This window comes from Rhodoferax sp. ZS1R25, assembly GCF_056521335.1.
On record NZ_JBWMAZ010000002.1, the window covers coordinates 1,355,912 to 1,412,286 of the forward strand.

Annotated in this window: 56 protein-coding genes, 1 tRNA gene and 1 riboswitch (2 of these 58 running past the window's edge); of the genes, 31 read left to right on the forward strand and 26 right to left on the reverse strand. The window is 63.7% G+C overall.

What is annotated here, in order from left to right; genetic code table 11:
- The 6 genes in view from AC097R_RS17190 to AC097R_RS17215 are tightly spaced (at most 29 nt apart) and all read left to right on the forward strand, a layout consistent with a single transcriptional unit that may run on beyond the window.
- A protein-coding gene (locus AC097R_RS17190) for a TRAP transporter large permease (protein ID WP_479599408.1) crosses the window boundary here: on the forward strand, positions 1-1,080 show its 3' portion. Its footprint begins 213 nt before the window's first position; the window shows 1,080 of its 1,293 coding nt (coding positions 214-1,293); the start codon falls outside the window, past its left edge; the stop codon is at positions 1,078-1,080.
- A 10-nt stretch (positions 1,081-1,090) separates the two neighbouring features.
- Positions 1,091-2,062: a Bug family tripartite tricarboxylate transporter substrate binding protein gene (locus AC097R_RS17195; RefSeq protein WP_479599409.1), complete on the forward strand. Its 972-nt coding sequence runs from the start codon at positions 1,091-1,093 to the stop codon at positions 2,060-2,062.
- Between the two features lie 29 nt (positions 2,063-2,091).
- Positions 2,092-3,636: a galactarate dehydratase gene (gene garD / locus AC097R_RS17200; RefSeq protein ID WP_479599410.1), complete on the forward strand. Its 1,545-nt coding sequence runs from the start codon at positions 2,092-2,094 to the stop codon at positions 3,634-3,636.
- A 27-nt stretch (positions 3,637-3,663) separates the two neighbouring features.
- Positions 3,664-4,446 (forward strand): 2-dehydro-3-deoxyglucarate aldolase, encoded by a 783-nt coding sequence (garL, locus tag AC097R_RS17205; RefSeq protein ID WP_479599411.1) that lies wholly within the window; start codon positions 3,664-3,666, stop codon positions 4,444-4,446.
- A 19-nt stretch (positions 4,447-4,465) separates the two neighbouring features.
- Complete coding sequence (locus AC097R_RS17210) at positions 4,466-5,353, forward strand: 2-hydroxy-3-oxopropionate reductase (RefSeq protein WP_479599412.1); 888 nt, start codon at positions 4,466-4,468, stop codon at positions 5,351-5,353.
- Positions 5,354-5,375: 22 nt separating this feature from the next.
- Complete coding sequence (locus AC097R_RS17215) at positions 5,376-6,002, forward strand: LysE family translocator (RefSeq protein ID WP_479599413.1); 627 nt, start codon at positions 5,376-5,378, stop codon at positions 6,000-6,002.
- A gap of 8 nt (positions 6,003-6,010) precedes the next feature.
- Here AC097R_RS17215 and AC097R_RS17220 read toward each other — a convergent pair whose 3' ends face one another.
- Together AC097R_RS17220 and xdhC are read right to left on the reverse strand one after the other, a co-directional pair.
- Complete coding sequence (locus AC097R_RS17220) at positions 6,011-7,243, reverse strand: urate hydroxylase PuuD (protein ID WP_479599414.1); 1,233 nt, start codon at positions 7,241-7,243, stop codon at positions 6,011-6,013.
- Positions 7,244-7,255: 12 nt separating this feature from the next.
- Positions 7,256-8,065: a xanthine dehydrogenase accessory protein XdhC gene (gene xdhC / locus AC097R_RS17225; protein WP_479599415.1), complete on the reverse strand. Its 810-nt coding sequence runs from the start codon at positions 8,063-8,065 to the stop codon at positions 7,256-7,258.
- Positions 8,066-8,154: 89 nt separating this feature from the next.
- Here xdhC and AC097R_RS17230 point away from each other — a divergent pair, with 89 nt between their 5' ends.
- On the forward strand, positions 8,155-8,697 hold the full coding sequence (locus tag AC097R_RS17230; protein ID WP_479599416.1) for a hypothetical protein: 543 nt from the start codon (positions 8,155-8,157) through the stop codon (positions 8,695-8,697).
- A 7-nt stretch (positions 8,698-8,704) separates the two neighbouring features.
- On the opposite strand, the gene uraH is transcribed toward AC097R_RS17230, so the two are convergent.
- Positions 8,705-9,070, reverse strand: coding sequence for a hydroxyisourate hydrolase (uraH, locus tag AC097R_RS17235; protein WP_479599417.1), 366 nt, complete (start codon positions 9,068-9,070; stop codon positions 8,705-8,707).
- 67 nt (positions 9,071-9,137) lie between these two features.
- Here uraH and AC097R_RS17240 point away from each other — a divergent pair, with 67 nt between their 5' ends.
- The 9 genes from AC097R_RS17240 (at position 9,138) to AC097R_RS17280 (ending at position 19,020) form a co-directional block, all read left to right on the forward strand.
- A complete protein-coding gene (locus AC097R_RS17240) occupies positions 9,138-9,779 on the forward strand; it encodes a GntR family transcriptional regulator (protein WP_479599418.1) in 642 nt (213 codons plus the stop codon).
- Positions 9,776-10,714: an allantoinase PuuE gene (gene puuE / locus AC097R_RS17245; RefSeq protein WP_479599419.1), complete on the forward strand. Its 939-nt coding sequence runs from the start codon at positions 9,776-9,778 to the stop codon at positions 10,712-10,714. Before AC097R_RS17240 ends, puuE begins: the two co-directional genes overlap by 4 nt.
- A 5-nt stretch (positions 10,715-10,719) precedes the next feature.
- Entirely contained in the window at positions 10,720-12,531 is a 1,812-nt protein-coding gene (gene uraD, locus AC097R_RS17250) for a 2-oxo-4-hydroxy-4-carboxy-5-ureidoimidazoline decarboxylase (protein ID WP_479599420.1), read from the forward strand.
- Between the two features lie 13 nt (positions 12,532-12,544).
- A complete protein-coding gene (locus AC097R_RS17255; protein ID WP_479599421.1) occupies positions 12,545-13,774 on the forward strand; it encodes a M20 family metallopeptidase in 1,230 nt (409 codons plus the stop codon).
- A 74-nt stretch (positions 13,775-13,848) separates the two neighbouring features.
- Entirely contained in the window at positions 13,849-14,877 is a 1,029-nt protein-coding gene (locus AC097R_RS17260; RefSeq protein ID WP_479599422.1) for an ABC transporter substrate-binding protein, read from the forward strand.
- 4 nt (positions 14,878-14,881) lie between these two features.
- Complete coding sequence (locus AC097R_RS17265; protein ID WP_479599423.1) at positions 14,882-15,709, forward strand: ABC transporter ATP-binding protein; 828 nt, start codon at positions 14,882-14,884, stop codon at positions 15,707-15,709.
- Positions 15,710-15,718: 9 nt separating this feature from the next.
- Entirely contained in the window at positions 15,719-16,486 is a 768-nt protein-coding gene (locus tag AC097R_RS17270) for an ABC transporter permease (RefSeq protein ID WP_479599424.1), read from the forward strand.
- Positions 16,486-17,316, forward strand: a complete 831-nt coding sequence (locus AC097R_RS17275) for an urease accessory protein UreD (protein ID WP_479599425.1) — start codon at positions 16,486-16,488, stop codon at positions 17,314-17,316. Before AC097R_RS17270 ends, AC097R_RS17275 begins: the two co-directional genes overlap by 1 nt.
- Positions 17,317-17,355: 39 nt before the next feature.
- Entirely contained in the window at positions 17,356-19,020 is a 1,665-nt protein-coding gene (locus AC097R_RS17280) for a tetratricopeptide repeat protein (RefSeq protein ID WP_479599426.1), read from the forward strand.
- Here the strand turns inward: AC097R_RS17280 and urtE are convergent.
- The 6 genes from urtE to AC097R_RS17310 form a co-directional block, all read right to left on the reverse strand.
- Complete coding sequence (urtE, locus tag AC097R_RS17285) at positions 19,017-19,709, reverse strand: urea ABC transporter ATP-binding subunit UrtE (protein WP_479599427.1); 693 nt, start codon at positions 19,707-19,709, stop codon at positions 19,017-19,019. The genes AC097R_RS17280 and urtE overlap by 4 nt on opposite strands.
- A 2-nt stretch (positions 19,710-19,711) precedes the next feature.
- The gene (gene urtD, locus AC097R_RS17290; RefSeq protein WP_479599428.1) at positions 19,712-20,593 is read right to left on the reverse strand and encodes an urea ABC transporter ATP-binding protein UrtD; all 882 of its coding nucleotides are present in this window, start codon (positions 20,591-20,593) and stop codon (positions 19,712-19,714) included.
- Complete coding sequence (urtC, locus tag AC097R_RS17295) at positions 20,590-21,708, reverse strand: urea ABC transporter permease subunit UrtC (protein WP_479599429.1); 1,119 nt, start codon at positions 21,706-21,708, stop codon at positions 20,590-20,592. The genes urtD and urtC overlap by 4 nt, the downstream gene beginning before the upstream one ends.
- Positions 21,705-23,285: an urea ABC transporter permease subunit UrtB gene (gene urtB / locus AC097R_RS17300; RefSeq protein ID WP_479599430.1), complete on the reverse strand. Its 1,581-nt coding sequence runs from the start codon at positions 23,283-23,285 to the stop codon at positions 21,705-21,707. The genes urtC and urtB overlap by 4 nt, the downstream gene beginning before the upstream one ends.
- A 96-nt stretch (positions 23,286-23,381) precedes the next feature.
- A complete protein-coding gene (urtA, locus tag AC097R_RS17305; RefSeq protein WP_479599431.1) occupies positions 23,382-24,656 on the reverse strand; it encodes an urea ABC transporter substrate-binding protein in 1,275 nt (424 codons plus the stop codon).
- A 182-nt stretch (positions 24,657-24,838) separates the two neighbouring features.
- Positions 24,839-25,312, reverse strand: coding sequence for a hypothetical protein (locus AC097R_RS17310; protein WP_479599432.1), 474 nt, complete (start codon positions 25,310-25,312; stop codon positions 24,839-24,841).
- Between the two features lie 133 nt (positions 25,313-25,445).
- On the opposite strand from AC097R_RS17310, the gene AC097R_RS17315 reads away from it, so the two are divergent.
- From AC097R_RS17315 to AC097R_RS17325, 3 genes are all read left to right on the forward strand, one after another.
- Positions 25,446-26,318, forward strand: a complete 873-nt coding sequence (locus AC097R_RS17315) for a DUF6502 family protein (protein WP_479599433.1) — start codon at positions 25,446-25,448, stop codon at positions 26,316-26,318.
- Positions 26,315-27,520 carry a DUF5666 domain-containing protein gene (locus AC097R_RS17320; protein ID WP_479599434.1) on the forward strand — a complete coding sequence of 402 codons (1,206 nt, stop codon included), beginning with the start codon at positions 26,315-26,317 and terminating at the stop codon, positions 27,518-27,520. The genes AC097R_RS17315 and AC097R_RS17320 overlap by 4 nt, the downstream gene beginning before the upstream one ends.
- Before the next feature lie 190 nt (positions 27,521-27,710).
- On the forward strand, positions 27,711-28,019 hold the full coding sequence (locus AC097R_RS17325; protein WP_479599435.1) for a hypothetical protein: 309 nt from the start codon (positions 27,711-27,713) through the stop codon (positions 28,017-28,019).
- 7 nt (positions 28,020-28,026) lie between these two features.
- Here AC097R_RS17325 and AC097R_RS17330 read toward each other — a convergent pair whose 3' ends face one another.
- Positions 28,027-28,935, reverse strand: coding sequence for a LysR family transcriptional regulator (locus AC097R_RS17330; protein WP_479599436.1), 909 nt, complete (start codon positions 28,933-28,935; stop codon positions 28,027-28,029).
- Between the two features lie 101 nt (positions 28,936-29,036).
- Between AC097R_RS17330 and AC097R_RS17335 the strand changes: the two genes are divergently transcribed.
- Complete coding sequence (locus AC097R_RS17335) at positions 29,037-29,810, forward strand: SDR family NAD(P)-dependent oxidoreductase (RefSeq protein ID WP_479599437.1); 774 nt, start codon at positions 29,037-29,039, stop codon at positions 29,808-29,810.
- Between the two features lie 19 nt (positions 29,811-29,829).
- Here the strand turns inward: AC097R_RS17335 and atzF are convergent, their stop codons facing one another.
- The 7 genes from atzF to AC097R_RS17370 all read right to left on the reverse strand — a co-directional run bounded on the left by atzF (position 29,830) and on the right by AC097R_RS17370 (position 39,398).
- Positions 29,830-31,629 carry an allophanate hydrolase gene (gene atzF / locus AC097R_RS17340; RefSeq protein ID WP_479599438.1) on the reverse strand — a complete coding sequence of 600 codons (1,800 nt, stop codon included), beginning with the start codon at positions 31,627-31,629 and terminating at the stop codon, positions 29,830-29,832.
- Positions 31,626-35,237: an urea carboxylase gene (uca, locus tag AC097R_RS17345; RefSeq protein WP_479599439.1), complete on the reverse strand. Its 3,612-nt coding sequence runs from the start codon at positions 35,235-35,237 to the stop codon at positions 31,626-31,628. Before uca ends, atzF begins: the two co-directional genes overlap by 4 nt.
- A gap of 135 nt (positions 35,238-35,372) precedes the next feature.
- Positions 35,373-36,026 carry an urea amidolyase associated protein UAAP2 gene (locus tag AC097R_RS17350; RefSeq protein ID WP_479599440.1) on the reverse strand — a complete coding sequence of 218 codons (654 nt, stop codon included), beginning with the start codon at positions 36,024-36,026 and terminating at the stop codon, positions 35,373-35,375.
- Positions 36,023-36,766, reverse strand: a complete 744-nt coding sequence (locus AC097R_RS17355) for an urea amidolyase associated protein UAAP1 (protein ID WP_479599441.1) — start codon at positions 36,764-36,766, stop codon at positions 36,023-36,025. Before AC097R_RS17355 ends, AC097R_RS17350 begins: the two co-directional genes overlap by 4 nt.
- Positions 36,763-37,593 carry an ABC transporter ATP-binding protein gene (locus AC097R_RS17360; RefSeq protein WP_479599442.1) on the reverse strand — a complete coding sequence of 277 codons (831 nt, stop codon included), beginning with the start codon at positions 37,591-37,593 and terminating at the stop codon, positions 36,763-36,765. The genes AC097R_RS17355 and AC097R_RS17360 overlap by 4 nt, the downstream gene beginning before the upstream one ends.
- Positions 37,594-37,599: 6 nt before the next feature.
- On the reverse strand, positions 37,600-38,379 hold the full coding sequence (locus AC097R_RS17365) for an ABC transporter permease (RefSeq protein ID WP_479599443.1): 780 nt from the start codon (positions 38,377-38,379) through the stop codon (positions 37,600-37,602).
- Positions 38,380-38,390: 11 nt separating this feature from the next.
- Positions 38,391-39,398, reverse strand: a complete 1,008-nt coding sequence (locus tag AC097R_RS17370) for an ABC transporter substrate-binding protein (RefSeq protein ID WP_479599444.1) — start codon at positions 39,396-39,398, stop codon at positions 38,391-38,393.
- A 55-nt stretch (positions 39,399-39,453) separates the two neighbouring features.
- Positions 39,454-39,575, reverse strand: a riboswitch (guanidine-I (ykkC/yxkD leader).
- A 244-nt stretch (positions 39,576-39,819) separates the two neighbouring features.
- Between AC097R_RS17370 and AC097R_RS17375 the strand changes: the two genes are divergently transcribed.
- Positions 39,820-40,104, forward strand: a complete 285-nt coding sequence (locus AC097R_RS17375; RefSeq protein ID WP_479599445.1) for a hypothetical protein — start codon at positions 39,820-39,822, stop codon at positions 40,102-40,104.
- A gap of 3 nt (positions 40,105-40,107) precedes the next feature.
- On the opposite strand, the gene AC097R_RS17380 is transcribed toward AC097R_RS17375, so the two are convergent.
- The 9 genes from AC097R_RS17380 to AC097R_RS17420 form a co-directional block, all read right to left on the reverse strand.
- Positions 40,108-40,911, reverse strand: coding sequence for a DODA-type extradiol aromatic ring-opening family dioxygenase (locus tag AC097R_RS17380; RefSeq protein WP_479599446.1), 804 nt, complete (start codon positions 40,909-40,911; stop codon positions 40,108-40,110).
- Between the two features lie 19 nt (positions 40,912-40,930).
- The gene (locus tag AC097R_RS17385) at positions 40,931-41,587 is read right to left on the reverse strand and encodes an ABC transporter ATP-binding protein (protein WP_479599447.1); all 657 of its coding nucleotides are present in this window, start codon (positions 41,585-41,587) and stop codon (positions 40,931-40,933) included.
- A gap of 143 nt (positions 41,588-41,730) precedes the next feature.
- The gene (locus tag AC097R_RS17390) at positions 41,731-42,303 is read right to left on the reverse strand and encodes a YceI family protein (protein WP_479599448.1); all 573 of its coding nucleotides are present in this window, start codon (positions 42,301-42,303) and stop codon (positions 41,731-41,733) included.
- A 46-nt stretch (positions 42,304-42,349) separates the two neighbouring features.
- Positions 42,350-42,922 carry a YceI family protein gene (locus tag AC097R_RS17395; RefSeq protein ID WP_479599449.1) on the reverse strand — a complete coding sequence of 191 codons (573 nt, stop codon included), beginning with the start codon at positions 42,920-42,922 and terminating at the stop codon, positions 42,350-42,352.
- Between the two features lie 33 nt (positions 42,923-42,955).
- Positions 42,956-43,534 (reverse strand): cytochrome b, encoded by a 579-nt coding sequence (locus tag AC097R_RS17400; protein WP_479599450.1) that lies wholly within the window; start codon positions 43,532-43,534, stop codon positions 42,956-42,958.
- Positions 43,535-43,656: 122 nt separating this feature from the next.
- Positions 43,657-43,929 carry a VF530 family protein gene (locus tag AC097R_RS17405; RefSeq protein WP_479599451.1) on the reverse strand — a complete coding sequence of 91 codons (273 nt, stop codon included), beginning with the start codon at positions 43,927-43,929 and terminating at the stop codon, positions 43,657-43,659.
- A gap of 29 nt (positions 43,930-43,958) precedes the next feature.
- Complete coding sequence (locus tag AC097R_RS17410; RefSeq protein WP_479599452.1) at positions 43,959-44,801, reverse strand: substrate-binding periplasmic protein; 843 nt, start codon at positions 44,799-44,801, stop codon at positions 43,959-43,961.
- A 94-nt stretch (positions 44,802-44,895) separates the two neighbouring features.
- On the reverse strand, positions 44,896-45,867 hold the full coding sequence (locus AC097R_RS17415) for a response regulator (RefSeq protein WP_479599453.1): 972 nt from the start codon (positions 45,865-45,867) through the stop codon (positions 44,896-44,898).
- Positions 45,848-49,348 (reverse strand): hybrid sensor histidine kinase/response regulator, encoded by a 3,501-nt coding sequence (locus AC097R_RS17420; RefSeq protein ID WP_479599454.1) that lies wholly within the window; start codon positions 49,346-49,348, stop codon positions 45,848-45,850. Before AC097R_RS17420 ends, AC097R_RS17415 begins: the two co-directional genes overlap by 20 nt.
- Before the next feature lie 138 nt (positions 49,349-49,486).
- Here AC097R_RS17420 and AC097R_RS17425 point away from each other — a divergent pair, with 138 nt between their 5' ends.
- The 10 genes from AC097R_RS17425 to AC097R_RS17470 form a co-directional block, all read left to right on the forward strand.
- A complete protein-coding gene (locus AC097R_RS17425; RefSeq protein ID WP_479599455.1) occupies positions 49,487-49,789 on the forward strand; it encodes an urease subunit gamma in 303 nt (100 codons plus the stop codon).
- 22 nt (positions 49,790-49,811) lie between these two features.
- Positions 49,812-50,405 carry a HupE/UreJ family protein gene (locus AC097R_RS17430; protein WP_479599456.1) on the forward strand — a complete coding sequence of 198 codons (594 nt, stop codon included), beginning with the start codon at positions 49,812-49,814 and terminating at the stop codon, positions 50,403-50,405.
- Between the two features lie 10 nt (positions 50,406-50,415).
- A complete protein-coding gene (locus AC097R_RS17435; RefSeq protein ID WP_479599457.1) occupies positions 50,416-50,745 on the forward strand; it encodes an urease subunit beta in 330 nt (109 codons plus the stop codon).
- Entirely contained in the window at positions 50,745-52,463 is a 1,719-nt protein-coding gene (gene ureC / locus AC097R_RS17440; RefSeq protein ID WP_479599458.1) for an urease subunit alpha, read from the forward strand. The genes AC097R_RS17435 and ureC overlap by 1 nt, the downstream gene beginning before the upstream one ends.
- 43 nt (positions 52,464-52,506) lie before the next feature.
- Complete coding sequence (locus AC097R_RS17445; RefSeq protein WP_479599459.1) at positions 52,507-53,754, forward strand: serine hydrolase domain-containing protein; 1,248 nt, start codon at positions 52,507-52,509, stop codon at positions 53,752-53,754.
- 9 nt (positions 53,755-53,763) lie between these two features.
- A complete protein-coding gene (gene ureE, locus AC097R_RS17450) occupies positions 53,764-54,381 on the forward strand; it encodes an urease accessory protein UreE (protein ID WP_479599460.1) in 618 nt (205 codons plus the stop codon).
- Between the two features lie 6 nt (positions 54,382-54,387).
- On the forward strand, positions 54,388-55,065 hold the full coding sequence (locus tag AC097R_RS17455) for an urease accessory protein UreF (protein ID WP_479599461.1): 678 nt from the start codon (positions 54,388-54,390) through the stop codon (positions 55,063-55,065).
- A 57-nt stretch (positions 55,066-55,122) separates the two neighbouring features.
- On the forward strand, positions 55,123-55,782 hold the full coding sequence (gene ureG / locus AC097R_RS17460; RefSeq protein ID WP_479599462.1) for an urease accessory protein UreG: 660 nt from the start codon (positions 55,123-55,125) through the stop codon (positions 55,780-55,782).
- 40 nt (positions 55,783-55,822) lie between these two features.
- A tRNA-Ser gene (locus AC097R_RS17465) sits at positions 55,823-55,912 on the forward strand.
- 189 nt (positions 55,913-56,101) lie between these two features.
- A protein-coding gene (locus tag AC097R_RS17470) for a surface lipoprotein assembly modifier (RefSeq protein ID WP_479599463.1) crosses the window boundary here: on the forward strand, positions 56,102-56,375 show its beginning. The gene runs 1,082 nt beyond the window's last position; only the first 274 of its 1,356 coding nucleotides appear in the window; its start codon is at positions 56,102-56,104; the stop codon falls past the right edge of the window.

The following is a 56,375-nucleotide window of genomic DNA, read 5'->3' on the forward strand; positions in this document are numbered from 1 at the left end:
GGTATTGCCGAGCGCATCGTGCGCTTTGCCAATAGCCTGGTGGGGCATGTACGTGGCGGCCTGGGCATGTCCAATGTGCTGGGCTGCACGCTGTTTGGCGGCGTCGCAGGCTCTCCCGTGGCGGACGTGTCCGCCATGGGCTCGGTGATGATTCCGTTGATGAAGAAAGAGGGCTACGACACCGACTATGCGGTGAACGTGACCACGCATGCTTCCTTGGTCGGCGCGCTGATGCCCACCAGCCACAACCTGATCCTCTACACACTGGCTACGGCAGGCATCGCATCGGTCAGCGTGCTGGGCATGATCATGGCCTGCATCGTCCCGGCCGTGTTGCTCACGGTCCTGAACCTGCTGGCTGCCTACGGTGTTGCGATCAAGCGCGGCTACCCCACCCGCGGCGCGTTCTCTGGCTGGGGTGAAGTGGGCAACAGCTTTGTGGCCGCACTGCCTGGCCTGCTGGTGGTGGGCATCATCCTCACCGGCATTTTGACGGGCGTGTTCACGGCCACCGAGTCCGCAGCGACTGCGGTGCTGTGGGCGCTGGTGATCACGGGCCTGGTGTACCGCTCGCTGTCGTGGAGCGACTTCATCAAGTCCTGCGCCAAGGCCTGCAAAACCACGGGCGTGGTGCTGTTCCTGATCGGCATCTCCAACGCGTTTGGTTACTTCCTGGCGATGTATTCCGTGCCCGAACGCACGGGCGATCTGATGAGCACAGTCACCCAGACGCCCTGGATGATTTTCCTCATGATCAACGTCGTGTTGTTCCTGCTGGGGACTTTTCTGGACATGGCGCCCACGCTGCTGATCTGCACACCCATCTTTTTGCCGATTGCGCAGAAGTTCGGCATGGACCCCTCGCAATTCGGCGTGCTGATGCTGATCAACTGCGCCCTGGGCCTGAACACACCACCGGTAGGCACCACACAGTTTGTGGGGTGTGCGATTGGCGGCATTTCGGTCGGCGAGGTCATGCGCTCCATCTGGCCCTTCTATGGCGCCTTGCTGGCCTGCCTGGCTCTGGTGACCTATGTGCCCGCTTTTTCCCTGTGGTTGCCCAACTTGATCCTGCACTGAAAGGAACACCATGCAACGTCGCAATCTTCTCCAAATGGGGGTGGCGCTGGCCACCACTGCTACGGGTATGGCTCATGCGGACACCTGGCCCAGCAAGCCCATCCGCTATGTGGTGCCGTTTGCTCCTGCAGGCACCACAGACATCCTGGCGCGCCTAATAGGCCCCAAGCTGGGGGCGGCGTTGGGCCAGACCATCGTGGTGGACAACCGGGCCGGCGCCGGCGGCGTGCTGGGCGCGGACGTGGTGGCCAAGTCAGCACCCGACGGCTACACGCTGTTGGGCAGCACGATCTCCACCCATGCCATCAACCCGGCACTGAACCCCAAGATCGCTTACAACGCGGCCAAAGACTTTGAGCCCATCACCATGATTGGTACCACGTCCAACGTGATCGTGGTGCCGGCCAACAGCCCGTTCAAGACCTTCCAGGAGCTGCTGGCGTACGCACGGGCCAACCCGGGCAAGCTGGCCTTCTCCTCATCCGGCGCGGGCTCGTCCCAGCACATGGGTGGTGAGTTGCTCAAACAAATGGCCAAGGCCTACATCCTGCACATTCCCTACCGCGGCAGCGGCCCGGCGGTGCAAGACGTGATTGCCGGCCAGGTGAACCTGGGGATTGACACCTTGGTCGCGACCGCCGCGCACATCAAGGCGGGCACGTTGCGCGCGCTGGCGGTGACCTCCAGCAAGCGGGTCAAGGGCTTTGAGCAGGTGCCCACCGTCGCAGAATCCGGCGTGCCGGGCTACGACGTGGTCAGCTGGCAAACGGTGCATGCACCGGCCGGCACTCCCAAGGAAATCGTGCGCCGCCTGTACGAAGAAATCTCAAAAATCCTGGCCCAACCCGATACCCGCGCCCGACTGGACGCACTGGGCCTGGAACCCTCCGGCATGCCCCCGGCCGAACTCGCCGCATTTGAGGCCGCAGAGCGCACCAAGTGGGCACGTGTCGTGAAGGAAGGTGGCATCAAGGCGGACTAACCCCCGCTTCTGCTGACCTGCTTTTTGCTATGACGACTTCTCCCCTCACCATCCGCATGCATGCGGCCGACAACGTGGCCATCGTGGCCAACGATGGTGGCCTGGCTGCGGGCACTGTGCTGCCCGATGGTCTGACGCTGGTGGACCGCGTGCCGCAAGGCCACAAGGTCGCACTGGTCGCGATTGCCAAAGACGCTGCAGTGCTGCGCTACAACGTGCCGATTGGCTATGCGCTGAAAGACATCCCTGCGGGTGCCTGGGTGCATGAGCGCCTGCTGCACATGCCAGAGGCCCGCTCGCTGGCCGACCTGCCGCAATCCACGGCCCCCGCATGGAACGCCGAACCACTGACGGGCTATACCTTCGAGGGCTACCGCAACGCCGATGGTTCGGTGGGCACGCGCAACATCCTGGCGATCACCACCACGGTGCAGTGCGTTGCCGGCGTGGTGGACTTTGCGGTGCAGCGTATCAAGGCTGAGCTGCTTCCACGCTACCCCAACGTCGACGATGTGATCGGCCTGGAGCACAGCTACGGCTGCGGCGTGGCGATTGACGCACCCGACGCCATCATCCCCATCCGCACGCTACGCAACATCTCCAAAAACCCCAACTTCGGTGGCGAGGTGATGGTTGTGAGCCTGGGCTGCGAGAAGCTACAACCCGAGCGCCTGCTGCCACCCGGCAGCATTCCCTTGCAGACTGGGGAGGCGCTCGACGTGGTGTGCTTGCAGGCCGAGAAGCATGTGGGCTTCATGTCCATGATCGACTCAGTGCTGGCCTCTGCCGTGCCGCATCTGGAACGGCTCAACGCCCGCCAACGCGAAACCATACCCGCCAGCGAGCTGGTGGTGGGCGTGCAGTGCGGTGGCAGCGACGCCTTCTCGGGCGTCACCGCCAACCCAGCCGTGGGCTTTTGCACCGACCTGCTGGTGCGCGCCGGTGCCACGGTGATGTTCTCCGAGACCACCGAAGTGCGCGATGCCGTGGAGCAAATGACGGCCCGCGCCACCACGCCCGCCGTGGCCGACGCCATGGCGCGCGAGATGGCCTGGTACGACGCCTACTTGGGCCGCGGTCAGGCGGACCGCAGTGCCAACACCACACCTGGCAACAAGGCCGGTGGCTTGTCCAACATTGTTGAAAAAGCCATGGGCTCCATCATCAAGTCTGGCACTGCGCCCATCAGCGGCGTGCTGTCGCCGGGTGAGAAGCTGCAATCCAAGGGCTTGATTTACGCAGCCACGCCGGCCAGTGATTTCATCTGTGGCACGCTGCAGCTGGCCGCGGGCATGAACCTGCATGTATTCACCACCGGCCGCGGCACGCCCTATGGCTTGGCCGAAGTGCCCGTCATCAAGGTGGCTACGCGCACCGACCTGGCACGCCGCTGGCACGACCTGATGGACGTGAACGCCGGACGTATTGCCGACGGTGAAGCCAGCATTGCCGATGTGGGCTGGGAACTGTTTCACCTGATGCTGGAAGTCGCCAGCGGACGCAAAAAAACCTGGGCCGAGCACTGGAAGCTGCACAACGCACTCGTGCTGTTCAACCCCGCTCCTATTACCTGACCGAACCGATACCCCAAAGGCTATGCCATGACCTACCCTGTTCCCTACCGCCCTTTTCCCAACCAGTTCAAGAAAGACTTGCTGGCCGGCAAACGCCTGATCGGCTGCTGGTCGTCGCTGGCCAGCCCCATCACCGCCGAGGTGTTGGGCGTGGCAGGTTTTGACTGGATCCTGATGGACGGCGAGCACTCGCCCAACGACGTGATCACCTTTGTGCCCCAGCTCATGGCACTCAAAGACAGCGTGAGCGCGCCATTCGTGCGCCCCACGAGCAACAACGAGGTGGAGATCAAGCGTCTGCTGGACGCGGGTTTCTACAACTTCCTCATTCCGTTTGTGCAAAGCGCTGAAGAGGCACGCCGTGCCGTAGCCGCTACCCGCTATCCGCCTGAGGGCATGCGTGGTGTGTCGGTGTCCCAGCGCAGCAACCGTTATGGCACGGTGGCCAACTATTTCCAGGAAGCCAACCAGCACATGTGCGTGGCGGTGCAAATTGAAAGCCGTGCCGGCGTAGCCGCCAGCGGCGAGATTGCAGCCCTGCCCGGCGTGGACTGCATTTTTGTCGGCCCCTCTGATTTGGCCGCCGGCTTTGGCCACCTGGGCAATGCCGCCCACCCGGAAGTGCAAGAGGCCATCGCCCACGTGTTTGCCCAGGCCAAGGCCCATGGCAAGCCCACCGGCATCCTGGCGCCGGTGGAAGCCGATGCACGCCGCTATATAGACATGGGCGCCACCTTTGTGGCTGTGGGCAGTGACCTGGGCGTGTTCCGCTCGGCCACACAGGCTCTCAAAGACCGTTACGCCGTTTAATTTTTTTGAAAACACGACTATGACCACACTCGGATTCATTGGCTTGGGCATCATGGGCGCACCCATGGCCGGCCACCTGCTGGCCGCGGGCCACACCGTTTACCTGAACACACGCAGCGCAGTGCCAGCACAGCTGCTGGACGCAGGCGGCCAAGCCTGCGCCAGCGCGCAAGAGGTTGCGCAAAAGGCCGACATCATTTTCCTGATGCTGCCCGATACGCCTGACGTAGAAACTGTCTTGTTTGGTGATGGCGGCGTGGCCTCGGGTTTGAGCCAAGGCAAGACCGTGGTGGACATGAGCTCCATCTCACCGGTGGACACCAAGGCCTTTGCGGCCAAGATCAACGCACTGGGCTGCCAGTACATGGATGCGCCCGTCTCGGGCGGCGAGGTCGGCGCCAAAGCGGCCAGCCTGACCATCATGGTGGGCGCGTCCGACGAGACCTTTGCCAAGCTGCTGCCTTTGCTGCAACTCATGGGCAAGAACATCACGCTGGTGGGTGGCAATGGCGACGGCCAGACCTGCAAGGTGGCCAACCAGATCATTGTGGCGCTCAACATTGCCGCCGTGGGCGAGGCCCTGCTGTTTGCCAGCAAGGCCGGTGCCGACCCCGCCAAGGTGCGCCAGGCGCTGATGGGCGGCTTCGCTGCCTCGCGCATTCTGGAGGTGCATGGCGAACGCATGGTCAAGCGCACCTTCAACCCGGGCTTCCGTATTGGTCTGCACCAAAAGGATTTGGGTCTGGCCCTGAACGGCGCCAAGGCCTTGGGGTTGGCCCTGCCACAAACCGCCGGTGCTGCGCAGCTGATGCAGGTGTGTGCGGCCAACGGTATGGTCAACCTGGACCACTCTGCACTGGTGCGCGCCCTGGAGATCATGGGCGCCCACGAAGTCGCCAAAGCCTGATCCACAAGGTAGGATGCGATCCATGCCTACCTTGAACACCTTCCTCACCTTCTTCGGCGCCTCGGTGCTGCTGGCCCTGTCTCCGGGCCCCGACAACGTGTTTGTGCTGCTCCACTCCGCGGTGCACGGGCGGCGCGCGGGCTTGTTGGTAGTGTTGGGCCTGTGCAGCGGCCTGCTATTCCACACGGCCGCCGTGGCGCTGGGCCTGGCGGCCGTGTTTGCGGCATCAGCCACGGCGTTCACCGTGCTCAAACTCTGCGGGGCTGGCTACTTGCTCTGGCTGGCCTGGGGCGCCTGGCGTGCGCCCGTGGGCATCATGGACAGCGACACCTCTCCCCCCATGACCGCGGCGCAAACCTATGGCCGCGGCGTGCTGATGAACATCACCAACCCCAAGGTGGCGATTTTCTTCCTCGCGTTTCTTCCCCAGTTTGCCGACCCGCAACAGGGCAACATGGCGCTGCAAATCAGCATGCTGGGTGGCGTCTTCATCCTGGCCGCGCTGCTGACCTTCAGCACCATCGCCTGGTTCGCCGCCGGTTTTGGTCAGGTGTTCAAGCGCTCATTGCGCGCGCAGCGCATCTTGAATCGCGTGGCCAGCGTGGTGTTTGTGGGACTGGCGCTGAGGTTGGCGACGGCGCAGCGTTAACCCTCTAGCTACTCGGTTTTTGCCCCACCCTCAAACCAGCGCCTGATCACTTCGCGCTCTGCATCGGTGATGTTGGTGGCGTTGTTCATGGGCATGATCTTGGTGACCACGGCCTGCTGGTACACCGCCTGCGCGTGGGCGGCGACACCTTGGGGAGAGTCCAGGCGCACATTCTTCATCTGCACTGCTTCGCCATGGCACATGTAGCAGCGCTGCGCCAGGATGGGCTGCAGCTCTTTATAGCCAAATGGGGCCACAGCCCCCGCACCCACTGCGCTAGCAGCTCCTGAATTCATAGCGCCGTCCGCAGGTGGTGCAGGCTTGAGCCAGACCAACGTAGCCACAATCGCCACCACACCGGCCAGCGCGTAGGGCCAGGGGTGGCTATTGCGGCCAAGCTTGAAGCCGTGGCGCAGCACAAAGAACTGGCGGATGGCAGCGCCCGCAAACATCATGACGATGAGCACCAGCCAGTTTTGCGGGTGGCTGTAGGTGAAGCTGTAGTGGTTGCTCAGCATGGCGAACAACACGGGCAGCGTGAAGTAGGTGTTGTGCACGCTGCGCTGCTTGCCGCGCCAACCGTGGATGGGGTCCACCGGCTGCCCGGCCTTGATGCTGGCCACCATCTTGCGCTGGCCCGGAATGATCCAGTGCGCCACGTTGGCCGTCATGGTGGTGGCCATCATGGCGCCCACCAGCAAGAAAGCCGCACGCCCGGCAAACCAGTGGCAGGCCAACCACGACGCGATACACACCAGCACCGCCACACCCACGCCCACGATGGCATCGCCGTTTTTGCGCTGGCCGAAGATGCGGCAGATCAGGTCATACGCCAGCCAGAACACCACCAGAAACCCGATCGCCACGGCAATGGCCGCATGCGGATGCCAGTTCATGACGGACTTATCGATCAGGTAGGTACCTGCATTCCAGAGGTAAGACACCGTGAACAACGAGAACCCAGTCAACCAGGTGCTGTAGCTCTCCCAGTAAAACCAGTGCAGGTGCGCCGGTAGCTTGGGCGGCGACACCGCAAACTTCACCGGGTGGTAGAACCCCCCGCCGTGCACGGCCCAGAGTTCACCGCTCACACCCTGCTTTTTCAAATCCTCGTCTTCCGGCGGCGTGAGGCTGCTGTCCAGAAACACAAAGTAGAACGAGGAGCCGATCCAGGCGATCGCGGTGATGACGTGCACCCAGCGCAACAGCAGGTTGGCCCAGTCGAGTAAATAGCTTTCCATGCGTGGGTTCTCCTAATGTGATGTCACTTGCAAGAGTTGGGCCGCCACGGCCACCGCAATCACCTCGGGGCGCTTGTCGGCAATGCCGGGCACACCGATGGGGCTGGTGACGTGGTCCAACTCGGCGTCGGTAAATCCGCGCCCCACCAGGCGCTTGCGGAAGGTGGCCCATTTGGTGCGGCTGCCGATCAGGCCGATGTAAGGCAGATCGCCCTGCGCACGCTGGCGCACCAGGCAGGCCGCCACGATGTCCAAATCCTCGGCATGGCTGAAGCTCATGACCAGCACGCAGGACTGCGGCGTCAGCGTGGCCACCGCGCTGTGCACCGGGTCAGAGTGCTCGCACTGCACAGTCTCGGGCACCGGGTCGGGGAATATTTCGTCGCGGCTGTCGATCCACTTCACGTCCATGGGCAGCGTGCCCAGCACCTGCACCAGCGCGCGGCCCACATGGCCACCGCCAAACAGCGCTACGGGCCAGTGCGGTGGGCGCAGGCGTTGCTGCAGCGCAGCGACATCGGCGGCCCCTACGTATTCATATTGCAGATGCACCTCGCCACCGCAGCACTGCCCTAGGCTGGGGCCCAAGGCATAGCGTTCGGTGTGCGGCGCGGGGGCCGGGCTTTGCAACAATAGGTTACGCGCCTGCGCAATCGCGTCCAGTTCCAGGCGTCCACCACCAACCGTGCCAATCGTGCCCTGCGCATGCACGGCCATCCAGGCGCCGGCCCCGCGCGGCACCGAGCCGCGGCTGGACTGCACGCAGACCAGCACGGCATCGGCATGCCGCAGCAAATGGGCGAGGGACTGCAAGGCGTTCACAAACAGATACCTTTGTCGCAATCACCCAACCAATCGGGGCCATAATTTGCCCCACAGCACGCGGGCACAGACCCGACCGGAGACACACGATGGAATTGAGTTACACCGCACGCGCACCCCGTTGGAAGCGCGGCACCTGGTTGGCCTGGAGCGCAGGCCTGGTGATTGCAGGCCTGGTGGCAGGTTGCGCCACCAAACGCGAGGCTCCGCCCTCCGTGGCCACCGCGCCCACACCACAGCCGCCCATTCCGGTGGTCGTCGCGCCGCCCGCGCAAGAAGTCCCCATGTTCGTGTCGCAGGCCTTGTCGCCGCGCGACTACCGGCGCGACGCGGCCACCCACCTGTATGCGCGCAACACCGATCGCATCTGGTCCGGCAAGCTGCCGCCGCTGCTCTACGCCGTGGGTGTGCTGCAGGTGGACATTGACCGTCTGGGCTATGTGACCGACATCCGCTGGATGCGCGCACCCACCCAGGCCCCCGAGGTGATGGCTGAAATTGAACGCTCGGTGCGCCTGGCCGCCCCCTTCCCCGCCCCAGTGAAGATGGGCCGCGTGACCTACACCGATACGTGGCTGTGGCACAAGAGCGGGCGCTTTCAATTGGACACCTTGACTGAAGGTCAGCTCTGATCAGGACTCACGAGCCCCGGTAGGTGGAGTAGCTCCAGGGGCTGACCAAGAGTGGCACGTGGTAGTGCTGGTCCACATGGGCCACGCCAAAGTCCAGGCTCACCTGGTTCAGAAAATTGGGTTCGGGCAAGGCCACGTTGCGGGCCTTGAAGTAGCCCGCCACATCAAACACCAGCCGATAGGTGCCCGTCTTCAGGCTCGCGTTGTCGTACAGCGGGCCGTCGGGGTTGCGGCCGTCGGCGTTCAGCACGAAGCGTTTCACCAGCGAGGCAGTCTCGCCCTGGGGGCCGATCTGTGTGGTGTACAGCGCCACCGACATGCCCGCTGCAGGTGTGCCGTGCATGGTGTCCAGTACGTGTGTGCTCAAGCCCATGGCGCTGCCCTTTCGCTGCAAAATCCAAAGTGTATACACTTTTCGGCATTCTCGGTATCATGGCCGCATGGAGCCCACCACCACCAGTTTCATCGTCGAGGCCATCACTCGCTCTATCGTGGAGCACCGGTTGCAACCCGGCGCCAAACTGGGCGAACAAAAACTGGCGGACCAGTTCGGCGTGTCGCGTACGCTGATCCGCCAAGCGCTGTTCCAGCTCTCGCAAAACCGGCTGATCCGCATGGAACCCGCGCGCGGGGCGTTTGTCTCGGCCCCCTCTGTGGCCGAAGCGCGCCAGGTGTTTGCAGTGCGCCGCATGCTCGAAGCGGGCATGCTCCGTGCATTCATCCTCAGTGTCACTCCCCACCACATTGAGGCGCTGCGTGCCCACATCGTCCAGGAACAACAGGCCGTCCGCGAAGGCAATATCACCAGCCGCACCGAGCTACTCGGCGACTTCCATGTGCGCCTGGCCCAGCTCATGGGCAACGAGGTGCTGGCCTTGCTGATGATGGACCTGCTTTCTCGCTGCGCGCTGATCACGCTGATGTACCAGTCCAGCGCAGCGGCCGAACATTCGCATGAAGAACACACCGCCATCGTAGACGCGCTGGAAGCGCGTGACGAGGCCCTGGCCCTGCAACTGATGGACGCGCACCTGCACAACGTCGAAGCCGCCCTCACCCTCACACCGACCGCCACACCATGACCACCTACGACAGCACCCAGCCCTACCCCCGTGACCTGATTGGCTACGGCGAACACGTGCCCCACGCGCAATGGCCGGGCCAGGCCCGCGTGGCCGTGCAGTTCGTCCTCAACTACGAAGAAGGCGGCGAAAACAGCGTGCTGCATGGCGATGCGGGCTCTGAACAATTCTTGTCTGAGATGTTCAACCCCGCGAGCTACCCGGACCGCCACATCAGCATGGAAGGCATCTACGAGTACGGCTCGCGCGCCGGCGTGTGGCGCATCCTGCGCGAGTTTGAAAAGCGTGGCCTGCCGCTCACTGTGTTTGGCGTAAGCATGGCGCTGCAGCGCCACCCCGAGCTCACGCGCCGCCTGGTAGAGCTGGGCCACGAGATTGCCTGCCATGGCCACCGCTGGATCCACTACCAAAATATCGACGAAGCCACCGAGCGCGAACACATGCAGCTGGGCATGGCGGCGATTGAAAAGCTCACCGGCCAGCGCGCCTTGGGCTGGTACACCGGCCGCGACAGCCCGCGCACGCGCCGCCTGGTGGCGGACTACGGCGGCTTTGACTACGACAGCGACTACTACGGCGACGACCTGCCCTTCTGGATGAAGGTGCAAAAGACCGATGGCAGCGTGGTGCCCCAGCTCATCGTGCCCTACACGCTGGACTGCAACGACATGCGCTTTGCGCTGCCCCAAGGCTATTCGCATGCCGATCCATTTTTCCAGTACCTCAAGGACACGTTTGATGCGCTGTACGCCGAGGGCGACGAGCGCCCCAGCATGATGAGCATCGGCATGCACTGTCGCCTGCTGGGCCGCCCTGGCCGCATCACGGCGCTGCAGCGTTTTCTGGACCACATTGGCCAGCATGAGCGCGTGTGGGTCGCGCGGCGCCTTGACATTGCGCGACACTGGAAAGCCGTCCACCCCTACCAAGGTTGAACGCCATGGCAACACCCCTGACCCTGGACCAACTCAACCGCGCCACGCTGGATGAGGCCGCCGCGCTGCTGGACGGCCTCTACGAACACTCGCCCTGGATTGCACGCGCGGCCCTCGCCAAACGCCCCTTTGTCTCACTGGCCCAGCTCAAGCACGCCATGGTGCTGGAAGTGGCGAATGGCGGGCGCGACGCGCAGCTGGCACTTTTGCGCGCCCACCCCGAGCTGGCCGGCAAAGCCATGGTGGACAAGAACCTGACCGCCGAGAGCAGCAACGAGCAAAGCAAGGCCGGCCTCACCCACTGCACGCCGGCCGAGTTCGACAAGATCCAGCGGCTCAACGCGCAGTACAACGCGCGCTTTGGCTTTCCCTTCATCCTGGCGGTGCGCGGCCCGCGTGGCACCGGCTTGTTGAAGGCCGAAATCATTGCCACACTTGAGCGCCGCGTGCAGGGTCACCCTGAATTTGAGCTGGCCGAGTGCCTGCGCAATGTGCACCGCATTGCGGAGATCCGCCTGAACGACAAGTTTGGTTACGTGCCCACCCAAGGCCACCAGGTGTGGGACTGGCAGGAGGCGCTGGCCCAGCACACCGACCCCGGCTACGCCGAGCTTGGCCAGCTCACCGTCACCTACCTGACCGACGCGCACCGAGCCTGCGCCCGCCAGATCCAGGCCGACATGCTGGCCGCAGGCTGTGACAGCGCCGTCATCGATGCGGTGGGTAATGTGGTAGGGCGCTATGAAAGTGATAGCTGGTCGCGCAATGAAGACGGGGGCCAGAGACCAAAAATACTCAAAACGCTGCTGACGGGCAGCCATTTTGATACCGTGCGCAACGGCGGCAAGTACGACGGCCGCATGGGCATCTACGTGCCGCTAGCCTGCGTGCAGACGCTGAAGGCGCAAGGCCAACGCCTGCCCTATGCGCTGGAGGTGGTGGGCTTTGCCGAAGAGGAAGGCCAGCGCTACAAGGCCACCTTCCTCGGTTCAGGCGCACTCACCGGCGACTTTGACCCCGCTTGGCTGGACCAAACCGATGCGGATGGCGTCTCCATGCGCGACGCCATGGCCCACGCCGGGCTGGACGTGAACGCGATTCCTGCCATCCGCCGCAACCCCGCGGACTACCAAGGCTTTGTGGAAGTGCACATCGAACAGGGCCCGGTACTCAACGCACTGGACATCCCGCTGGGCGTGGTTACCTCCATCAACGCCAGCGTGCGCTACGTGGGCGAGGTCATCGGCATGGCCAGTCACGCCGGCACCACGCCCATGGACCAGCGGCGCGATGCCGCCGCGGCCGTGGCTGAACTCGTCCTAATGGTGGAGCAGCGTGCCGCGCGCGATGGCGACTCAGTGGGCACCGTGGGCATCCTCAGTGTGCCGAACGGCTCCATCAATGTGATCCCCGGACGCTGCCAGTTTTCGCTGGACCTGCGTGCCCCATCAGATGCGCAGCGCGATGCGCTGGACGCCGATGTGCGGGCCGGCTTGCAAGCACTGTGCGAACGGCGGGGCGTGCACCTCACACTGACCCAAACCATGCAGGCCAGCGCCGCGCCCAGTGCACCGGCCTGGCAGCAGCGCTGGGAGCAAGCCGTAACAGCCTTGGGCGTACCCCTGCACCGCATGCCCAGCGGCGCGGGCCACGACGCCATGAAGCTGCACACCGTCATGCCGCAGGCCATGCTGTTTGTACGCGGCCTGAACTCCGGCATCAGCCACAACCCGCTGGAATCCAGCACCAGCGACGACATGCAACTCGCGGTCGACGCCTTCTCCCATTTGCTCGAACAACTGGCTGCGCAAGCCTGAAGACCACTCCACCATGACCACTGCCTACGACCAACTCGACGCCTGGATTGACGCGCACTTCGACGAGCAAGTGCACTTTCTGCAAGAACTGGTGCGCGTGCCCACCGACACGCCACCGGGCAACAACGCACCGCATGCCGAACGCACTGCCGAGCTTCTGGCGGCCATGGGTATCACCGCACAAAAGCACGCCGTGCCAGCGGCCGAAGTGGCGGAGGCTGGCTTGCAAAGCATCACCAACCTGGTCGTGCGCCGTGCCTACGGTGCCGGGCCCACCATTGCACTCAACGCACATGGCGATGTGGTGCCGCCGGGCGAGGGCTGGACGCATGACCCGTATGGGGGAACGATCGACAACGGCCAGATGTTTGGCCGCGCCACCGCGGTCAGCAAGGGCGATTTCTCCACCTACACCTTTGCCGTGCGTGCGCTCGAATCGCTGGGCCTGCCGCTCAAGGGATCCGTGGAATTGCTGTTCACCTACGACGAGGAATTTGGCGGCGAGGTCGGACCCGGCTGGCTGCTCAAGCACGGCCTGACCAAGCCAGACCTGCTGATTGCGGCGGGCTTTTCGTACCAGGTCATCACCGCGCACAACGGCTGCCTGCAGATGGAGGTGACGGTGCACGGCAAGATGGCGCACGCGGCCATTCCCGACACCGGCGTGGACGCTCTGCAGGGTGCGGTGCACATCCTCAACGCGCTGTATGCGCAGAACACGTTGTACAAGCAGGTGACTTCCAACGTGGAAGGCATCACCCACCCCTACCTGAACGTAGGCCGCATCGAAGGCGGCACGAACACCAATGTGGTCCCCGGCAAAGTGGTGCTCAAGCTGGACCGCCGCATGATTCCCGAAGAAAACCCTGTGGAAGTGGAAGCCACGATTCGCCAGGTGATTGCCGATGCGGCCGCGGCCTGCCCTGGTATCACTGTGGATATCAAACGCCTGCTGCTGGCCAACTCCATGCAGCCACTGCCAGGCAACAAGCCGTTGGTGGATGCTTTGCAAAAACACGGGCAGGCCGTGTTTGGTGAGCCCATCCCCGCCATGGGCACGCCGCTCTACACCGATGTGCGCTTGTTCAGCGAACAGGGCATCCCGGGTGTGATTTATGGCGCCGGCCCACGTACGGTGCTGGAGTCGCACGCCAAACGGGCCGATGAGCGCTTGCAACTTGACGACCTGCGCCGCGCGACCAAGGTGGTAGCGCGAACCCTGCTGGACTTGCTGCAGCCCTGATTTTGTGCCGCGCCCCAACTTTGGGCATTTTTCTTGCTGCCCATGATTCCATCCATTCAAACCAAGGAACCTTCATGAACAAGCGCTATTTCCTGCACGCCCTGGCTCTCGCGGCTGCCACCCTGACGGCCGGCACCGCCATGGCCCAGGTCACTCCCATCAAGTTTCAGTTGGACTGGCGTTTTGAAGGCCCCGCGGCCCTGTTCCTCACACCCGCCGCCAAGGGCTATTTCAAGGAGGCCAAACTCGACGTCACCATCGACGCGGGCAACGGTTCGGGCGGCGCTGTGACGCGTGTGGCCTCGGGTGCCTACGACATGGGCTTTGCCGACCTGGCCGCGCTGATGGAATTCCACGCCAACAACGCCGATGCCCCCAACAAACCTGTGGCCATCATGATGGTCTACAACGACACGCCCGCCTCGGTGATGGCGCTCAAGAAGTCTGGCATCAAGACCCCTGCGGACCTGAACGGCAAGAAGCTGGGCGCCCCCGTGTTTGACGCCGGTCGCCGCGCCTTCCCGATCTTCGCCAAGGCCAACAACATCAGCGGCGTGCAGTGGACTGCCATGGACCCGCCCCTGCGTGAAACCATGCTGGCCCGCGGTGATGTGGACGCCATCACCGGTTTCACCTTCACCTCCCTCCTGAATCTGGAAGCGCGTGGGGTCAAAGCCGAGGACGTGGTCGTGCTGCCCTACCCCGACTACGGTGTGAAGCTCTACGGCAACGCCATCATTGCTTCGCCCAAGTTCCTCAAGGACAACCCCGCCGCAGTGAAAGCCTTTCTGGCCGCATTTGCCAAGGGCATGAAAGACGTGATCGGCAACCCCGCGGCCGCCATTGCCGACGTGAAGGCGCGTGACGGCATCATCAACACCGAACTCGAAACCCGCCGCCTGAAGCTGGCGATCGACACGGTCATCAACAGCGCCAACGCACGTGCCGAAGGCTTTGGCCAGGTCAATGGCCCACGCCTGTCCTTGATGGCCTCGCAAGTGTCGGACGCGTTCAACACCAAGAGCCGCGTGAACCCTGACGTGGTGTGGAACGGCAGCTTCCTGCCCTCCAAGGCCGAGCTCAACGTCCTGCCCAAGAAGTAACGCGATGCGCGCACCTGTCTCCCCTTGGTTTGTCGATTTTCAGGATGTCTGGCTGGCTTACAACGAGGAACTGCTCAAGCAGAACCACTTCGCCGTGGAAGCCATTGACCTGAAGGTGCGCAAGGGCGAGTTCATCGCCATCGTCGGCCCTTCGGGGTGCGGCAAGTCCACCTTCATGAAGCTCACCACCGGCCTGAAGATGCCGTCCATGGGCAAGATCCTGATCGACAACCAGCCGGTGACGGGGCCGCTCAAAATTTCGGGCATGGCCTTTCAGGCGCCCTCGCTGCTGCCGTGGCGGACCACGGTAGACAACGTGCTCTTGCCGCTGGAAATCGTGGAGCCCTACCGCAGCAGCTTCAAGGCCAAGCGCAAGGAGTACGAAGAGCGCGCCCGCAAGCTGCTGCAGAAAGTAGGTTTGGGCGGCTATGAGGACAAGTTCCCATGGCAGCTCTCCGGTGGCATGCAACAACGCGCCAGCATCTGCCGCGCGCTGATCCATGAGCCCAAGATGCTGCTGCTGGACGAGCCCTTTGGCGCGCTGGACGCGTTCACACGCGAGGAGCTGTGGTGCATCCTGCGCGACCTGTGGACCGAGCAACAGTTCAATGTGATTCTGGTCACACACGACCTGCGCGAATCGGTGTTCCTGGCCGACACGGTCTATGTGATGAGCAAGAGCCCAGGCCGCTTTGTGGTGAAAAAGGAGATTGAGCTGCCGCGCCCGCGCGACCTGGAGATCACCTACACCAAGGAGTTCACCGACATCGTGCACGAACTGCGCGGGCACATCGGCGCCATGCGAAAAACCGGCCCCGCCATCAACCCATAAGACACCGCCATGAACCAAAGAAAAATAGAACAGTGGTCCCCCTGGTTGCTGCTGGTGGCCGTGATCGTGCTGTGGCAAATCCTGTGTTCCGCCTTTGACGTGTCCGAGTTCATCTTCCCCAGCCCCTGGCGCATCTGGACGCAATTTTGGGAATTCAAGGGAATCATCGCGGCCCATGCTTGGCGAACGTACTGGGTCACCATGGCGGGCTTTGGCATCGCCATCGTGGTCGGAGTCTTGCTGGGCTTTGTGATTGGCAGTTCACGCCTGGCCTATGCCGCCGTGTACCCGCTTATGACCGCCTTCAACGCCCTGCCCAAGGCTGCGTTTGTGCCCATCCTCGTGGTGTGGTTTGGCATTGGGGTCGGCCCGGCCATCCTCACGGCCTTCCTCATCAGTTTTTTCCCCATCATGGTCAACATCGCCACCGGTCTGGCTACGCTGGAGCCCGAGCTGGAAGACGTGCTGCGTGTGCTGGGCGCCAAACGCTGGGACGTGCTGGTCAAAGTAGGCCTCCCACGGTCGATGCCCTACTTTTATGGTTCGCTCAAGGTCGCCATCACGCTGGCCTTTGTGGGCACCACGGTGTCCGAGATGACGGCCGCCAACGAGGGCATTGGCTACCTGCTGATCAGCGCCGGCTCTGCCATGCAGATGGGCTTGGCCTTCGCGGGTCTGGTGGTAGTGGGTGCCATGGCCATGGTGATGTACGAGCTGTTCAGCGCGATTGAAAAGCACACCACCGCCTGGGCACACCGCGGCTCGCAAAACACCTGATGGTGTGGCATGCCCAGCTCGATCTGAGCTACCGTTTCGAATCGGGCCGCACCGTGGCCCGCCATCTGCACAGCGGACCACTGCGCATTTTGCAAAGCCTGTACCCCGAGGGCGATGCCGCCTGCCACAACGTGCTGGTGCATCCCCCCGGCGGCCTGGTGGGTGGTGACACGCTGAGCATCACCGTGCGTGCCGAGGCCGGTTCGCACGGGCTCATCACCACGCCCGGTGCCACGCGCTTTTACCGCTCGGAAGGCCCCTGGGCCACGCAGCACAGCCGCCTCAAACTGGACGACGGCGCGCGCCTGGAATGGTTGCCACTGGAGGCCATTTGCTACGACGCCTGCCAGGCCCGCAACCAACTGCAGCTGGAGCTGGCTCCCAGTGCCGAATGCATGGGCTGGGACATCACCGCGCTGGGCCTACCCCACGCGCAGCTGCCCTTCACGCGGGGTCAGCTGGAACAGCACATCGAGATCCCGGGCGTCTGGTTGGAGCGCGGGCGCATTGACGCGCAAGACCAGCGCCTGATGCAAAGCCCCGCCGGCCTGGATGGCCAGCGCTGCCTGGCCACGCTGTTCTTCGCCAGCGGCAGCCCGCTGACCCGCCCCCGCAAAGAGGCCCTGCTGGACATTGCGCGCCAGGCGACCGAAGGCCACCCCTTGGCGCGCAGTGTGGGCGCTACCAGCCCCAACCCGCGCGTGGTGGTGGTGCGTGCCCTGGCCCCCACGGTAGAACCCGCCATGCAGCTGCTGCGCGGCATACGCCGTGCGTGGCGCGCAGAAGCCTGGGCGCTCAGCGCCGCAGACCCCAGAATCTGGTCCATGTGACAGGGTCCGCTCACGGTCAGTGCGCCCATAATGCAAGCCATGGCAGCGCTAGACACTGATTTTTCTGAATGCACCGCCCTGGTCGTGGATGGCAATCCCACGTCACGGTCCATCCTGGTATCCCAGCTGCGGGACTTTGGTGTGGCCACCGTGGCCCAGGCGGCGCGCCCCATCGATGCGCGCCGGCAGCTGGAATTCCGCGGATTTGACTTTGTGCTGTGTGAGCAGCACTTCGCCACCGACGAAATGTCGGGCCAGGACCTGTTGGACGACCTGCGACGCAACCAGCTGCTGCCCTTCTCGACCATCTTCATCATGATCACCGGCGAGGCCACCTACGCCAAAGTGGCCGAGGCCGCAGAGTCCGCACTCGACGGCTACCTGCTCAAGCCGCACAAGGCGACCCACCTGGGGGAACGGCTGGCCGCAGCCCGCACCCGCAAGCTTTCGCTGCAGGGCATCTTCAGCGCCATCGAAGAAGAACGCTTTGAAGAAGCCGCCGCCATGTGCATGGACCGCTTTGAGTCCCGCGGGCAATTCTGGCTGTACGCCGCCCGCGTGGGCGCCGAGCTGCTGCTGCGTCTGGGTCGCCATGGCGAAGCGCAGGTGCTGTACAAGGCCGTGATTGCGGCCAAAACCCTGCCCTGGGCGCGCCTGGGTGTTGCTCGTGCGCAGCTGGAGGCCGGCAACATCAACCAGGCCACCGGCACGCTGGAAAACCTGATCAACGACGACCCCAGCTATGCCGACGCCTACGACGTGATGGCGCGTGCCTACTTCGAGCTGGGCCGTTTTGACAAGGCGCTGGAGACCTACAAGATGGCATCCACCCTGACACCCGCCTCCATCAGCCGCGTGCAGAACCTGGCGATGATGACCTACTACTCCGGCAACCACGAAGACGCGGAACGCCTGCTGGACAAGACGGTGCGCCTGGGGATCGAGTCCAAGATGTTTGACAGCCAGAGCCTCGTGCTGCTGGCCTTTACCCGCCTGGAGAGCAATGACCGCAAAGGGCTGCAGCGTTGCCAGGATGACTTTGCGCGACTCATCGAGAAAGACCCCGACAACACGCGCCTGCAGCGCCTGTCGGCCGTGGTGGACGTGCTGAACCTGATCCAGCAACAGCAGTTCGGCCCCTCACTGGACGCGGTCCGCACCATGGCCCGGGCCGTGCAGACGCCGCTGTTTGACTTTGAGTCCGCCAGCAACCTGGTAACCCTGGTGTCGCAGCTGGCGCGCAAAGCCATCCAGCTCGACGAAGTGGCTTCCGTGGTCGAGGCGCTGGCGCGGCGCTTTTGCAGCAACCGCTCCATCACCGAGCTGCTGGCCGCCAGTGCGCTGGCCTATCCACCGTACCAGGCGGTTATCCGCACCGCCCAGACCCAGGTGCTGGAGTACACCGAAGCGGCCATGACGCTCAGTCTGGCGGGCGACCCCACCGGCGCTGTCAAAAGCCTGATCCTGCATGGCAAGGAAACCATGAACGCGCGCTTGGCCGAGAACGCCTACCAACTGTTGCAAAAACACAGCGGCAAGGTCAAGGAAGAGGCCCACCTGCAGCTGCTGGTCAACGAGTTGCGCGCCCTGTGCGGCCCGGTCATCAGCCGGGCCTCTTTGGGCGAGCAGCGGCGCCAAGCCGGCGGCCTGGCACTGCGCACCGGCAAGCGCCCACCACCCGACGCAGTGCCTACCCTGTCCTAGATGGCGACCAGGGCGCGCACGCCGTCGATCTCCATGTTGTCGCCCTTGCCCCGGGCCAGCACGGCACCCCGCTCCATCACCACGTAGTCGTCGGCCAGATCCTGGGCGAAGTCGTAGTACTGCTCCACCAGCACGATGGCCATGTCACCACGGTCCGCCAGCATGCGGATCACACGGCCAATGTCCTTGATGATGCTGGGCTGGATCCCTTCGGTGGGCTCATCCAGAATCAGCACCTTGGGGCCGGCCGCCAGCGCGCGTGCGATGGCCAGTTGCTGTTGCTGCCCACCGGAAAGGTCCCCCCCGCGGCGGTTCAGCATCTGCTTCAGCACCGGGAACAGCTCGAATAGTTCGGGCGGAATCGGCGTTCCAGCGCTCTTATAGGCCAGGCCCATGCGCAGGTTTTCTTCCACGGTCAGGCGCGCAAAAATCTCGCGTCCTTGCGGCACAAAGCCCAGACCCAGGCGGGCCCGTTCGTAGGGGGTAAGTTTCTGGATGGGCTTGCCATCGAATTCGATGCTGCCGGATTTGATGGGCACCAGGCCCATCATGGATTTGAGCAGCGTGGTCTTGCCCACACCATTACGGCCCAGGATGACCGTGACCTTGCCGATGGCGGCCTCCAGGCTCACATCGCGCAGGATGTGGGAGCCACCGTAGTACTGGTTGACGTTATTGATTTTCAACATGCTTAGCGTCCCAGATAAACCTCAATCACCCGCTCATCCGACTGCACCTGGTCCAGCGTGCCCTGCGCCAGCACCGAGCCGTCGCACAGTACGGTGACGATGTCGCTGATGGTGCGGATAAAGCTCATGTCGTGCTCCACCACCATGAGCGAGTGCTTGCCCTTCAGGGTGAGAAACAGCTCGGCCGTGCGCTCGGTTTCCTCATCGGTCATGCCGGCCACGGGTTCGTCCAGCAGCAGCAGCTTGGGGTCTTGCATGAGCAGCATGCCAATTTCTAGCCACTGCTTTTGTCCGTGGCTCAAGTTGCCAGCCAGGCGACCCACGCTATCGGCCAAATGGATGGTGTGCAGCACCTCGGCCAGGCGGTCACTTTGCGCCGAGTCCAGCGTGAAGAACATCGAGGCTTTCACGCCCTTGTTGGTCTTCAGCGCCAGCTCCAGGTTCTCGAACACCGTGAGCTGCTCAAACACCGTAGGCTTCTGGAACTTGCGGCCAATGCCCAGCTGCGCAATCTCGGCTTCCTTGAAGCGCAGCAGGTCGATGGTGCTGCCGAAGAACACGGTGCCCGAGTCAGGCCGCGTCTTGCCGGTAATGATGTCCATCATCGTGGTCTTGCCCGCACCGTTGGGACCAATGATGCAGCGCAGCTCACCCGGCGCAATGTCCAGGCTCAGCTTGTTGATGGCCTTGAAACCATCGAAGCTCACGCTCACGTCTTCCAGGTAGAGGATGCGGCCGTGGGTGACATCCACCTCACCAGCCTTGGCCACGCGCGAAAAGCCCGCCGCACGGCCGCCCGACTCGGTTTGCCCGGACTGGGCCGCCAGTGCGGCCATATGCTCCTGAACGCGCTTGGCGCCTTGTTCCAACAGATCGGGAGTCATGCTTTGCCTCCCTTGAGTTTCTTGATCAAGCCCACCACTCCATCGGGAAGGAACAGGGTCACGCCAATGAACAGCGCGCCCAAAAAGTACAGCCAAAACTCAGGGTAGGTCACAGTCAGCCAACTCTTGGCGCCGTTGACGATGAAGGCCCCCACCACCGGGCCAATCAGCGTGGCACGCCCGCCCACGGCAGCCCAGACGGCAATCTCGATCGAGTTGGCCGGGCTCATTTCGCTGGGGTTGATGATGCCGACCTGCGGCACATACAGGGCCCCGGCCACGCCGCACATCATGGCCGAGATGACCCAGATGGTGAGCTTGTAACCAATGGGGTTGTAGCCGCTGAACATGACGCGGGTTTCCGCATCGCGCACGGCCTGCAGCACGCGGCCAAACTTGCTGTTCACCAACCAGCGCGCCATCAGGAAGAAGGCCAGAAGCGTGGCGGCCGTCAGCACAAACAGCGTCATGCGCATGCTGGTAGTGGCAATCGGAATGTCCAGAATCCGCTTGAAGTCGGTGAAGCCATTGTTGCCACCAAAGCCCGTTTCGTTGCGGAAGAACAGCAGCATGGCCGCAAACGTCATGGCCTGGGTGATGATGGAGAAGTACACCCCCTTGATGCGCGAGCGGAAAGCGAAGAAGCCAAACACCAGCGCTACCAGGCCGGGCACCAGCACCACAAACAGCAGCGTGGCGACAAAGCTGTCCGAGAAGGTCCAGTGCCAGGGCAAGGTCTTCCAATCCAGAAACACCATGAAGTCGGGCAAGGCGCTTTTGTAGTTTCCGTCCAGGCCAATCTGGCGCATCAGGTACATGCCCATGGCGTAGCCGCCCAGCGCGAAGAACACGCCGTGGCCCAGGCTCAGGATGCCGGTGTAGCCCCAGATCAGGTCCATGGCCAACGCACAGATGGCGTAGCACATGATCTTGGCCACCAGGCCCACAGCAAAGTCACTCAGGTGGAACACGCTGCCCACGGGCACCAGCAGGTTAAGCACCGGCACCAGTGCGCACAGCACCACCAGGGCACCCAGCCAGGCACCCCAGCCACTGCGGCTGAGCAGGGGTTGGGGCGAAGGGAGAACGAGGGTAGAAACGGGGGAGGTACTCATGCTTCTGCGCTCCGGCCCTTCATGGCAAAGATGCCCTGGGGACGTTTCTGGATAAAGATGATGATGAAGACCAGCACGGCGATTTTGGCCAGCACGGCGCCAGTCCAGCCTTCCAGGAATTTGTTGAGCACGCCCAGGCCCAGCGCGGCGTACACGGTGCCGGCCAGCTGGCCCACACCGCCCAGCACCACCACCATGAACGAGTCCACGATGTAACCTTGGCCCAAGTCAGGCCCCACGTTGCCTACCTGGCTCAGCGCGCAACCGGCCAGGCCGGCAATGCCGCTGCCCAGTGCAAACGCGTAGGTGTCAATGCGGGCCGTGTTCACGCCCATGCAGCTGGCGATGGGGCGGTTCTGCGTGACGCCACGCACGAACAGGCCCAGCCGGGTTTTCTCGATCAAAAACCACACGCCCAGCAACACCGCAAAGGCAAAGCCCACGATGACCAGGCGGTTGTAGGGCAAGGACAAATTGCCCATGACCTGCACGCCGCCGCTCATCCAGCTGGGGTTTTCCACGCCCACGTTTTGCGCGCCAAAGATCGTGCGCACCAGTTGCATCAGCATCAGGCTGATACCCCAGGTGGCCAGCAGCGTTTCCAGCGGGCGGCCATAGAGGAAGCGGATCACCCCGCGCTCCAGCGCCGCGCCCACCAAGGCTGACGCCATGAAGGCCACGGGCAGCGAGGCCAGCAGGTACCAGTCAAACGCTCCGGGCAGGTATTTCTGGAAGACACCCTGCACCACGTAGGTGGCGTAGGCGCCAATCATCATCAGTTCGCCGTGGGCCATGTTGATCACACCCATCAGGCCATAGGTAATGGCCAGGCCCAGCGCCACCAACAGCAGGATGGAGCCCAGGCTGATACCGCTAAAAATCGCTCCCAGGCGGTCGCCCCAGGCCAGGCGCGATTCCAGTGCGCGCAGGCTCTTGTCGAGCGCGGCTTTCACGGCGCCATCGGTCTCAACCTTCAGGCGCTCCACCAGCAGCGTTTTGGTGGCGGCCAGCGCACTGTCGCCCAAGGAGCCTGCGGCTTCCAGGCGCTTCGCCGTGTCGGCGCTGCCCAACAGTGCAGCAGCGCGCAGCAGCGTGATCTGCTCCTTGATATCGGGCACGGTCTCGGCGGCCAGTGCTTTCTCGATCAGCGGCAGCTTGCTTTCGTCCACCTCACCCTGCAGGGTCTTCACCGCGTCGCGGCGCACCTTCACATCGGTGGAAAGCAGTTTCACCGCGGCCAGCGCGGTGTCCAGCTCACCGCGCATGCGGTTGTTGTTCATCACATCCTCGGCGCTGTCGGTCAGCACCACTTCGGCGTTGGTCACGGGGTCTACGCCCATGCCATCCACTACCAGTACCGGACGGTCGCCCATCACCTTCACGGCGTCGTCAGACAGCGCCTGCAGAAAGCGCACGGTGTTGGCATCGGCGCCTGCCACTGCGGCGCGCAGGGCTTCGATACGCGCATCGCCCTCGCCCACTGCCATGGCTTTTGCCTCGTTGGCCGTCAGCGCCTGGGCGCGGGTAGCTATTAAAACAATAGCGATGGCCAGCAAATGAAATAGTCGTTTTGGCATACGCCAACTTCTCCGGGTAAATAAAACAAGCCGCCACAGCCCGAACAGGCAGTGGCGGCTTTGGCTAAAGAAACTTAGCCTCTCCCTGCCTTCGCCTTACTTCTTGACGGGTTCGTCAGGCTTGACGTCGTTGCCTTCGATGTATGGAGACCATGGCTTGGCCTTCACAGGGCCGGGTGTCTTCCACACCACGTTGAACTGGCCATCAGCCTTGATTTCGCCGATGAACACCGACTTGTGCAAGTGGTGGTTCTTCTCGTCCATCTTGGAGACAATGCCGCTAGGTGCCTTGAAGGTCTGGCCAGACATGGCCGCAATAACCTTGTCCACGTCGGTGGACTTGGCTTTCTCCACGGCTTGCTTCCACATGTTGATACCGATGTAGGTCGCTTCCATCGGGTCGTTGGTCAAAGGCTTGTCCTTGTGGCCAGCGATGCCCTTGGCCTTGGCGTAGTCAGACCACTTCTTGATGAACTCGGTGTTGGTAGGGTTCTTGATGGACTGGAAGTAGTTCCAGGCAGCCAGGTGTCCCACCAGTGGCTTGGTGTCCACGCCGCGCAGCTCTTCTTCACCCACAGAGAAGGCAACCACGGGCACGTCCTTGGCCTTCAGGCCGGCGTTGCCCAGTTCCTTGTAGAAGGGCACGTTGGAGTCACCGTTGATGGTGGACACCACGGCGGTCTTGCCACCAGCGCTGAACTTCTTGATGTCAGCCACGATGGTTTGGTAATCGCTATGGCCAAACGGTGTGTATTTCTCGTCAATGTCGGTTTCCTTCACGCCCTTGGACTTCAGGTAAGCGCGCAGGATCTTGTTGGTGGTGCGGGGGTACACATAGTCGGTGCCCAGCAGCACCCAGCGCTTGGCGCCGCCGCCTTCTTTGCTCATCAGGTAGTCGACAGCGGGAATGGCTTGTTGGTTAGGGGCTGCACCGGTGTAGAACACGTTCTTGGACAGCTCTTCACCTTCGTACTGCACAGGGTAGAACAGCAGGCCGTTCAATTCTTCAACCACAGGCAACACGGACTTGCGAGACACCGAGGTCCAGCAACCGAAGATGACGGCCACCTTGTCTTGCGTCAGCAGCTGTTTGGTTTTTTCAGCAAACAGGGGCCAGTTGGAAGCAGGGTCGACCACCACGGGTTCGAGCTTCTTGCCCAACACGCCGCCCTTGGCGTTGATTTCGTCAATGGCCATCAGCACGGTGTCTTTCAACACGGTTTCCGAAATGGCCATGGTGCCGGACAGGCTGTGCAGGATACCGACCTTGATGGTGTCTGCAGCAAAGGCAGGCACGGCGGACAAGGTGGTCAGGGCGACGGCAGCAGTAAGTGCCTTCAGGGTAAAACGGCGAGAGTTCTGGCGTTGCATGTGGGCTTCTCCGAGGGTTAAAAAATCCGATTCACGTACCCCAGAGCCCTTGCTTGAAGTGGCTCTGCGATCCGATGGTTCAACTGTAGAGATGCCCCTTGAAAGCGGAAATACGCCTAGTGGCGTACACCCTCTGCATGCCCGTCCTGCAGGGGCACGAAGGCCCCTGCAGAAGACCCGTATTACTGGGTGGTCGTCGTTGTCGTAGTGCTGGAATCCGCCGCCGTGGTGGTGGTGCTGGCGGTAGTGTCAGTAGCCGTGCTATCGGCAGGCGCCGCAGGCGGCAGATCACCAGGGCCACGGCCGCGGCGCATGTGCAAGGGACCCTCACCGCGACCACGGGGCTCGCGTGGTACATCGGATGCCTGCTCGGTGCCGGATGCACTGCTGTTGGACTCCGAGCCTTCTTGGCGTGCCAGTGGCTTGGGCGGCTCTTGGCGGGTCGACGTCGCCGCGGTGTTGGTCGTAGTGGTGGCCGATCCAACGGCTGTGGTTGTGGCTGCGGCCGCCGTGCTGGTCGTGGCGCTGACGGAAGCGCTGCTGCTGTTTGCAGGGCCACCGGCCGGACCACCCTTGTGGGCCATGGCAGGCGAGGCCAGCACGCCCATCAGTACGGTGATAGCGGAGGCAATGGCGGGTTTGTAAAACGATGTCATGGTCAATTTCCTTTGGTTAAAGTTTCAAATTAGCGTGTGAATTTTTCCCACGCAAACGAACTATACGAGGGAAAATTTCCCACGTCAAGAATTTTGTGTAAATTTTTCCCACAAATAAGTTACATTTACGTCCATGGACTCCATCAACGCCGCCTCCGCCACCCCTGCGCCTGCCCTGGTGCGGGCCCTGCGGCGCGTGCTGCGGCCACTGGTCCGATTGATGATGGCGCAGGGCATGACCTACCCCTACCTCACGGAATTGCTCAAGAGCATCTTTGTGGAGGTGGCCGAAGCCGAATTCCGGTCTGACGCCAAGCCCCCTACCGACAGCCGTATTAGCGTGATGACGGGCGTGCACCGCAAAGACGTGAGCCGTTTGCGGACAGAACTCCGAGAGACCTCTGACGGCATGCCCGATGTGGTGTCTCTCGGCGCCCAGCTGGTTGCCCTGTGGCTGGGCACCTCCCGCTACCTGGACGATGACGGCAACCCGCGGCCTCTGCCTCGGTTTGCCAGCGACGGGGGAGAACAATCTTTTGAAGCACTGGTCGCCAGCGTGAACAGCGACATCCGCTCGCGGGTGGTACTGGACGAGTGGCTGCGCCTGGGGGTGGCCCATCTGGACGACAGCAGCCGCGTGTGCCTGAACACCAGCGCCTTCGTACCCAGTGTGGGCTTCGACGAAAAAGCTTTCTACCTGGGCCACAACCTGCACGACCATGCCGCAGCCGCCGCCAGCAATCTGCTGGGCGTGCAGCCGCCGTTTCTGGAACGCAGCGTGCAATACGACGCGCTCAGTCCGGAGTCCATCGCGCAGCTGAGCGCGCAAACGCGCGAAGCTGGCATGAAAGCCCTGTTGGACATCAACCAGTCGGCGTTGGAACTGGAACGCCAGGATGCGGAACGCCCGGCGGTCCGCCAGCGCATGACCTTCGGCGTGTACTTTTATACCGAGCCAGCGGCACCGGTGGATACCACCACGGCTCCCGGGACACCACGGCCATGAGACGAATGTTGAACCTCCTGTCGCGCAGCGTGCTGCTGGCTGCTGTATGCATGCTGGCGCTGCCGGGGCAAGCGGCCAACCTGTGCGGCCATGGCGACTCTCTCGTCAACCCGCAGGCGATGGCGCCGGGCATCGGTGGCACCGGCAATCTGGCGATCCGGCCGGGCATAGGCGGAACTGGTGATGTCGCGCTAGCGCCCGGCATAGGCGGCACCGGCATTGTGGGCGTGATCACCGGGTTTGCCAGCATTTGCGTCAACGGCGTAGAGGTGCACTACAACGATGCCACGCCCATCAGCGACAACGGGGCCGCGACGCGCGCTGGCGCGCTGGAAGTGGGACAACTGGTAGTGGTCCAGGCCCAGGGAAATGGGGACGAACTGCAGGCACGGCACGTTGCATTGCTGCATCTGGCCGTGGGGCCCGTGGACGAGGTGGACATGGCGCGCGGCGAACTCCGCATCCTCGGTCAAACGGCACACTGGTCGGCCAGCGCTGACCAATGGACCCATATGCGGCCCGGCACCTGGGTGCGGGTTAGCGGCTACCGCTTGGGCAGTGATGAGCTGCTGGCAACCCATCTGCAGGCGACCACTGTCCAGGCACAGGCGCAACTGACTGGTGTGGCCCATGTGCGCGGTGGCAGCATCCAGATCGGGACAGCAGCGATCAGTACCTCCGCGTTGGGCCTCTGGGAGGCGCTGCGCACCTGGTGGGCCGCCGCCAGCGGCAAGGAGTTGCAGGTCCAGGGCGTGTGGGATGGCGAACGGATGACCGCCAGCAGCGTGCGCGTGCAACCCACACGTGCACTGCTGGGAGCCGTGGACAAGGTGGTGCTGGAAGGCTATGCCCGAAATGCCGGAAACGGTTACATCGACCTGGGCCAAGGCCCCATCGCCTTGGGCGGCGCCGTCAGTGCGGCGCAACGGGAGGCTGTGTTCCAAGGCAGTGAACAGCGCCTGCGGATCTTTGGCAGCGTCGACGCGTCGGGGCATGTGGTTGCGGAACGCGTTGAGGTCCACGAAGCACCGGCAGCGCCTCATGTTGGCGGCGTATCCGGTGCGACGACAGAAGGCCCGGATGGCCCACGCAATGGCACGGGGCCCACGCCTGTGGGCACGTCAGCGCCGGGGGGGCCGACGGACACCGTCAAATCAGCCGGCGAACCTGGTGGTTTTAACAACAAAACACGGGGCAAGTGATTTGCTACTGTTTTAGTAGCAAACCAATCAATCATTCAGAGGGCCTGAATAGACTTTGTCCCGCAAGGGTGGGCGGCACCTGCCACCCTTTGGGTACCGTAAAAGCTGGCCCAATCTATACTGGGCCAGGTGTGCCTACCGCAAGCCTTGCGGACAGACACGTCTTTATTCACCAACCAGCAAGCCCGACATGCCAACTACGCCACCCGCACAGACACAGGCCGCAGAGTTGCCAGACGCCATCGCTGACGCGCTGGATGCCCAAAAGCAGGCCACTGACGACATCAAAGAAGTTGCCGAAGAACTGGGGGTGGTCCACGCGGTGTTGGACAACCGGATTCCGGAAGAAGTGAGCCATGAAGATGTAGGGCATGCGATCGCCCGCACCGACGAATTGGAGAAGCGCTTGAACGAGTCCGTGAAGGTGCTGGAAGACGCCACCGATGCACTGGCGCAGGAAGTCAAAGCCCGCCAGGCCACCGACGGCGAAGCCGCCTGAATTCGGGCTACACCGTCTGCACGTAGTCGCCGACCACCTCGGCCATCCAGTCCATCACCACCCGCACACGTTTGGACAGGTTGCGTCGGTTGGCATACAGCAGCGTCTGTGACATGGGCGGCGCTGCGTGCTGGGGTAACACCTCCACCAACAAGCCTTGTTGCAACAACAGGCGCACACCCACAGCCGGCGCCTGGATGATGCCCAGCCCGGCCTGGCAGGCAGCGGTATAGGCACCCGCGTTGTTCACCGTGATGGCGCCTTGCATGGGCAGGCTGCGCGTTTCGCCGTTGTCGCTGTAGTCAAAACCGCCGGGCTTGGCGCCCAGGGTGCTGGCGTAGTGCACCAGGTGGTGCTGGGCCAGGTCGGCCAGCGTGTGCGGCGTGCCGTGCGCCTGCAGGTAGGCCGGGCTGGCCACATTCACCATGCGCAGCGGCGGCAGCGGGCGCGCGATCAGGCTGCTGTCACCCACCGGGCCCACGCGCAGCACGCAGTCAAAGCCCTCGCGCACCAGGTCCACCCGCCGCTCGGTGCTGCTGATCTCCAGCTCCAACAGCGGGTGCACGGCCAGCAGCTCGGGAAGGCGCGGGATGATGGCATTGCGTGCCATTACCGTACTCATGTCGATGCGCACTCTGCCCCGCAGGTTCTGCGCGCCCTGCTGCTGGAACATGGTTTGCACCTCGTCCACATCGGCCAACAGATCCTTGCATCGCTCGTAAAACGCCTGACCGTCCTGTGTGGGCTGCACCTTGCGCGTGGTGCGGTGCAAAAGGCGCGTGCCCAGTTCGGCCTCCAACTGCTGCACGGCGGTAGACACACTGGCCTTGGGCAGGCCCAGTGCGTCGGCCGCCTGCGTAAAGCTGGCCAGTTCGGCCACGCGGGTGAAGATTTGCATACGGTCCAGAGTGCTCATTGTTCAATTGTTACGAACAAACCAATCAATATCTAGATATTTATCAAATCCACGCCACTCAATAGACTCGCTTCCATCCCCAACCCACCAAGGAAGCGACCATGTCTACCAGCACCAACACCACCCCCATCGCGCTCGTCACCGGCGGCAGCCGCGGCCTGGGTAAAAACACCGCACTGCACATCGCACGCAATGGCAGCGACGTCATCCTCACCTACCGCAGCCAAGCCGCCGAAGCCCAGGCAGTGGTTGCCGAAATCACCGTGCTGGGCCGCCGCGCCGTGGCCCTGCAACTCGACACCGGCGACAGCGCCAGCTTTGCGGGTTTTGCAGAACAGGTAAAGGCCGCGCTGGCCACCACCTGGCAGCGCGAACGGTTTGACCACCTGGTGAACAACGCCGGTGTGGGCATCCACGCCAGCCTGATGGAAACCACCGAAGCGCAGTTCGACACGCTGATGAACATCCACTTGAAGGGCGTGTTCTTCCTCACGCAAAAGTTGCTGCCACTGATGAACGACGGCGGACGTATCGTGAACCTGTCCAGTGGTCTGGCCCGCTTCGCCCTGCCCGGCTACGCGGCTTACGGCGCCATGAAGGGTGCGATCGAGACGCTCACGCGTTACATGGCCAAGGAACTGGGCCCGCGCGGCATTGCGGTGAACGTGGTGGCCCCCGGCGCGATTGAGACCGACTTTGGCGGTGGCGCCGTGCGCGACAACGCGCAGCTCAACGCCTTCGTGGCCAGCAACACCGCGCTGGGCCGCACCGGTGTGCCGGACGACATTGGTGCCATGATTGCCTCGCTGCTGACACCCGCCAACCGCTGGGTGAACGCCCAGCGCATTGAAGCATCGGGCGGCATGTTTCTGTAAGCGGCACGGCGTGCGAGACCTAAGCGGCCTTGTACGCCCTCCAGCCGCCAAACCCGGTGATGTCTTTGGCACCATCCAGCCCCGACGGTTCGCAGATAAAGCCCGCCACGGCGCTGCCATCGGCCAGCAGCGTCCGGCCTATGCCTAGCGGCGCCGGAATGCCGTCAACAAAGCTGCCGAACTGCGTGCCGGGTAACTCCCACACTTCCACTTCGATGGCCGCGCCGCCCTCGGCCACACGGGCCAGGCCTGGGCGCTTGCCATCGGGCAAGGCGTAGAGACGGTATTCGGGCGCGGTGGTGGTGCGCTGCACCAGGCGGGCACCGCGGCTGGTGAGCTGTGGGTTCAGTGGTTGGCCTTGCAGGTGCGCGCCGCAGACTGCCACCCGGATCTGGCCGGAAGGGACAGCCTTGGCCACTGTAAACGCGACTGCCGCATGGCCAGTTGCGCCCAGCCTCGCCGCCCTGCCCTGCAGACTCTGCTGCCAACGCTGGGCCAGGTGCAGCAGCGGCTGGTCCTGGTGCGCCGGGGCCACGAAAGTGATGCCGAACGGCAAGCCATCGGCGCGGAAGCCGGCGGGCACGGCGATGGCGGCATAGTCCAGCAGATTCACGAAATTAGTGTAGACGCCGAAGTCGCTGTTGCGCGCAATCGGCTCGGCCAGCATGGTGTCAATGCGGTGGATGGTCGGCGAGGTTGGCAACAGCATGCAGTCGATGCTGGCCCACACGGCGGCGCAGCGCTGGGCCAGCGCGCGCAAGCGGTACTGGGCGGCAAACGCATCGGCCGCCAGCGGCTTGGCACCGCCGAGCGTGATCTCGCGGGTGACAGGAAACACGGCATCCGGCTGCGCGTCAATGAAGGCGCGGATGGCCTGGTAGCGCTCTGAGACCCACGGGCCTTCGTAGAGCAAACGCGCGGTTTCGAAGAAGGGCTCGAAGTCGATCTCGACCAGCTCTGCGCCTAAGGCCAGCGCATGGGCGCGGGCCTCTTCGAAGCACTGGGCATAGCCGCTGTCGCCCAGGAACTGCAGCTGGTCGGCACGCGGCACGCCCAGGCGCGGGTGGGCGGCCCGGCCGAAGTCATGGCCGTGTGGCTGGGTCGGGCGCGCATAAGCGTCCTGCGCGTCATAGCCATGGGCGACGGCGAACACCTGCTGCGCGTCGTCGGCGGTCAGCGCGAAGATGGACACCGCATCCAGCGAGCGGCAAGCCGGCACCACGCCACTGGTGGACAGCAGGCCCAGGCTGGGTTTCAGTCCGACGAGGTTATTGAAGCCCGCCGGCACGCGGCCGGAACCTGCGGTATCGGTACCCAGCGAAAAGCTCACATGGCCCAGCGCGACCGACACGGCCGAGCCGGCACTGGAACCACCGGATACGAAGTCGGGGTTGAAAGAGTTACGGCAGGCGCCATACGGCGAACGCGTGCCGTTCAGGCCGGTGGCGAACTGGTCCAGGTTCGTCTTGCCGATGGCGATGGCACCTGCGTCGAGCAGTCGCTGGACCACGAAGGCGCTGACCTCAGGTGTGTCGGCGTAGGCCGGGCAGCCGGCAGTAGTCGGTACACCGGCCAGGTCGATGTTGTCCTTGATGGCGAAAGGCACGCCCCACAGTGGCAGGCCCTCGGGGCCGCGCTCCATCAAGGCTTGGGCACGGGCGCGCAACGCGGCGCCATCGATGCAGTGAATCCACGCGGTATGCGGGTCGTCGCCAATCGCCTTCACTACCTGCTCGACGACTTGCAACGGCGTCAAGCTGCCGTCGCGGTAGGCCTGCTGCAACGCGCCCAGGCTGAGGGAAATATCTGTCTTGTTCATGCTTGTGCTTCCTGGATCACCACCACGTCTTGCCCTGCTGCCACGCCACTGCCTTCGCGGCAGGCGAGGCGCCACACCGTGCCGGCACATGGCGCGGCGACGGTGAATTCCATCTTCATCGACTCGATGACCAGCAGCGCATCGCCCTCGGCCACGCTGTCGCCTTCGGCCACCAAGACTTTCCACACGCTGCCGGGTACGGCGCTGGCCACGCTGCGGGCGCCGGGGGGCAAGTCGTCTTGCGAGACTGCAGCGTCCATCGCTTCGGGTTCGCCCACGTATTCGGCCTGACCGGCGACGCGCCAGCGCTCGCGCTCTTCCTCAAACGCCTGGCCTTGCAGCGCACGGAAGGCGGCGATGTCGTTGGCGTTGTCGGCCAGGAAGCTTCTGTAGTCGTGCAGGCTGAACGTGCCCTCCTCCACCCGCAGCGGGTAGCGCCCGGCCGGGAAGTCGCGGCGGATTTTCAGCAGTTCTTCTTCGCCCACCGGGTAGAAACGGATCTGGTCGAAGAAGCGCAGCAGCCAGGGCTTGCCGGACTCGAAAGCCGGGGCGCCGCTGGCCGCATCGCGCCAGCGGTTCCACATCTGCAAGGTGCGGCCGACGAACTGGTAGCCGCCCGGGCCTTCCATGCCGTAGACGCACATGTAGGCGCCGCCAATGCCCACCGCGTTCTCCGGCGTCCAGGTGCGCGCCGGGTTGTATTTGGTGGTCACCAGGCGGTGCCGCGGGTCCAGCGGCGTGGCTACCGGTGCGCCCAGGTAGACATCGCCCAGGCCCAGCACCAGGTAGCGCGCGTCGAACACAGTCCGCTGCACTTCGGCGATGCTGTCCAGGCCGTTGATGCGGCGGATGAACTCGATATTGCTCGGGCACCAGGGTGCGTCGGGCCGCACCGACTGCATGTATTTTTCGATCGCCAAACGCGTTGCGCTGTCGTCCCAGCTCAGTGGCAGGTACACGGTGCGGGATGGAACGACTAGGTCGTCGGTATCACCCAAGGCATCGTCTGCTACAAAAATCGCAGCTACCAGCGCAGATACGGAGAGGGCTAGCGGCTCAAAATGTATTTGCAGCGAGCGGATGCCGGGTGTCAGATCGACAATGCCCGGCAGGCTTTGCGCCTGTAGGGCCTGCATCAGGCCGTGCACCCGCAGCCGCAGCGCGATGTCCAGCACCGCATCGCCCAGCTCGACCAGCACGTAACGGTCACCCGCCTGGCGCAGCACCAACGCCGGGCGTTCGCCCTGCGCGGCGCGCTGGGCCAGGATGGGCGAGCCGACAGCCTCGCTGCGCTGCGGAATCGCCGGTGGGGTCCAGGCAAGATTGGCGATGCGGTTTACCTGCGCGGCTTGTAAGGCCAGGGCCTCATCGGCCGTCACGCAGCGGAAGCGCACGCTGTCGCCGGGGCGCAGCTGGCCCATCTTCCAGCGCTCGCTGGCCAGCACCACGGCCGGGCAGACAAAGCCGCCCAGGCTGGGGCCATCGGGCCCCAGGATGACCGGCATGTCGCCGGTGAAGTCGATCGCACCGATGGCATAGGCGTTGTCGTGGATGTTCGACGGATGCAACCCCGCCTCGCCGCCGTCGCGCCTCGCCCATTCGGGCTTGGGGCCGATGAGCCGCACGCCCGTGCGGCTGGAGTTGTAGTGCACCTGCCAAGCGGTGCCGAAGAACATTTGCACGTCGGCATCGGTGAAGAAATCCGGCGCGCCATGCGGGCCGTAGAGCAAGGCGATGTCCCAGTGGTTCTGGTAGACCGGCACCACTTCGGCGGGCAAGGCAGCCAGCGGCTCGGCGACGGCATCGGCACCGATATGCAGCATGTCGCCGACCCGCAAGGTGCGCCCCGCATGGCCGCCGAACTGGCCCAGCGTGAAGGTGGATCGGCTGCCCAGGTACAACGGCACATCCAGCCCGCCACGCAGTGCCAGATAGGTGCGCGCGCCGGCGCCCTGCACGGCACCTAGCTTCAGCACGCTGCCAGCCTTGACCGTGTGCGACTGCCACAGCGGCAGTGCCACGCCGTCTACGCTGACGGCCATCGCGGCGCCACAGACTGCGATGACAGTATCTGCATGGAAGCGCAGACTGGGGCCACTGAGCGTGCATTCGAGCGCCGCCGCGTTCGCTGCATTGCCGACCAGCCGGTTCGCCAGGCGCATTGCTAGGTCGTCCATCGGCCCGCTCGGCGGCACGCCGACGGCCCAGTAGCCGACGCGGCCGGGGTGGTCTTGCACGGTGGTCTGCACACCGGCCTCCAGCACCTCCAGTGCCTGCGGCTGGTAGTGCAGATCGGCCAGGCTGCGTGTGACCATGCGGCCCTCGACAAACACCGGGTCGGCGGCGACGGTTCGCAGATAGCGCAGATTGGTTTCTATGCCCGCCAGACGTGTCGCAGCCAGCGCGGCCTGCAGTTTGGCGACGGCGTCGGCACGGTCGTGGCCGGTGACGATCAGCTTGGCGATCATCGGGTCGTAGTTGGGCGGTACTTCGCTGCCGGTGGCGACCCAGGTTTCGATGCGCGCGTCGACGGGGAATACAACTTCGGTGAGGCCCCCCGCACAAGGCTGGAAGTTGCGCGCCGGGTCTTCGGCATAGAGCCGCACCTGGATCGATGCGCCCTGCGGCGCGGGCACATCCAGCGCGAAATCGTCGCCGCGCGCCAGCTTCAGCATCCAGGCCACCAGGTCCACGCCCGTCACCTGCTCGGTCACGCCGTGCTCCACCTGCAGGCGGGTGTTGACCTCCAAGAAATAGAAGGCGCCGGTGTCGGCGTCAAGCACGTATTCCACCGTGCCGGCACTGCGGTAGTTGACGGCTTCGGCCAGGCGCACGGCGGTCTGCTGCAAGGCAGTGCGGGTGGCGTCGGACAAGCCCGGCGCCGGGGTTTCTTCAATCACTTTCTGGTTGCGCCGCTGTGCCGAACAGTCGCGCTCGCCCAGGGAAACCACGGTGCCGCGGCCATCACCGAACAGCTGTACTTCGATGTGGCGCGCACGTTCGACAAACTTTTCCAGGAACAGACCCGCGTCCTTGAAGTTCGCCTGCGCCAGGCGCTGCACCGCCTCGAAGGCCGGGCCCATCTCGGCATCGCTGCGGATCAGCCGCATGCCGATGCCGCCTCCACCGGCGGTGCTTTTCAGCATCACCGGGTAGCCAATGCGTGCGGCCTCGCTCTGCGCCTGGGCGAGGTCGGCCAGCAGGCCGCTGCCGGGCAGCAGCGGCACGCCCTGGGCCTCGGCCAGCGCGCGGGCGGTGTGCTTCAAACCGAAGGCGCGCATCTGCGCGGGCGTGGGGCCGACGAAGGCGATGCCGGCGTCTTCACAGGCCTGGGCGAAGTCCGGGTTCTCGGACAGAAAGCCGTAGCCGGGGTGGATGGCACCGGCCCCCGTGGCCCGCGCTGCGTCGAGGATGCGCTGCGGGTCCAGATAGCTCTGCGTGGCCGGCGCCGGGCCGATGCAGACGCTGTCATCGGCCATGGCCACGTGCAGCGAATCGGCATCGGCTTCGGAGTACACGGCCACCGAGCGCAGGCCCAAGGCCTTCAGGCTGCGGATCACGCGGCAGGCGATGGCGCCGCGGTTGGCGATCAAAACGGTATCGAACATAAGGATGTCCTCATGGGTGGGTCGTCCCACCAAGTGGATAGCGCACCACGAGTCGTCTCGCGGGCAAACATTCAAAGAGAATCGGCCTCTAGCCCAGGTAATACCTGCGCCAGCAGCTATGAATTCAATAGCAAATCAATTCCAGACCAGCAATCGGATCGGCGTCGGGTTGTAGCCATTGCAGGGGTTGTTCAGCTGCGGGCAGTTCGAGATCAGCACCACCACATCCATCTCGGCCTTGAGCTCCACGTACTTGCCGGCGCCGGAGATACCGTCTTCAAAGCTCAGATGGCCGTCAGGCGTTACCGGCACGTTCATGAAGAAGTTGATGTTGGGTGCGATGTCACGTTTGCCCAAGCCCAGCACGCCCGCCTCGTGGCAGTGGCACAGCGCGTGCATGAAGCTGTCGCGGCAGCTGTGCATCGGGCGCTTGTCCAAGGCGTAGCGCACGGTGTTGCTCTCGCTGGAGCAGGCGCCGCCCAGCGTGTCGTGGCGGCCGCAGGTGTCGGCGGTGATGGTCAACATGACCCGGCCTTCGCTGGAGTACAGCCGCGAGCCCAGGCCCAGGTACAGCTGGCCGTTGCGGGCGATGGTGTCTGCGGCGCTGTAGCGCTCCTCAGCGTTGGCCGCGCTGTAGAACAGCGTATCGACCGCCTGGTTGCCTTCGAGGTCGAGAATGCGCAGCGTCTGGCCGGCGCGCACGGTGGCCATCCAGGGGTCGCCGGCCAGGCAGGTTTCGTCGAGCACGGCGGTGGCCGGGCTCAGTGGGCTTTCCAATAGTTTGCTCATGCTGCCGCTCCAGTGGACGCCACGTAGCGTTCGGTGTTGGTGAAGGCGCGGCCGTTCTGCGGGCATTGGTTGCGGCATGCGTCGTCGGCTGCCACGGGCTCGGCGCGGTAGGCGCTGAGCTGCACATCGGCGGGGGCGTAAACCGGATTGGCATCCAGCGGATGCGGCGCACTGCTGAGCACGACCAGCGTGTCCATCTCGAAGCGCAAATCGACATAGCTGCCGGCTACGCTGTGGCCGCTGACGTGGCTCAGCGCGCCATCCGCATCGGGCACCACCTTGCTGAAAAAGTTGACACTGGGCACCAGGTCGCGTGCGCCCAGGCCCCATTTGGTCAACTCGATCAGCAGGTTGTCGCGGCCATTGCGGTGCATGGCGTTGCGGTGCTGCTGGTAGCGCTTTTCGCCGTACTGGGCCAGCACCATGGCCGCGTCGCTGACGCCGCACCAGGTGTCGTGCCAGCCCAGGCTGTCGGCGGTGATGGAGCAGAGTACGCGGCCCATGTCGGACTGGCAGACATAGCCGGCGGTGAGGAAGGCGGTGTGCTGCGACTTCAGGGTGTCGGGCATGTTGTAGCGCTCCAGCGGCTGCTCGGCGTTGAAGAACAGCGCGGAGACATTGGCGCCGCCTTGCAGGTCGGTGAGGCGCAAAGCGGTGCCGCGGCGCAGGCGGCCGGACCAGTGGTTGCCGCCGGGGAGGTGTTCCTCCCACAGCAGGCGGTTAGCGGGGATGGGGTTCATACAGGGTTCCTTTCGTCGGCCATTTGCGTGAGTTTTCGCAATTGGTCCAGGTCGGTTTTCATGCCGGAGGTTTCGCGGATGCGGTCCAGCAGCTGGCGTTTCAGGCGCAGGAACTCGGGCGCCAGCTTCATGTCCTGCTCGCGCTTGGCGGGCAGTGGTACGTCGTAGATTGAGTCGATGCGGCCCGGGCGCGGCGCCATCAGCACCACACGGTGGCCGAGGTAGATGGCCTCTTCCACGTCGTGGGTCACAAAGACGATGGTGGTGCGCTCCAGGCGGTGCACGTGCAGGATCAGGTCGTGCATCACCTCTCGGGTCTGCGCGTCCAGCGCGCCAAAGGGCTCGTCCATCAGCAGGATCTGCGGCTTGCCCATCAGCGCGCGGGCAATCGCCACGCGCTGCTGCATGCCGCCCGACAGCTGGTTCGGGTAGGCATCGGCCGAGGCGGTCAGCCCCATCAGCTGCAACAGTGCATCGGCGCGGCCCGAGGCGGCCTCGACATCGGCGCTGCTGCGGTCGCGGGTCTGGGCACTCAGCTGGCGGCAGAAGCGGATGTTTTCCGATACGCGCAGCCAGGGGTAGAGGCTGTAGTGCTGGAACACCATGGCGCGGTCCTGGCCTGGCCCGGTGATGGGCCGGCCGTCGACCAACACATCGCCTTTGCTATGGGTTTCCAGCCCGGCCAGCGTGCGCAGCAAGGTGGACTTGCCGCAGCCCGAAGCGCCGACCAGTGTCACGAACTCGTTGTTGGCGATGCCCAGGTTCACGTCGTTCAGCGCCGTGGTCTGGCCGAAATATTTCCAGACGTTTTTGCATTCGATTTTCATAGCTGCTTAACGTGCATGAAGCCAAGGAAAAGCCTTGCGGTGCAGCAGGCGGAACAGCTGGTCGATGGCCAGGCCGATGCAGCCGATCAGCAGAATGCCGGCAAAAATCTTGTCGGTTTGCAGAAAGCGCTGGGCCTTCAAAATCGCAAAGCCCAGGCCCGAGTTCGCAGCCACCAGCTCGGCGACGACCAGGTAGGTCCAAGCCCAGCCCATGGTGATGCGCAAGGTGTCGAGCAGGGCCGGCTTGGCGGAAGGCAGGATGACTTTCTCCAGCACCTCGCGCCGGGTCGCGCCCATGGTTTGCGCGGCCTCGATCTGCGCCATGGGCACGCGGCGCACGTCCTCGGCCACCATCAGCACCATCTGGAAAAAGGTGCCGATAAAGATGATGGCCACCTTGGCGCCTTCGTCGATGCCGACCCACAGCATCACCAGCGGGATGAAGGCCACGGCTGGCATGTAGCGGATGAAGTCGGTCAGCGGTTCCAGCAGCGCCTGCACCGCGCGCCAGCTGCCAATCAGCAGACCCAGCGGCACCGCCAGCAGCGCGGACAGCGCCCAGCCGGATACCACCCGCAGGGTGCTGATGGCGACATCGCCCAGCAGGTCGTCTTCCATGGCCCAGCTGCCAATGCGCGTCACCACTTTGTCGGGGCTGGGCAGAAACACCGGGCTGACGCCGCCGAAGGCGCTGAGCAGGGCCCAGCCCAGCAGCGGCACCAGCAAACCGATGAGCGCCAGCACGCCATAACTGCGACGCGAGATCGCCAGTCGTATGGACCACATGGAACGGTCCTTTACTTCAGCGCGTCTTGCAACAGACTGCCGTCAATACCTTTGGCGGCATCGGGCTTGCCGTCGATGAGCTTGTATTGCGTCAAGAATGCAGCAATGGTCGGCGCGGTGCTGGACAGCGACAACGCTTGCTTGGCATCAAAGGCCTGGGTGTTGGCGGCGGCATCGAAGAACTTGGTGCCGGGCAGGAACACGGTGTATTCCTCGGGCGACATGCTGACCACCTTGGACATGATCTTGGCGGCTTCGGCGGGCTGCTCGCGGATGAACTTCTCGGTGTCGAACCAGGCCTTGATCATGCCGACCAGCTCTTTGCGCTTGGTCTGGATGGCTTTGTCTTGCGCCACCAGCAGGTCGGGCACCAGGCCGGGCATGTCTTTGGAGGTGAACAGGGCCTTGCCCTTGCCACTCTTCTCGATCTGGCTGACCCAGGGATTCCACAGCACCGCAGCATCCACCTTGCCGCTGATGAATGCGGCCGCAGCGTCGCCGGCGGACAGGTTGACGATCTTCACGTCTCCGAGCTTCATGCCGTTCTTGGCCAACGCCGTGGCCAATACGAAGTGCGAGATGCTGTACTGCTCCAGCGCTACCTTCTTGCCCTTGAGCTGGGCAAACGACGTGATTTTGGGGCCGACCATCAGCGCGTCATTGCCGGCCGAGTTGTCGTTCACCAGAATCGCTTTGAGTGGTAGCCCTTTGGCGAGAGGGCCCAAGGTGTCGGACCAGGTTTGGGAGTTGGCATCGAGCTGTCCCGACGACAAGGCCCCGATGGAGTCGGTGTAGTTGGCGAACCAAACCAGCTTGACGTCGGCGCCGTATTTCTTGAAGAAGCCCTTTTGCTCCGCCACATACCAGGCCACCCAGCCGGGCCAGTCGGACACACCAACCTTGACTTCGGCCGCGGCGGGCGTGGACACGCTGGCCACACCGATGCCGGTCAGCACTAGGCAGGCACTGACAACGCTGCGCTTGAACGCACGAGAGATCGAGAAGAGAGAAGTAGACATAGCAAGACTCCAGGTTGAAAGACAAATGCGGGAGACCACCTCGATTACGAAGTGAACCTCCCGGGCTTTTGTCCCGCCGTGGAGCCTGCAGTGGTAAGTAGTGGCCACTGCTGGCCGACTGCTCTCGGACCAGACACCGCTTGCGAACAAGTGGCCGGAACCCTAGCTGTCATTTGTAGAAGCAATCCAGTGTGGCTGCCCCCGCACAAAAGGCTATGCAAATTCGATGCCAATCTCTGTCGGCCCTGGGCGACGTGCCCCGCTGATGGCGCAATCGCACAGGGAAGATGTGGGTTTTTCTCCGCACAGCCCCGGCCGCATGGCCCGCTGCGCACGCCTACCGATGGCACATCGAGGGTGCACGAGCACCAATTTGGAGTGGGCCGCCTGCCCTGCTACTATTTCTCCAACCGGAGACCGCATGACCCACAGCCCCATCCCCTCTTCTTCCGTCCGCACCGCCCGGCCCCTGATAGAGCTGCTCTGCGGCTTGGCCCTCGCCGTGTTGGGCGGCTGCGCCGATGTGCACTGGGAACGCGCGTTTTACGACGGCTTCCAGCGCTGCCCGCCCGGCCATAGCGCGCAAAACGAGTCTTGTGGCAAGGGCCCCGCGTATGACCACTACGAGCAGGAACGCGAGCGCCTCCAGGCAGACAAACCCAAGCCTGCCGCCGGCAACAACCCCATCGAAGAAAAGCAGCTGTAGCGCCTAGACCGCGTCGAAGCGGAAGCTGGACGCGGTGACGCCACCAAAAATAGCGTCCTCGTGGTAGACACAGGTGGCGGTGTCGGTTTCGGCCGCACCCAAAGCCACCATCAGCGGCAGCAGGTGCTCCTCACGCGGATGGCACAGGCGGGCCGCCGGAGCCTGCTCCCACTCCAGCAGCTGGTGGGTGCGCTGCGCAGGCGGGGCTACCAGCGTGGCTTGCAGCCAATCGTCAAACGCCTTGGACGGTGCCTTGGCCTGCGGACCAAAGGCGCGCAGGTTGTGGTAACTCAGACCACTGCCCACGATGAGTACCCCTTCGTCACGCAGCGGTGCCAGGGCGCGGCCCAGCGCCAGATGCTCGGCCGGGTCCAGGCCCGTGCGCAACGACATCTGCAGTACCGGCACCTGGGCCTCGGGGTACATCACGGCCAGCGGCACAAAAGTGCCGTGGTCGTAGCCACGCTGGCTGTCCAGCGCCGCGGGCAGGCCCGCGGCCTCCAGCAGGCCCTGCACGCGCTGTGCCAACGCGGGCGCGCCGGGCGCGGGGTACACCACTTGGTAGGTATGGGGCGGAAAACCGCCGTAGTCATACACCATGCCCGGCGCTGGGCCGCTGCCCAGCGTGAAGGCACGCGCCTCCCAGTGCGCCGTGATCATTAATACCGCCTTGGGCGTTGCGCCCAACTGGCGTGGAATATCGGACAGTGACTGGGCCAATGGCTGCATGGCAGCGGCCATCTCGGGCATATAGGGCCAGGGGCCGCCGCCGTGCGAGATGAAATAGGTGGGAAGGCGTTGGGACATGGTCGGTCTCCTCAAAAAATCAATCACCCAGGTCCAGGGTCTGGGCCAGTGGCACCTCTGGTGGTGCCTCGTAGTCAGCCACCACCCAGGCGCGGCGCGGGTGGGCGGCAGCCTCTTGCAGCAGCGCCAGCACGCACTGGATGGACGCCTTGTCCAGCGCTGCGAACGGTTCGTCCAACAGCGTGAGCGCGGCGCCCGAGGAAAGCGCCGCGGCCAGCCACACTTTGCGCTTGGAGCCGGTGGACAGCATGTACAGCGGCTTGGCCACATGCGGCGTGAGGCCCAGCGCCTCGGTCAGGTCGGCCAAAAGCGCGCCGTCCCAAGCCGGGTAGCGTGCAGCCGCAGTCTCAAAAAACTGCGCGGCACTGACCTGGTCCAACGCCACAGTGCGCGGGTCCATCCATGCCACCCGCTGGCGGTAGGCCACGGGCTGGGCGTGGAGCGACACGTCGCCCAATTGCAGGCTGCTGCCCGGTGCCAGCAGGTCGCCGGCCAGTAAGCGCAGCAGGCTGGTCTTGCCCCGGCCCTCGCCACCGCTGAGCCAGGTTACCCCCGGCGGAATCCGCAGCTGTGCGGGCAGCGGTAACCACTGCCCGGCAAACCCGAAGCGCAGGTCTTGCACCTGCAGCACACATGGCGCCGCATCGGGTGTTGGGGAGTGGGTGGATGAGGTCATGGCACAGGTCTGAAAGCAATCAACAGGGGTATTTTGCTACCAATTCAATAGCTGCTGGCGCAGGTTTTACGGGGGCTACAGGCCAAAAATGCATAAAAAAAGCCAGCCACAAGGGCTGGCTTGTGGCTGACGCCAGGCAGGGCTTACTGCTTCACGGCTTCCAGCGCGATGGTAATGGTCACGTCGTCACCCACGTACGGTGCGAACTTGCCGGCGCCGAAATCGGTGCGCTTGATGGTGGTCGTGGCTTCCGCACCGATCACGTCTTTCTTCAGCATGGGGTGGGTGGTGGACACGAAGTTCACCACCTTCAGGGTCGCAGGCTTGGTCACGCCCTTGATGGTCAGGTTGCCTTCCACGCTGGCAGGCTTGTCGCCATCAAACACCACTTTGGTGGACTTGAAAGTGGCGGTAGGAAACTTGGCGGTGTCCAAGAAGTCCTCGCCCTGGATGTGGCCGTTGAAGGCTGTGAAGCCGGTGTCCACAGCCTTCATGTCAATCACCACGTCCACGGAACCGGTCTTGGCAGCTGGGTCGAATGTCACGGTGCCGGTGGTGTTGTTGAAACGGCTTTGTTGTGTAGACAGACCGAAGTGGCTGTACGAGAAGCGGGGGAAGGTGTGCGAAGAATCCAGGTTGTAAGTCGCGGATTCGGCGCTGGCAGCACCGGCGAAAGCAGAAAGCGCCAGAGCGGCAGCGATGAAAGAGGTACGCATGGAAAACTCCTGATGTGCGGGTTGGGTGAAAAAAGAAACGAAAAACTTAGAGCTTGCCCACGCCAGTCAGCGCGAGCTTGAACTTGACCTGCACGTCGTCGGCCACCATAGAGGTGTCGGCCCACTCGTTCTCGCCAATCTTGAAGGCCAGACGCTTGAGCGGGAAGGTGCCGGTGACCGTGGTGGTGGCGCCGCTTTGCGTCAGCGCCACAGGCACGACCACATCGCGGCTGGCGCCTTTGATGGCGAGCTTGCCGCTCACCTCAAACTTGCCGCCGCCCAGGCCTTTGACGGCGGTGGACTGGAAGGTGGCCTGCGGGAACTTGGCGGTGTTGAACCAGTTGGGGCGTGGCAGTTCGGCATCGCTCTCGGGCACGCCCAGCGTGGCGCTGGCAATGTCCACGGTGAAGGCGATCTTGCTGGTGTCGGGCTTGGCGGGGTCGAAGGCGATTTGCGCGTCAAACTTCTTGAAGCGGCCTTCCACGGGCACGCCCATTTGCTTGCTCACAAAGACGATTTCGCTTTGGGCGGGCACCAGCTTTTGCTCGGCAAATGCGGTGGAGGCTCCCAGTGTGGCGACAGCCAGCACGGTGCATGCAAGAAGGCGAGAGGTGTTCATACAGGTTCCAGAGTGCAAAGGAAAAAACGGAAATCAGCCGCGGCCGGGCAGCATGCGGCCGATCAGGCCGTCGCGGTCAAACCACTGGTGCTTGAAGGCCGCCGCAGCGTGCAACACCGCCAGGGCCACAAGGGCAAAGGCACTGATCTCATGCCAGGGCTTGATGAGTTCGGACAGCGCTTTGTCGGCCGGCACGAAGTCTGGCAAAGGCAGCACGCCAAATACGACGATGGGGAAGCCGGCGGCCGAGCTGTAGGCCCAGCCAATCAGCGGCACGGCGAAGAACAGCGCGTACAGCGCATAGTGGGTGGCGTTGTGCGCCCAATGCTGCCAGACAGGCATGGCCTGCACGATGTGCGCGGGCAACGCAGGCGGGCGGTGTGTGAGGCGCCAGAGCAGGCGCAACACCGAGAGTGTCAACAGCGTGATACCCGCCCACTTGTGCCAGTTGTACAGCTTCAGACGCATGGGCGAGAACGGCAGATCGGCCATGTACAGACCCACACCGAACAAGGCCAGTAGCGCAAAACCCAGCACCCAATGCAGCACGATGGCCGTCAGGCTGTAGCGTTGGACGGCGGTGGTGTCAGGGGAAGGAGTGGAGATTGCCATGCCCTCGAGTCTAGGGGGCATTAGTTTTTCAATTTTGAATTAGATTGACGACTAATTCCAAATTATTTGAATGAATAAGTTCCCCGATTAGTCCGAATGGACAGGCACCAACCGATGAGTGGTTAGGGTTTGTGGCCCGAGCGGCGCATCTCGCGCAGCATGAACAAATACAGCCCCTCCACCTTTTCACGCGCCCAAGGCGTTTTGCGCAAAAACTTGAGGCTGGAGCCCACGCTGGGTTCAAAGGTAAAACAGCGCACCGGAACACGCTCGCCCAGCCCATCCCAACCGTAGTAGTCCGCCAACTCGGTCACGATGGCCTCCAGCGTTTTACCGTGCAGGGGATTGTTGGCTTGCTTGGTGGCGGAGGCGGGTTTGGGCGAATCGGTGCTCATGCGGGGATTGTCGCAGTGTCAGCATCCATTCATTGCAAATCCGGATTCGCCTTACGCGATTCAGAACCGGCAAGGTATTTGTTGAATATCGCGTCGTAGGTTCCGTCTTTTTTCATCGCCCGAAGAGCCTGGTTGTAAGCACTGATGACCTTGGCGTAGTCCTTCTTATTGGTAAACGCCAGATAGCTGGGGATGGCTTCAATGGCCGGAGACAACTCCTTGATCGATCCCGCCAGACCCATCGTTCTGGCCGAATCGAGGGCCACGTGGCGATACGACGGGACCACGTCAACACGATCAACCAGTAGTTTTTTGATATTGGCGGACGCGCTATTTGCAAGATCCACCTTCTTGAACACCCCTTTTTCGAGCGCCGAATCCAAACGCGGGCCATAGCTGGTTTGGTTGATGATCCCAATGCGCAACTCTGAGAGCTTGTTCAAATCGCCGTCAAAGGTGACGGCCGAGTCTTTGCGAACAAAGAATGCCTGCACCTGGGTGATCAGGACTTCTTCTGCGTAGGTCAAAAACTCCTGACGCTCACGTGTCTGGTAGACCGAGAAAATGCCGTCAATCCTGCCTGCCTTGACCTCAGCAAGGCAACGGGCCCAAGGCATGATGGCAATCTCAACCGGATACCCGGCTCGCTTGAACACTTCATTGATGACGTCCACCAATAATCCGGTTTGTTTGCCGTTGTCCACATAGGCAGTCGGAACACTGTCCGCCGCGGCCAACACCAGCGTTTGCGCGTAAGCCGTTGGAATGCTCAGCTGCACAAGACATGCTGCCCCCAGGCCGCACCACACCCACTGCAATATCCAACGTCTCGCTGTTCTTGCAGATTGAGAAAAGAAATGAATTGCACCCATTTGTTTTTTCTAGTGGCTAACGGGAGGACGCAAATCCAGCCGCATGAGCCCCCGCATGGTACGCCGGAACGCCCACAAAAACACCACCCCAGCGCTACCCCTCAAACTGCGGGTGCAACTGCCGTATCCGAGACATTGCCATGCCTGCCGCCGCCGTGCGCGTCTCCACGCCCAGCTTCACAAATACGCGCTCCAGGTGTTTCTTCACGGTCATAGGGCTGCTGCCCAGGATGTCACCGATATCTTTGTTGGTCTTGCCCTTGACGACCCAATAGAGCACCTCGGCCTCCTTGGCCGTGAGCTTGAAGGACAGGCTCATGGCTTCGATGACCGCGGTGTCGGAGACCTCACGCATCACGATGAGCCAATCACCACCCGTATCACTGTCCCCAATCTGTTGGTGCAGGCGAAAGGTCAGGCGCTTGGGGCCGCGCTCCAGGCTCAGCTTGGCGGGCTCCCCGCCGCGCTCCAGCGTTTGCACGCAGCCTTGCAGCCAGGTGCGCAACTCGGGCGGGGTTTGCGGTGCGTGGGTGCCGCAGTAGCGCTCCAGCAGCTCGCGCGCCAGCGGGGTTTGCCACATCAGGCATCCATCGGCTGCGCGCACGGTGATGGTGGCGTAGCCAAAGGCATCCAGCGCGTTGCGGGTCTGGCGCCGCTCACGCGCGCCGGCCAGGTGCACGCCCATGCGGGCCAGCACTTCCTTGGGTTTGATCGGTTTGGTCACATAGTCCACGCCACCCGATTCCAGCGCTGCCACCAGGTATTCGGTCTCGGTCAGCCCGGTCATGAAGATGATGGGGATGTGCGTGGTGTGTGGCGCAGCCTTCAGGCGGCGCGCCACCTCAAAACCGTCCATGCCAGGCATCATCGCGTCCAGCAAAATCACATCGGGCAGACCCTGCGTGGCGCGCTGCAGCGCGGCTTCACCTGATGTAGCGATGAGCACGGTGTAGCCCGACTCGTCGAGCGCGTCGTGCAGTACCGAGAGGTTGTCGGGCACGTCGTCCACGATCAGCACCACGTCGCTGTTGGCGCGGTCCAGGGAGTCAATGGGTGGGGCTTGCATCCAGCGCTTTCTGTAGTTGGGCGGCCATGGACTCGAACTGGTACTGCCGCGCCAGCGCCGCCATGGACTGGGTGAACGCCGTGCATTCGGGGTGGGCCGTGTCCATCGCGTCCAGTTTGTTCATGATGCCGCGGTAGAAACCCAGCCGCACCAGCTCCTGCAGGGCCAGGCACTCCCCTCGCGGGGGCAGCTTCGCAGGCGCGGCAGATGGTGGAATAGGTGCGGCACGCACCGGGCTCGCGGCGACGTCCTGCCACTGCAGGGCAAGGCGGCGCTCCAGCCAATCCAGCAGCTCCGAGTGGCGCACGGGCTTGACGATGAAGTCTTCCGGCGGCAGGCCCAAGCCGTTGTCCAGCCCGCGGTCAAATGCATTGGCCGACACAATGGCCACCTGCGGCTGCGCGCCACCCAATGCCGGGTTGGCGCGGATGCGGCGCAGCGTCTCCCAGCCGTCGATGCCTGGCATGGCCAGGTCCAGCAGCACCACATCGGGCTGCAGGCCCGCGGCCAGCAGGTCCAGGCAGTCGTGGCCGCTGGCGGCGGTGCGCACCTCAAAGCCCAGCGGCTGCAGCAGGCTCACCAGCAGCTCGCGATCAGCCTCTTCGTTGTCCACCACCAGCACCTTGCGGCGCGCGCCCATGTAGCCCAGACGCGGTTTGCGCACGGCGGCGGGCAACGAGGATTCGGCCGGGCCCGCGGGCAAATGCAGCTCCGGCAAAAACAGCCGCACCTGGAACACCGAGCCTTCGCCCAGCGCCGTGCTTGCCAACAGCTCGCCGCCCATCAGGTCCGTGAGCATCTTGGCGATCGTCAGACCCAGACCCGAACCTGCCGTGCCACCCGCCGCGCTGGCGCCGCGCGTGAAGGGCTCGAAGATGCGGTCCAAATCCTCCTGCGCCATGCCGGGGCCGGTGTCACGCACCTCTACCTGGGCCATCTCGCGCGCATAGCGTAGACGCAGCGTCACGCTGCCCTGCTGGGTGAACTTGATGGCATTGCCCAGCAGGTTGAAGACGATCTGGCGCACGCGCTTTTCATCGGCCCGCACCCATTCTGGAATGGTGCCTTGTACCTCGAAATGGAACTGCAGGCCCTTGGCCGCGGCCTGCAGCTCGAACATGCCGGCGATCTCGTGCATGCCACTGGCGAATTGCATGGGCTTCACATTCAGCGTGAGCTTGCCGCTCTCGATATGCGCCATGTCCAGCGTGCCCTCGATGAGTGAGAGCAAATGCTCGCCGCCGCGCTTAATCACACTGACCGCCTGTTTGCGGTGGGCGGGGATGGAGGCGTCCTCGCCCATCAGCTGCGCGTAGCCCAGGATGCTATTGAGCGGCGTGCGCAGTTCGTGGCTGATGGCGCTGATGTAGCGGCTCTTGGCCTGGTTGGCAGCTTCGGCAGCCTGCTTGGCGCGTTCGGCCAACAGCTTGGCGTCCTGCAGGGCTTCGTCGGTTTGGCGATGCGACTCGATTTCGCGCATGAGCAAATGGGTTTGCCGGTTCGATTCTTCCTGCGCCACCTGGCGACTCTTGTGCGCCAGCACCAGCCACCAGGCCACGATGCCCGACATCAGCATGAGCGCGGCAAACGCCTTGGTAAACCCCGAGCGCAGCGCGGCTTGCAACGCGGCCTGCTGCTCGGTCATGGCCGCCAGCGCGCCGAGCTCTTGCGTGTAGAACATGCCAAACACCGTGGCCAAGAGCGGCACGATGATGAGCATCAGCAAAATGAAATGGCCCAGCCCCGTGTCCAGAAACGGCCATACCGATTTTGGCAGCAACCAGCGTAGCGCGGCCGACCATTGGGTGGACAGGTTGGCGTGCGGCTTGCACATGTCGCCACAACGCGCGTCCAGCGTGCAACACAGCGAACAGATGGGCCCCTGGTAAGCCGGGCAGTGGGCCATGTCGGGCCCTTCGTATTCGCGCTCGCAGATCACGCAGCGGCGCACGGCCAGCCGCGCATAGCTGCCCTCGCCCTGCGCCTCTGACGGCTGGCGGGCCAGGTAGTACTTGCCCTTGGTGACCCAGGCAATCAGGGGTGCGGTGACCATGGCGGTGACCAGCGCCACCACGGCCGAAAACGCCTTGGCCAGTTCGCCAAAAAACCCGAGGTACGCCGCAATCGACAAGCCGGACGCCAGCGCCATCGCGCCCACGCCCACGGGGTTGATGTCAAACAGGTAGGCGCGCTTGAACTCGATGCCCTTGGGCGACAGGCCCAGCGGCTTGTTGATGACCAGGTCGGCCACCACCGCCATGATCCAGGCGATGGCGATGTTGGAGTACAGGCCCAGCACATCGCCCAGCGCCTGGAACACATTCATCTCCATCAGCATGAAGGCGATCACGCTGTTGAACAGCACCCACACCACGCGCCCAGGGTGGCTGTGGGTCAGGCGAGAAAAGAAATTGCTCCACGCCAGCGAGCCCGCGTAGGCGTTGGTCACATTGATCTTGAGCTGCGACACCACCACAAACACCGCCGTGGCCGCCACCGCCCAGCCCAGCGAGGGAAACACATACTCATACGCCGCCAGGTACATCTGGTTCGGGTCCACCGCGCGGTCGGTGGGCACGCTGTGCTGAATAGCCAGGTAAGCCAGGTAGGCACCGCCCAACATCTTGACCACGCCCAGAATGACCCAGCCCGGCCCGCCCACCAGCACGCCCAGCCACCAGCTGCGGCGGTTGGCCGCGGTTTGTGCAGGCATGAAGCGCAGGTAGTCGGCCTGCTCCCCCATTTGGGTAATCAGGGCAATGCCCACCGTCAATGCCGCACCAAACAAGTGCAAATTAAAGGCCCCACCAATACCCAATTCACCACCGTAGTGCGTTATGCCGCTAAACACAGCGGGGTCGCGCACCAAAACAAAGCCGAACGGCACCACCAGCATCACCAGCCACAGCGGCTGGGTCCAGATCTGCAGGCGGCTGATGGTGGACACGCCGTGGGTGACCAGCGGAATCACCACCAGCGCGCAGATCAGGTAACCCCAGGTGGGCGGAATGTCCAGCGCCAGCTCCAGCGCATAGGCCATGACGGCGGCCTCCAGCGCAAAGAAGATAAAGGTGAAAGACGCGTAGATGAGCGAAGTGAGCGTGGATCCGATGTAACCAAAGCCCGCGCCCCGGGTCAGCAGGTCCATGTCCACGCCATAGCGGGCGGCGTACACGCTGATCGGCAAACCGGCCAGAAAGATCACCAGCCCCGTGGCCAGAATGGCCCACAGCGCGTTGACAAAGCCGTATTGCACCAGCAGCGTGGCGCCCACGGCTTCCAGAATGAGGAAGGACGAGGCGCCAAACGCCGTGTTGGCGACCCGGAAGGTCGACCACTTGCGGAAGCGCTGCGGCGCATAGCGCAGCGCATAGTCTTCCATGGTCTCGCTCGCCACCCAGTTGTTGTAATCGCGGCGGATCTTCACCACCCGCTGGGCGGGGGCTTCGGCAGGGGGCGGCAGGGTGGGGGGTGGATGCACAGCACCAGGGGTGCAGATTTCATGCCACCCGCCGGTGGCCCGCGCGGATGCGTCGTTTGGCGTATGGACAGACACAAGGGCACAGGGATTGCTTACAGTGCAGAGTCCCGTCTACCGAACAGCCACCACAAGACCGCCATGGAACTCACACCCAGAGAAAAAGACAAGCTGCTCATCTTCACCGCGGGCCTGCTGGCCGAACGGCGCAAGGCGCGTGGCCTCAAGCTCAACTACCCCGAAGCCATCGCCCTGATCAGCGCCACCGTGATGGAAGGCGCCCGCGACGGCAAGACCGTGGCCCAGCTCATGAGCGAAGGCCGCGCCGTGCTGACCCGCGCCGACGTGATGGACGGCATTGCCGAGATGATCCCCGACATCCAGGTGGAAGCCACCTTCCCCGACGGTACCAAGCTGGTCACCGTCCACCAACCCATTGTCTGAACACCCAGCCCACGGAGACTGTATGCGACCCTCATTGAAAAATGCTCTTCTTTTGATAGCTGCTTGCGCACTATCCACGGGGGCTAGTGCCCATACCGGCCATGGAACCGAGAGTTTCATGGAAGGCCTGGCGCACCCCTTCGGCCTGGACCACTTGCTGGCCATGCTGGCCGTGGGCATCTGGTCGGTCAGCGCCCTGCCCGCCCAGAAGGCCTGGCAAGGCCCTGCTACCTTCCTGCTGGCACTGGTGCTGAGCGCCGTACTGGGCGCCAGCGGCGTGACGCTACCGTATCTGGAGCATGCGATTGCGCTGTCCGTGGTGCTGTTCGGCGCCATGCTCATCGGCGCGGCCAAGCCCATGCCCAAGGTGCTGGGCCTGGGGCTGATCGCCACAGCCGCCTCGCTGCACGGCCTGGCCCATGGTGCGGAAACACCGGAGACCGGCTTTGCGGGCTACGCCGTCGGCTTCTTGCTGACCACCGCGGCGCTGCACCTGGGTGGTGTGGGCTTGGGTCTGTCCATCCGCCGCTGGCTGGCCGCGCGCAGCACCGTGGTGCTGGGCAGCCTGGGTAGCTTGCTGGGCTTTGCCGGCGTCTACCTCTTCACCCAAGTCTGAGGGCCACCGCATGACCCCCGGCGAAATCATCACTGACGAGGGCGAACACGCCCTCAACACCGGCCGCCGCACCCTGACCGTGGTGGTGAAAAACACGGCGGACCGCCCGATCCAGGTCGGCTCGCACTACCACTTTGCCGAGACCAATGGCGCGCTGGGCTTTGACCGCGCGGCCGCGCAAGGCATGCGCCTGAACATCCCCTCGGGCTCGGCCGTGCGCTTTGAGCCCGGCCAGCAACGCACCGTGGAACTCGTCGATTTCTCGGGTGACCGCGTGGTCTATGGCTTTCGCGGCCTCGTGCAAGGACCAATCGACACAAGCGTCGAGGGAAAACTGTAATGGCAACAATTGGACGCCGCGCCTACGCGGAAATCTTTGGCCCCACCACCGGTGACCGCGTGCGCCTGGCCGATACCGGCCTGCTCATCGAGGTGGAGAAGGACTACACCCTGGCCGCAGGAGCCTATGGCGAAGAGGTGAAGTTCGGCGGTGGCAAGACCATCCGCGACGGCATGGCGCAATCGCAAAAGACGCGCGCCGAAGGCGCCGTGGACTGCGTGATGACCAATGCGCTGATCCTGGACCACTGGGGCATCGTCAAGGCCGACATTGGCCTCAAGGGCGGGCGCATCGTCGCCATCGGCAAGGCCGGCAACCCCGACACGCAACCCGGCGTAGACATCATCATTGGCCCTGGCACCGAGGTGATCAGCTGCGAAGGCAACATCGTCACCGCGGGCGGCATCGACAGCCACATCCACTTCATCTGCCCGCAGCAGATTGAAGAGGCCATGGCCAGCGGCGTGACCACCATGCTGGGCGGCGGCACCGGCCCGGCCACGGGCACCTTTGCCACCACTTGCACGCCCGGCCCCTGGAACATCGAGCGCATGCTGCAGGCCGCAGACGCCTTCCCCATGAACCTGGGCTTTTTGGGTAAAGGCAATGCCAGCCTGCCCGCCGCATTGCACGAACAGATCAACGCGGGGGTGATTGGCCTGAAGCTGCACGAAGACTGGGGCACCACGCCCAGCGCCATCAGCAACTGCCTGGACGTGGCCGACGCCACCGACACGCAAGTGGCCATCCACTCCGACACGCTCAATGAATCGGGCTTTGTGGAGGACACCATTGCGGCCACCAAGGGCCGCGGCCTGTGCGCCTTCCACACTGAAGGCGCGGGCGGTGGCCATGCCCCCGATATCCTGCGCGTGGTGGGGCAAGACAACTTCCTGCCCAGCTCCACCAACCCCACCATGCCCTACACCGTGAACACGCTGGACGAGCATGTGGACATGCTGATGGTGTGCCACCACCTGGACGCCGGCATTGCCGAAGATTTGGCCTTTGCCGAGAGCCGCATCCGCAAGGAGACCATTGCGGCCGAGGACATCCTGCACGACATGGGCGCGATCAGCATGATGAGCAGCGACAGCCAGGCCATGGGCCGTGTCGGCGAGGTCATCATCCGCACCTGGCAGACGGCGCACAAGATGAAGGCGCAGCGCGGTAGCCTGCCGGAAGACAGCAGCCGCAACGACAACTTCCGCGCCAAACGCTACATCGCCAAGTACACCATCAACCCCGCCATTGCCCACGGCATCAGCCATGAAGTTGGTTCGATCGAGGTCGGCAAATGGGCCGATCTGGTGGTGTGGAAGCCCGCGTTCTTTGGTGTGAAGCCTGCGTTGATTCTCAAGGGCGGCTTTATCGCGTTTGCGGCCATGGGCGACCCCAATGCCTCCATCCCCACGCCCCAGCCCGTGCACTACCGGCCCATGTTCGGCGCCTTTGGCGGCGCGCTGGCCAAGGGCTCGTTCACCTTCGTGTCGCAAGCCGGTTTCAATGCGGGCGTGAAAGAGCGTTTTGGCCTGGCCAAGAACGTGACGGCGGTGAAGAACATCCGTGGCGTGCGCAAGCAGCACATGGTGCACAACAGCTACCTGCCCAAAATGGAAATCGACGCGCAGACCTACAGCGTGCGCGCCGACGGCCAGCTGCTGACCTGCGAGCCGGCGGTGAGTTTGCCGCTGGCGCAGCGTTACTTTTTGTTCTAGGCGTGGCGCACTGCCCCTTGGGTGCGCAGGCATACTGCTGCGCATGAAGAACTACGCTCGTACTCTGCTCTGTTTGGCGCTTGCGCTGGGCCACGCACCTGGCTGGGCCGCACCGGACGAAGAGCTGCTGGGCAAGTCCGCAGGCTACCCCGTGGCGCCCCGCCTGGGCCAGGCCTACCAGGAGGCCTACCGCGTGGGCTCCTTCAGCGCCATGGACAGCCTCTCTGCCCATTGCACGCTGGGGCCCTCTGCACAACCCCAGCCGCTGCCCAAAGCCACCCGCGAGCCTGCATTCCGCTACCAGTTTGACGGCAAAACATTCACGCTGGACGACTACATACAGCGCCAGCGCGCCACCGCGGTGCTGGTGCTGAAGGACGGGCAGATCGTGGCCGAGCGCAGCAACTACGACCGCAAGCCAGAACACCGCCTGCTGTCCAACTCCATGGCCAAAACCATCGTGGCGCTGGGCTTTGGCAAGGCGCTCGAAGAGGGCCGCATCCGATCATTGCACGACACCGCCGCCACGTATGAGCCCAAGTTGGCCGGCACGCTGTATGGCCAAACCAAAATCATCAACCTTCTGCGCATGGCCTCGGGCGCCCAGTTTGTTGAAGACTATTCGGGCAAAGACGACCTGGCTCGCTTCAACCAGACCACGCGCGCGCAGGGCAATGCTGCGGGCGCGCAGGTCATCACCGAACGCGTGGCGCCCGAGGGCACGCTGTTCAACTACGCCAGCGCCGAGACCCAGATGCTGGGCCTGGTGCTGCGCGGCGCCACGGGTACCAGTTTGTGCCAGTACATAGGTGAGAAGATCTGGCAGCCGCTGGGCGCCGAGTCCGCGGCCACCTGGCTGACCAACCCCGTGGACCAGACCGAGCTGGCCGCCGGCAACTTCAACGCCACGGTGCACGACTATGCCCGCCTGGGCCTGCTGCTGGCCAACGACGGCCAGCGCGATGGCAAGGCCATCGTCCCCCGCGACTACCTGCTGCGCATGACCGATGCCAGCCTGCAGCCCCCCGCCTTCCGCCCCGGCACCATGCAAAACAAAGGCAGCACCTACATGGGCTATGGCCTGCAAACCTGGCTGCTGCCGGGCAGCCACCGCCGCTTTGCGCTGCTGGGCATCTACGGCCAGGCCATCCTGGTGGACCCGGATCTCAAACTCGTCGTCGTGCACATGGCCGTGGCCAAAGACGCCTCGGGCGACGCCAGCGGCACCCGCATGGGCGCTGAGCGCAACGCGCTGTGGCACGGCATAGTTGCTGCTTACGGCAACTGGTAAGGAATATTCATGCTTCAAGTCTCCAAATGCATCCCCCAAGGCCAAGGCCTGGCGCCCGTACTGCTCAAGCGCGCCGCCACGGTTGAACTTGACTGGGATGTGCGCCAGAAAAGCCGCTTTGACGCGACCGACTCCAGCGGGCGCCTGCTCGGCGTGTTTCTAGCGCGCGGCACCGCCGTGCGCGGCGGCGATGTGCTGGTGGCGGAGGATGGCTCGTTGGTGAAAGTCATTGCGGCGCCGCAATCGGTGCTCAAGATCACGCATTGCAGCGACCACGGCACGCCGTTTGATTTGATCCGCGCCGCCTACCACCTGGGCAACCGCCATGTGCCGATTGAGCTGAAACCCGACCATCTGAAAATCGAGCCCGATCACGTGCTGGCCGACATGCTGCGCGCCATGCACCTGATCGTGAACGCGGTGGACGAGGCCTTTGAGCCAGAAAACGGCGCCTACGCCACGGGCGGGCATTCCGGTGGTCACCACCACGGGCATGACCATGGCGACCACAACCATGACCATGGGCACGCCCATGCACCCTCAGCGTCTGGTGCCAAGGCCAAGCTGTCTGCCATCCCCATTGCTGCGCCCCATGTGCATGGCCCCGGTTGCGGCCACGACCACTGAACCGCCATGCTCGATTCCAGCCTGATGCAGCTGATGTGGCTGGCCTCGCCGGCCTTGCCCATCGGCGGGTTTTCGTACTCAGAATGCCTGGAGGCCGCCGTAGACACTGCGCGAGCCGCTACAGAAAGTGAAGCATCCGCCTGGCTCGTGGACCAGCTGCACCTGACGCTGGCGCGCTCCGACCTGCCTGCCGTGGCCCAGGGCATTGCCGCCTGGCGCGCAGACGATATGTCGCGTGTGGCCCAGCTCAACGCCTGGGTGCTGCAGACACGGGAGAGCGCTGAACTGCGCGCCCAGACCGAGCAGATGGGCAAGAGCCTGCTGGAATGGCTGAAGAACCACACCACGGCCACGCCGGCGCAAATTGCCGTGCTGGCCGGGCAGGAGCCGACCTATCCCCTTGCCTACGCGCTGGCGGCCAGCGCCACGCAGGCCCCAGTGCGCGAATGCCTGCTGGCCTACGCCTTTGGCTGGGCCGAAAACATGACCCAGGCCGCCATCAAGTCGGTGCCCCTGGGCCAAAGCGCGGGCCAACGCATCCTGTCCTCACTGACCTCAGAGATACCTGCCGCCATCGACCATGCGCTGGCGGTGGACGACGACAGCCGTCAGGCCTTTTCCCCCATGCTGGCCATCCTGAGCAGCCAGCATGAGGTGCAGTATTCCCGCCTCTTCAGGTCATAAACAGCCTCTAGCCCCCGTATCCATTGCGCAAGCAGCTCCTTTATTCATAGCAAACCCATGTCCACCCTGCACCACATCGCCAACCGCACCAAGACCCTACCCCCCCTGCGCGTGGGCATTGGCGGGCCTGTCGGCTCCGGCAAAACCACGCTGCTGGAAATGCTCTGCAAGGCCATGCGCGAGCAGTACGACCTGGTCGCCATCACCAACGACATCTACACCAAGGAAGACCAGCGCCTGCTGACTGTGAGCGGCGCGCTGCCGGCCGAACGCATCATGGGCGTGGAAACCGGCGGCTGCCCCCACACCGCCATCCGTGAAGACTGTTCCATCAACCTGGAAGCCATTGACCGCATGCTGGTGGACTTTCCCAACGCCGACATCGTGTTTGTGGAAAGCGGTGGTGACAACCTGGCCGCCACCTTCAGCCCCGAGCTCAGCGACCTGACCATCTACGTGATCGACGTGGCTGCGGGCGAAAAAATCCCCCGCAAGGGCGGCCCCGGCATCACCAAAAGCGACCTGTTCGTCATCAACAAGACCGACTTGGCACCCTACGTGGGCGCCAACCTGGACGTGATGCGCAGTGACACCGAACGCATGCGCACGACGCCCAAAGGCCTGAAACCCTTTGTGATGACCAACCTGAAAGACCTGACCGGCGTGCAGGACGTGATTGCCTTCATCGAAACCCGCGGCATGCTCAAGGCCGCCTGAGGCAAAGCGCCCTCTGGGCGCAGTTAGAATACGCAGCTCTGGAAGCTTGGCCGAGCGGTTTAAGGCACCGGTCTTGAAAACCGGCGAGGATGTGAGTCCTCCGTGAGTTCGAATCTCACAGCTTCCGCCATCTCCCCCGACACCAGCGTCCTGGCCTGACTCCGCGGCCTTTCGTGCGCCCAATCCCTCCTCTGGTCACCAAATTTTCATGCCCACTGGGGAAAATCCCGCCTGAAATGGCTTGGACTTCCTATACTTATCTTGGGACAGAGTCGATAAAACAGGTCGATAGTCTGTGGATTGACTAAGGAATACCGGGATGACACATCCAACCAGCCGTGCGGCGCGGCACCTTACCCTCACCACCCTCAGCCTGTGCCTGGCGCTGGCGGCTTCTGCCGCTTGGGCAGAGGTAGACCAGGCCCTGCTGGAGCGCGCCGAGACCCTGCTAAAGGCCGGATCGGCCGAACAAGCCTACCAACTGCTGGAACCTCAAGAAGTGCAAGGTGCCGGCGACCCGGTCTACGACTCCTTGCTAGGCACCGCCGCGCTGGAGAGCAACCGCCCCAGCAAAGCCACTTTTGTCTACGAAC

Coding starts and splice junctions, on each gene's coding strand:
- AC097R_RS17195 (WP_479599409.1), top strand. CDS start 1,091: ATGCAACGTCGCAATCTTCTCCAAATGGGGGTGGCGCTGGCCACCACT.
- garD (WP_479599410.1), top strand. CDS start 2,092: ATGACGACTTCTCCCCTCACCATCCGCATGCATGCGGCCGACAACGTG.
- garL (WP_479599411.1), top strand. CDS start 3,664: ATGACCTACCCTGTTCCCTACCGCCCTTTTCCCAACCAGTTCAAGAAA.
- AC097R_RS17210 (WP_479599412.1), top strand. CDS start 4,466: ATGACCACACTCGGATTCATTGGCTTGGGCATCATGGGCGCACCCATG.
- AC097R_RS17215 (WP_479599413.1), top strand. CDS start 5,376: ATGCCTACCTTGAACACCTTCCTCACCTTCTTCGGCGCCTCGGTGCTG.
- AC097R_RS17220 (WP_479599414.1), bottom strand. CDS start 7,243: ATGGAAAGCTATTTACTCGACTGGGCCAACCTGCTGTTGCGCTGGGTG.
- AC097R_RS17230 (WP_479599416.1), top strand. CDS start 8,155: ATGGAATTGAGTTACACCGCACGCGCACCCCGTTGGAAGCGCGGCACC.
- uraH (WP_479599417.1), bottom strand. CDS start 9,070: ATGGGCTTGAGCACACACGTACTGGACACCATGCACGGCACACCTGCA.
- AC097R_RS17240 (WP_479599418.1), top strand. CDS start 9,138: ATGGAGCCCACCACCACCAGTTTCATCGTCGAGGCCATCACTCGCTCT.
- puuE (WP_479599419.1), top strand. CDS start 9,776: ATGACCACCTACGACAGCACCCAGCCCTACCCCCGTGACCTGATTGGC.
- uraD (WP_479599420.1), top strand. CDS start 10,720: ATGGCAACACCCCTGACCCTGGACCAACTCAACCGCGCCACGCTGGAT.
- AC097R_RS17255 (WP_479599421.1), top strand. CDS start 12,545: ATGACCACTGCCTACGACCAACTCGACGCCTGGATTGACGCGCACTTC.
- AC097R_RS17260 (WP_479599422.1), top strand. CDS start 13,849: ATGAACAAGCGCTATTTCCTGCACGCCCTGGCTCTCGCGGCTGCCACC.
- AC097R_RS17265 (WP_479599423.1), top strand. CDS start 14,882: ATGCGCGCACCTGTCTCCCCTTGGTTTGTCGATTTTCAGGATGTCTGG.
- AC097R_RS17270 (WP_479599424.1), top strand. CDS start 15,719: ATGAACCAAAGAAAAATAGAACAGTGGTCCCCCTGGTTGCTGCTGGTG.
- AC097R_RS17275 (WP_479599425.1), top strand. CDS start 16,486: ATGGTGTGGCATGCCCAGCTCGATCTGAGCTACCGTTTCGAATCGGGC.
- AC097R_RS17280 (WP_479599426.1), top strand. CDS start 17,356: ATGGCAGCGCTAGACACTGATTTTTCTGAATGCACCGCCCTGGTCGTG.
- urtE (WP_479599427.1), bottom strand. CDS start 19,709: ATGTTGAAAATCAATAACGTCAACCAGTACTACGGTGGCTCCCACATC.
- urtD (WP_479599428.1), bottom strand. CDS start 20,593: ATGACTCCCGATCTGTTGGAACAAGGCGCCAAGCGCGTTCAGGAGCAT.
- urtC (WP_479599429.1), bottom strand. CDS start 21,708: ATGAGTACCTCCCCCGTTTCTACCCTCGTTCTCCCTTCGCCCCAACCC.
- urtB (WP_479599430.1), bottom strand. CDS start 23,285: ATGCCAAAACGACTATTTCATTTGCTGGCCATCGCTATTGTTTTAATA.
- urtA (WP_479599431.1), bottom strand. CDS start 24,656: ATGCAACGCCAGAACTCTCGCCGTTTTACCCTGAAGGCACTTACTGCT.
- AC097R_RS17310 (WP_479599432.1), bottom strand. CDS start 25,312: ATGACATCGTTTTACAAACCCGCCATTGCCTCCGCTATCACCGTACTG.
- AC097R_RS17315 (WP_479599433.1), top strand. CDS start 25,446: ATGGACTCCATCAACGCCGCCTCCGCCACCCCTGCGCCTGCCCTGGTG.
- AC097R_RS17320 (WP_479599434.1), top strand. CDS start 26,315: ATGAGACGAATGTTGAACCTCCTGTCGCGCAGCGTGCTGCTGGCTGCT.
- AC097R_RS17325 (WP_479599435.1), top strand. CDS start 27,711: ATGCCAACTACGCCACCCGCACAGACACAGGCCGCAGAGTTGCCAGAC.
- AC097R_RS17330 (WP_479599436.1), bottom strand. CDS start 28,935: ATGAGCACTCTGGACCGTATGCAAATCTTCACCCGCGTGGCCGAACTG.
- AC097R_RS17335 (WP_479599437.1), top strand. CDS start 29,037: ATGTCTACCAGCACCAACACCACCCCCATCGCGCTCGTCACCGGCGGC.
- atzF (WP_479599438.1), bottom strand. CDS start 31,629: ATGAACAAGACAGATATTTCCCTCAGCCTGGGCGCGTTGCAGCAGGCC.
- uca (WP_479599439.1), bottom strand. CDS start 35,237: ATGTTCGATACCGTTTTGATCGCCAACCGCGGCGCCATCGCCTGCCGC.
- AC097R_RS17350 (WP_479599440.1), bottom strand. CDS start 36,026: ATGAGCAAACTATTGGAAAGCCCACTGAGCCCGGCCACCGCCGTGCTC.
- AC097R_RS17355 (WP_479599441.1), bottom strand. CDS start 36,766: ATGAACCCCATCCCCGCTAACCGCCTGCTGTGGGAGGAACACCTCCCC.
- AC097R_RS17360 (WP_479599442.1), bottom strand. CDS start 37,593: ATGAAAATCGAATGCAAAAACGTCTGGAAATATTTCGGCCAGACCACG.
- AC097R_RS17365 (WP_479599443.1), bottom strand. CDS start 38,379: ATGTGGTCCATACGACTGGCGATCTCGCGTCGCAGTTATGGCGTGCTG.
- AC097R_RS17370 (WP_479599444.1), bottom strand. CDS start 39,398: ATGTCTACTTCTCTCTTCTCGATCTCTCGTGCGTTCAAGCGCAGCGTT.
- AC097R_RS17375 (WP_479599445.1), top strand. CDS start 39,820: ATGACCCACAGCCCCATCCCCTCTTCTTCCGTCCGCACCGCCCGGCCC.
- AC097R_RS17380 (WP_479599446.1), bottom strand. CDS start 40,911: ATGTCCCAACGCCTTCCCACCTATTTCATCTCGCACGGCGGCGGCCCC.
- AC097R_RS17385 (WP_479599447.1), bottom strand. CDS start 41,587: ATGACCTCATCCACCCACTCCCCAACACCCGATGCGGCGCCATGTGTG.
- AC097R_RS17390 (WP_479599448.1), bottom strand. CDS start 42,303: ATGCGTACCTCTTTCATCGCTGCCGCTCTGGCGCTTTCTGCTTTCGCC.
- AC097R_RS17395 (WP_479599449.1), bottom strand. CDS start 42,922: ATGAACACCTCTCGCCTTCTTGCATGCACCGTGCTGGCTGTCGCCACA.
- AC097R_RS17400 (WP_479599450.1), bottom strand. CDS start 43,534: ATGGCAATCTCCACTCCTTCCCCTGACACCACCGCCGTCCAACGCTAC.
- AC097R_RS17405 (WP_479599451.1), bottom strand. CDS start 43,929: ATGAGCACCGATTCGCCCAAACCCGCCTCCGCCACCAAGCAAGCCAAC.
- AC097R_RS17410 (WP_479599452.1), bottom strand. CDS start 44,801: ATGGGTGCAATTCATTTCTTTTCTCAATCTGCAAGAACAGCGAGACGT.
- AC097R_RS17415 (WP_479599453.1), bottom strand. CDS start 45,867: ATGCAAGCCCCACCCATTGACTCCCTGGACCGCGCCAACAGCGACGTG.
- AC097R_RS17425 (WP_479599455.1), top strand. CDS start 49,487: ATGGAACTCACACCCAGAGAAAAAGACAAGCTGCTCATCTTCACCGCG.
- AC097R_RS17430 (WP_479599456.1), top strand. CDS start 49,812: ATGCGACCCTCATTGAAAAATGCTCTTCTTTTGATAGCTGCTTGCGCA.
- AC097R_RS17435 (WP_479599457.1), top strand. CDS start 50,416: ATGACCCCCGGCGAAATCATCACTGACGAGGGCGAACACGCCCTCAAC.
- ureC (WP_479599458.1), top strand. CDS start 50,745: ATGGCAACAATTGGACGCCGCGCCTACGCGGAAATCTTTGGCCCCACC.
- AC097R_RS17445 (WP_479599459.1), top strand. CDS start 52,507: ATGAAGAACTACGCTCGTACTCTGCTCTGTTTGGCGCTTGCGCTGGGC.
- ureE (WP_479599460.1), top strand. CDS start 53,764: ATGCTTCAAGTCTCCAAATGCATCCCCCAAGGCCAAGGCCTGGCGCCC.
- AC097R_RS17455 (WP_479599461.1), top strand. CDS start 54,388: ATGCTCGATTCCAGCCTGATGCAGCTGATGTGGCTGGCCTCGCCGGCC.
- ureG (WP_479599462.1), top strand. CDS start 55,123: ATGTCCACCCTGCACCACATCGCCAACCGCACCAAGACCCTACCCCCC.